At 32.6% G+C, this 57,671-nt stretch carries 63 protein-coding genes (2 of these 63 only partly in view); 53 read left to right on the top strand and 10 right to left on the bottom strand.

What is annotated here, in order from left to right:
• The 22 genes from rpsE to cwlD form a co-directional block, all read left to right on the top strand.
• Positions 1 to 424 carry the 3' portion of a 30S ribosomal protein S5 gene (gene rpsE / locus BUA82_RS13000; protein ID WP_073008914.1) on the top strand. 74 nt of this gene lie to the left of the window's left edge, so the window shows 424 of its 498 coding nt (coding positions 75-498); its start codon lies off the left edge, out of view; its stop codon occupies positions 422 to 424.
• Positions 425 to 435: 11 nt separating this feature from the next.
• Positions 436 to 615: a 50S ribosomal protein L30 gene (gene rpmD, locus BUA82_RS12995; protein ID WP_073008912.1), complete on the top strand. Its 180-nt coding sequence runs from the start codon at positions 436 to 438 to the stop codon at positions 613 to 615.
• Between the two features lie 20 nt (positions 616 to 635).
• Entirely contained in the window at positions 636 to 1,076 is a 441-nt protein-coding gene (gene rplO, locus BUA82_RS12990) for a 50S ribosomal protein L15 (protein WP_073008910.1), read from the top strand.
• 2 nt (positions 1,077 to 1,078) lie between these two features.
• Positions 1,079 to 2,359, top strand: coding sequence for a preprotein translocase subunit SecY (secY, locus tag BUA82_RS12985; protein ID WP_073008906.1), 1,281 nt, complete (start codon positions 1,079 to 1,081; stop codon positions 2,357 to 2,359).
• Between the two features lie 21 nt (positions 2,360 to 2,380).
• Complete coding sequence (locus BUA82_RS12980; protein ID WP_073008903.1) at positions 2,381 to 3,031, top strand: adenylate kinase; 651 nt, start codon at positions 2,381 to 2,383, stop codon at positions 3,029 to 3,031.
• Entirely contained in the window at positions 3,028 to 3,777 is a 750-nt protein-coding gene (map, locus tag BUA82_RS12975) for a type I methionyl aminopeptidase (protein WP_073008900.1), read from the top strand. The genes BUA82_RS12980 and map overlap by 4 nt, the downstream gene beginning before the upstream one ends.
• A 95-nt stretch (positions 3,778 to 3,872) precedes the next feature.
• On the top strand, positions 3,873 to 4,154 hold the full coding sequence (locus BUA82_RS12970) for a KOW domain-containing RNA-binding protein (RefSeq protein ID WP_073008897.1): 282 nt from the start codon (positions 3,873 to 3,875) through the stop codon (positions 4,152 to 4,154).
• 7 nt (positions 4,155 to 4,161) lie between these two features.
• A complete protein-coding gene (gene infA / locus BUA82_RS12965; RefSeq protein ID WP_073008894.1) occupies positions 4,162 to 4,380 on the top strand; it encodes a translation initiation factor IF-1 in 219 nt (72 codons plus the stop codon).
• Positions 4,381 to 4,436: 56 nt separating this feature from the next.
• Positions 4,437 to 4,550, top strand: coding sequence for a 50S ribosomal protein L36 (gene rpmJ, locus BUA82_RS12960; protein ID WP_003448032.1), 114 nt, complete (start codon positions 4,437 to 4,439; stop codon positions 4,548 to 4,550).
• 224 nt (positions 4,551 to 4,774) lie between these two features.
• On the top strand, positions 4,775 to 5,143 hold the full coding sequence (gene rpsM / locus BUA82_RS12955; protein WP_073008891.1) for a 30S ribosomal protein S13: 369 nt from the start codon (positions 4,775 to 4,777) through the stop codon (positions 5,141 to 5,143).
• A gap of 15 nt (positions 5,144 to 5,158) precedes the next feature.
• Positions 5,159 to 5,554, top strand: coding sequence for a 30S ribosomal protein S11 (gene rpsK, locus BUA82_RS12950; RefSeq protein ID WP_073008888.1), 396 nt, complete (start codon positions 5,159 to 5,161; stop codon positions 5,552 to 5,554).
• 25 nt (positions 5,555 to 5,579) lie between these two features.
• Positions 5,580 to 6,200 (top strand): 30S ribosomal protein S4, encoded by a 621-nt coding sequence (gene rpsD / locus BUA82_RS12945; protein ID WP_073008885.1) that lies wholly within the window; start codon positions 5,580 to 5,582, stop codon positions 6,198 to 6,200.
• 113 nt (positions 6,201 to 6,313) lie between these two features.
• Positions 6,314 to 7,261, top strand: coding sequence for a DNA-directed RNA polymerase subunit alpha (locus BUA82_RS12940; RefSeq protein WP_073008883.1), 948 nt, complete (start codon positions 6,314 to 6,316; stop codon positions 7,259 to 7,261).
• A gap of 12 nt (positions 7,262 to 7,273) precedes the next feature.
• Positions 7,274 to 7,615, top strand: a complete 342-nt coding sequence (gene rplQ / locus BUA82_RS12935; RefSeq protein WP_073008880.1) for a 50S ribosomal protein L17 — start codon at positions 7,274 to 7,276, stop codon at positions 7,613 to 7,615.
• A gap of 115 nt (positions 7,616 to 7,730) precedes the next feature.
• Complete coding sequence (locus BUA82_RS12930; RefSeq protein WP_073008877.1) at positions 7,731 to 8,582, top strand: energy-coupling factor transporter ATPase; 852 nt, start codon at positions 7,731 to 7,733, stop codon at positions 8,580 to 8,582.
• On the top strand, positions 8,567 to 9,430 hold the full coding sequence (locus BUA82_RS12925) for an energy-coupling factor transporter ATPase (protein ID WP_073008874.1): 864 nt from the start codon (positions 8,567 to 8,569) through the stop codon (positions 9,428 to 9,430). Before BUA82_RS12930 ends, BUA82_RS12925 begins: the two co-directional genes overlap by 16 nt.
• Positions 9,427 to 10,233 (top strand): energy-coupling factor transporter transmembrane component T family protein, encoded by an 807-nt coding sequence (locus BUA82_RS12920; protein WP_073008871.1) that lies wholly within the window; start codon positions 9,427 to 9,429, stop codon positions 10,231 to 10,233. The genes BUA82_RS12925 and BUA82_RS12920 overlap by 4 nt, the downstream gene beginning before the upstream one ends.
• Positions 10,234 to 10,245: 12 nt before the next feature.
• A complete protein-coding gene (gene truA / locus BUA82_RS12915; protein WP_073008868.1) occupies positions 10,246 to 10,980 on the top strand; it encodes a tRNA pseudouridine(38-40) synthase TruA in 735 nt (244 codons plus the stop codon).
• Between the two features lie 147 nt (positions 10,981 to 11,127).
• Positions 11,128 to 11,562, top strand: a complete 435-nt coding sequence (rplM, locus tag BUA82_RS12910) for a 50S ribosomal protein L13 (RefSeq protein WP_073008865.1) — start codon at positions 11,128 to 11,130, stop codon at positions 11,560 to 11,562.
• 25 nt (positions 11,563 to 11,587) lie between these two features.
• Positions 11,588 to 11,980 carry a 30S ribosomal protein S9 gene (gene rpsI / locus BUA82_RS12905; protein ID WP_073008862.1) on the top strand — a complete coding sequence of 131 codons (393 nt, stop codon included), beginning with the start codon at positions 11,588 to 11,590 and terminating at the stop codon, positions 11,978 to 11,980.
• Between the two features lie 264 nt (positions 11,981 to 12,244).
• Positions 12,245 to 13,879 carry a Na/Pi cotransporter family protein gene (locus tag BUA82_RS12900; protein WP_278321587.1) on the top strand — a complete coding sequence of 545 codons (1,635 nt, stop codon included), beginning with the start codon at positions 12,245 to 12,247 and terminating at the stop codon, positions 13,877 to 13,879.
• A 209-nt stretch (positions 13,880 to 14,088) separates the two neighbouring features.
• Positions 14,089 to 14,760 (top strand): N-acetylmuramoyl-L-alanine amidase CwlD, encoded by a 672-nt coding sequence (gene cwlD / locus BUA82_RS12895; protein WP_242948974.1) that lies wholly within the window; start codon positions 14,089 to 14,091, stop codon positions 14,758 to 14,760.
• Positions 14,761 to 14,825: 65 nt separating this feature from the next.
• On the opposite strand, the gene BUA82_RS12890 is transcribed toward cwlD, so the two are convergent.
• Entirely contained in the window at positions 14,826 to 15,632 is an 807-nt protein-coding gene (locus tag BUA82_RS12890) for a DUF3048 C-terminal domain-containing protein (protein ID WP_073008857.1), read from the bottom strand.
• 202 nt (positions 15,633 to 15,834) lie between these two features.
• Between BUA82_RS12890 and BUA82_RS12885 the strand changes: the two genes are divergently transcribed.
• The 15 genes from BUA82_RS12885 to hydE all read left to right on the top strand — a co-directional run bounded on the left by BUA82_RS12885 (position 15,835) and on the right by hydE (position 30,979).
• Positions 15,835 to 16,803: a GntR family transcriptional regulator gene (locus tag BUA82_RS12885; RefSeq protein WP_341430431.1), complete on the top strand. Its 969-nt coding sequence runs from the start codon at positions 15,835 to 15,837 to the stop codon at positions 16,801 to 16,803.
• 17 nt (positions 16,804 to 16,820) lie between these two features.
• On the top strand, positions 16,821 to 17,231 hold the full coding sequence (gene glmS, locus BUA82_RS12880) for a methylaspartate mutase subunit S (RefSeq protein ID WP_073008851.1): 411 nt from the start codon (positions 16,821 to 16,823) through the stop codon (positions 17,229 to 17,231).
• Between the two features lie 19 nt (positions 17,232 to 17,250).
• Positions 17,251 to 18,639 carry a methylaspartate mutase accessory protein GlmL gene (gene glmL, locus BUA82_RS12875; protein WP_073008848.1) on the top strand — a complete coding sequence of 463 codons (1,389 nt, stop codon included), beginning with the start codon at positions 17,251 to 17,253 and terminating at the stop codon, positions 18,637 to 18,639.
• A gap of 25 nt (positions 18,640 to 18,664) precedes the next feature.
• Positions 18,665 to 20,125 (top strand): methylaspartate mutase subunit E, encoded by a 1,461-nt coding sequence (locus tag BUA82_RS12870; RefSeq protein ID WP_073008845.1) that lies wholly within the window; start codon positions 18,665 to 18,667, stop codon positions 20,123 to 20,125.
• Positions 20,126 to 20,189: 64 nt separating this feature from the next.
• The gene (locus tag BUA82_RS12865; protein WP_073008842.1) at positions 20,190 to 21,440 is read left to right on the top strand and encodes a methylaspartate ammonia-lyase; all 1,251 of its coding nucleotides are present in this window, start codon (positions 20,190 to 20,192) and stop codon (positions 21,438 to 21,440) included.
• A 162-nt stretch (positions 21,441 to 21,602) separates the two neighbouring features.
• The gene (locus BUA82_RS12860) at positions 21,603 to 22,445 is read left to right on the top strand and encodes a fumarate hydratase (protein WP_073008839.1); all 843 of its coding nucleotides are present in this window, start codon (positions 21,603 to 21,605) and stop codon (positions 22,443 to 22,445) included.
• A gap of 14 nt (positions 22,446 to 22,459) precedes the next feature.
• Positions 22,460 to 23,023 carry a Fe-S-containing hydro-lyase gene (locus BUA82_RS12855; RefSeq protein ID WP_073008836.1) on the top strand — a complete coding sequence of 188 codons (564 nt, stop codon included), beginning with the start codon at positions 22,460 to 22,462 and terminating at the stop codon, positions 23,021 to 23,023.
• 32 nt (positions 23,024 to 23,055) lie between these two features.
• Entirely contained in the window at positions 23,056 to 23,322 is a 267-nt protein-coding gene (citD, locus tag BUA82_RS12850; protein ID WP_073008833.1) for a citrate lyase acyl carrier protein, read from the top strand.
• Between the two features lie 16 nt (positions 23,323 to 23,338).
• Entirely contained in the window at positions 23,339 to 24,205 is an 867-nt protein-coding gene (locus BUA82_RS12845; protein WP_073008830.1) for an HpcH/HpaI aldolase/citrate lyase family protein, read from the top strand.
• 15 nt (positions 24,206 to 24,220) lie between these two features.
• A complete protein-coding gene (citF, locus tag BUA82_RS12840; RefSeq protein ID WP_073008827.1) occupies positions 24,221 to 25,759 on the top strand; it encodes a citrate lyase subunit alpha in 1,539 nt (512 codons plus the stop codon).
• Positions 25,760 to 25,771: 12 nt separating this feature from the next.
• The gene (citC, locus tag BUA82_RS12835; RefSeq protein ID WP_073008824.1) at positions 25,772 to 26,815 is read left to right on the top strand and encodes a [citrate (pro-3S)-lyase] ligase; all 1,044 of its coding nucleotides are present in this window, start codon (positions 25,772 to 25,774) and stop codon (positions 26,813 to 26,815) included.
• A 3-nt stretch (positions 26,816 to 26,818) separates the two neighbouring features.
• Positions 26,819 to 27,325, top strand: coding sequence for a citrate lyase holo-[acyl-carrier protein] synthase (citX, locus tag BUA82_RS12830; RefSeq protein WP_073008821.1), 507 nt, complete (start codon positions 26,819 to 26,821; stop codon positions 27,323 to 27,325).
• A 276-nt stretch (positions 27,326 to 27,601) separates the two neighbouring features.
• Positions 27,602 to 28,288, top strand: a complete 687-nt coding sequence (locus BUA82_RS12825; protein WP_073008818.1) for a response regulator transcription factor — start codon at positions 27,602 to 27,604, stop codon at positions 28,286 to 28,288.
• Complete coding sequence (locus BUA82_RS12820; RefSeq protein WP_073008815.1) at positions 28,289 to 29,662, top strand: sensor histidine kinase; 1,374 nt, start codon at positions 28,289 to 28,291, stop codon at positions 29,660 to 29,662.
• A 282-nt stretch (positions 29,663 to 29,944) separates the two neighbouring features.
• Positions 29,945 to 30,979 (top strand): [FeFe] hydrogenase H-cluster radical SAM maturase HydE, encoded by a 1,035-nt coding sequence (gene hydE, locus BUA82_RS12815; protein ID WP_073008812.1) that lies wholly within the window; start codon positions 29,945 to 29,947, stop codon positions 30,977 to 30,979.
• Between the two features lie 113 nt (positions 30,980 to 31,092).
• On the opposite strand, the gene BUA82_RS20500 is transcribed toward hydE, so the two are convergent.
• The gene (locus BUA82_RS20500; RefSeq protein ID WP_143148626.1) at positions 31,093 to 31,347 is read right to left on the bottom strand and encodes a hypothetical protein; all 255 of its coding nucleotides are present in this window, start codon (positions 31,345 to 31,347) and stop codon (positions 31,093 to 31,095) included.
• Positions 31,348 to 31,850: 503 nt separating this feature from the next.
• Between BUA82_RS20500 and BUA82_RS12805 the strand changes: the two genes are divergently transcribed.
• The 5 genes from BUA82_RS12805 to BUA82_RS12785 all read left to right on the top strand — a co-directional run bounded on the left by BUA82_RS12805 (position 31,851) and on the right by BUA82_RS12785 (position 34,125).
• A complete protein-coding gene (locus BUA82_RS12805) occupies positions 31,851 to 32,549 on the top strand; it encodes a YetF domain-containing protein (protein WP_242948972.1) in 699 nt (232 codons plus the stop codon).
• Positions 32,550 to 32,565: 16 nt separating this feature from the next.
• On the top strand, positions 32,566 to 33,297 hold the full coding sequence (locus tag BUA82_RS12800; RefSeq protein ID WP_073008806.1) for a YetF domain-containing protein: 732 nt from the start codon (positions 32,566 to 32,568) through the stop codon (positions 33,295 to 33,297).
• 60 nt (positions 33,298 to 33,357) lie between these two features.
• The gene (locus BUA82_RS12795; protein ID WP_073008803.1) at positions 33,358 to 33,558 is read left to right on the top strand and encodes a hypothetical protein; all 201 of its coding nucleotides are present in this window, start codon (positions 33,358 to 33,360) and stop codon (positions 33,556 to 33,558) included.
• A gap of 18 nt (positions 33,559 to 33,576) precedes the next feature.
• Positions 33,577 to 33,762 carry a spore coat protein gene (locus BUA82_RS12790; protein WP_073008800.1) on the top strand — a complete coding sequence of 62 codons (186 nt, stop codon included), beginning with the start codon at positions 33,577 to 33,579 and terminating at the stop codon, positions 33,760 to 33,762.
• A 129-nt stretch (positions 33,763 to 33,891) separates the two neighbouring features.
• Entirely contained in the window at positions 33,892 to 34,125 is a 234-nt protein-coding gene (locus BUA82_RS12785) for an SHOCT domain-containing protein (RefSeq protein ID WP_073008797.1), read from the top strand.
• 143 nt (positions 34,126 to 34,268) lie between these two features.
• Here BUA82_RS12785 and BUA82_RS12780 read toward each other — a convergent pair whose 3' ends face one another.
• Together BUA82_RS12780 and BUA82_RS21240 are read right to left on the bottom strand one after the other, a co-directional pair.
• Positions 34,269 to 36,092, bottom strand: coding sequence for an urease accessory protein UreH domain-containing protein (locus BUA82_RS12780; protein ID WP_073008794.1), 1,824 nt, complete (start codon positions 36,090 to 36,092; stop codon positions 34,269 to 34,271).
• Between the two features lie 145 nt (positions 36,093 to 36,237).
• Positions 36,238 to 36,318 carry an SHOCT domain-containing protein gene (locus BUA82_RS21240; RefSeq protein ID WP_073009147.1) on the bottom strand — a complete coding sequence of 27 codons (81 nt, stop codon included), beginning with the start codon at positions 36,316 to 36,318 and terminating at the stop codon, positions 36,238 to 36,240.
• 278 nt (positions 36,319 to 36,596) lie between these two features.
• Here BUA82_RS21240 and BUA82_RS12770 point away from each other — a divergent pair, with 278 nt between their 5' ends.
• Complete coding sequence (locus BUA82_RS12770) at positions 36,597 to 37,025, top strand: hypothetical protein (RefSeq protein ID WP_073008791.1); 429 nt, start codon at positions 36,597 to 36,599, stop codon at positions 37,023 to 37,025.
• A 218-nt stretch (positions 37,026 to 37,243) separates the two neighbouring features.
• On the opposite strand, the gene BUA82_RS12765 is transcribed toward BUA82_RS12770, so the two are convergent.
• The 4 genes from BUA82_RS12765 to BUA82_RS12750 form a co-directional block, all read right to left on the bottom strand.
• Positions 37,244 to 38,098, bottom strand: coding sequence for a YitT family protein (locus BUA82_RS12765; RefSeq protein WP_073008788.1), 855 nt, complete (start codon positions 38,096 to 38,098; stop codon positions 37,244 to 37,246).
• Between the two features lie 194 nt (positions 38,099 to 38,292).
• Positions 38,293 to 39,873: a putative ABC exporter domain-containing protein gene (locus BUA82_RS12760; protein WP_073008785.1), complete on the bottom strand. Its 1,581-nt coding sequence runs from the start codon at positions 39,871 to 39,873 to the stop codon at positions 38,293 to 38,295.
• Positions 39,874 to 39,875: 2 nt separating this feature from the next.
• On the bottom strand, positions 39,876 to 40,571 hold the full coding sequence (locus tag BUA82_RS12755; protein ID WP_073008782.1) for an ABC transporter ATP-binding protein: 696 nt from the start codon (positions 40,569 to 40,571) through the stop codon (positions 39,876 to 39,878).
• Between the two features lie 74 nt (positions 40,572 to 40,645).
• Entirely contained in the window at positions 40,646 to 42,649 is a 2,004-nt protein-coding gene (locus BUA82_RS12750; RefSeq protein ID WP_073008779.1) for a sigma 54-interacting transcriptional regulator, read from the bottom strand.
• Positions 42,650 to 43,051: 402 nt separating this feature from the next.
• Here BUA82_RS12750 and ptsP point away from each other — a divergent pair, with 402 nt between their 5' ends.
• The 9 genes from ptsP (at position 43,052) to BUA82_RS12705 (ending at position 55,166) form a co-directional block, all read left to right on the top strand.
• Positions 43,052 to 44,668, top strand: a complete 1,617-nt coding sequence (ptsP, locus tag BUA82_RS12745; protein WP_073008776.1) for a phosphoenolpyruvate--protein phosphotransferase — start codon at positions 43,052 to 43,054, stop codon at positions 44,666 to 44,668.
• 575 nt (positions 44,669 to 45,243) lie between these two features.
• The gene (locus BUA82_RS12740; protein ID WP_083599935.1) at positions 45,244 to 46,170 is read left to right on the top strand and encodes a carbohydrate ABC transporter permease; all 927 of its coding nucleotides are present in this window, start codon (positions 45,244 to 45,246) and stop codon (positions 46,168 to 46,170) included.
• A 2-nt stretch (positions 46,171 to 46,172) separates the two neighbouring features.
• Positions 46,173 to 46,991, top strand: a complete 819-nt coding sequence (locus BUA82_RS12735; RefSeq protein WP_073009140.1) for a carbohydrate ABC transporter permease — start codon at positions 46,173 to 46,175, stop codon at positions 46,989 to 46,991.
• Positions 46,992 to 47,026: 35 nt separating this feature from the next.
• Complete coding sequence (locus BUA82_RS12730; RefSeq protein WP_073008773.1) at positions 47,027 to 48,373, top strand: ABC transporter substrate-binding protein; 1,347 nt, start codon at positions 47,027 to 47,029, stop codon at positions 48,371 to 48,373.
• 185 nt (positions 48,374 to 48,558) lie between these two features.
• Complete coding sequence (gene hisS, locus BUA82_RS12725) at positions 48,559 to 49,869, top strand: histidine--tRNA ligase (protein WP_073008770.1); 1,311 nt, start codon at positions 48,559 to 48,561, stop codon at positions 49,867 to 49,869.
• A gap of 229 nt (positions 49,870 to 50,098) precedes the next feature.
• The gene (fsa, locus tag BUA82_RS12720; RefSeq protein ID WP_073008767.1) at positions 50,099 to 50,746 is read left to right on the top strand and encodes a fructose-6-phosphate aldolase; all 648 of its coding nucleotides are present in this window, start codon (positions 50,099 to 50,101) and stop codon (positions 50,744 to 50,746) included.
• Positions 50,747 to 50,756: 10 nt separating this feature from the next.
• A complete protein-coding gene (gene tkt / locus BUA82_RS12715; RefSeq protein WP_073008764.1) occupies positions 50,757 to 52,745 on the top strand; it encodes a transketolase in 1,989 nt (662 codons plus the stop codon).
• A gap of 146 nt (positions 52,746 to 52,891) precedes the next feature.
• Positions 52,892 to 54,223: a CoA-disulfide reductase gene (locus BUA82_RS12710; RefSeq protein ID WP_073008761.1), complete on the top strand. Its 1,332-nt coding sequence runs from the start codon at positions 52,892 to 52,894 to the stop codon at positions 54,221 to 54,223.
• 49 nt (positions 54,224 to 54,272) lie between these two features.
• Positions 54,273 to 55,166 (top strand): NAD-dependent epimerase/dehydratase family protein, encoded by an 894-nt coding sequence (locus BUA82_RS12705; protein ID WP_073008758.1) that lies wholly within the window; start codon positions 54,273 to 54,275, stop codon positions 55,164 to 55,166.
• A gap of 47 nt (positions 55,167 to 55,213) precedes the next feature.
• On the opposite strand, the gene BUA82_RS12700 is transcribed toward BUA82_RS12705, so the two are convergent.
• Positions 55,214 to 56,185 (bottom strand): serine hydrolase, encoded by a 972-nt coding sequence (locus BUA82_RS12700; RefSeq protein ID WP_083599933.1) that lies wholly within the window; start codon positions 56,183 to 56,185, stop codon positions 55,214 to 55,216.
• 160 nt (positions 56,186 to 56,345) lie between these two features.
• Here BUA82_RS12700 and BUA82_RS12695 point away from each other — a divergent pair, with 160 nt between their 5' ends.
• Positions 56,346 to 56,915 (top strand): DUF3867 domain-containing protein, encoded by a 570-nt coding sequence (locus BUA82_RS12695; RefSeq protein ID WP_073008755.1) that lies wholly within the window; start codon positions 56,346 to 56,348, stop codon positions 56,913 to 56,915.
• 58 nt (positions 56,916 to 56,973) lie between these two features.
• Here the strand turns inward: BUA82_RS12695 and BUA82_RS12690 are convergent, their stop codons facing one another.
• Positions 56,974 to 57,671 carry the 3' portion of a CapA family protein gene (locus BUA82_RS12690; RefSeq protein ID WP_242948971.1) on the bottom strand. Its footprint extends 460 nt past the window's final position, so 698 of the gene's 1,158 nt are visible here — the last part of the coding sequence; its start codon lies off the right edge, out of view; its stop codon occupies positions 56,974 to 56,976.

Genomic DNA, 57,671 nt, shown 5'->3' with positions numbered 1-57,671 from the left:
GGGTGGTAGAAATTTCAGATTCAGCGCACTAGTTGTTGTTGGAGATGAAAATGGCCACGTAGGCGTTGGAATGGGTAAATCCGTTGAAATCCCTGAAGCAATCAGAAAAGGTATCGAAGATGCAAAGAAAAATTTAGTAGAAGTTGAAATGGTTGGAACAACTGTTCCTCATGAAATATATGGAAGATTCGGAACTGGTAAGGTGTTAATCATGCCAGCGGTAGAAGGTACTGGAGTTATAGCTGGAGGTCCTGCGAGAGCAGTTCTTGAGCTTGCTGGATTAAAAGACGTTAGAGCTAAATCATTAGGCTCCAACAATCCTAGAAACATGGTTAATGCAACTATCAATGGATTAGCTGAACTTAGATCTGCAGAGCAGATTGCTAAGTTAAGAGGCAAATCTGTTGAAGAGATTTTAGGTTAGGAGGGATTACCTTGGCTAGACTAAAAGTAACATTAGTTAAGAGCTTAATTGGAAGAAAAGAAGCTCATAAAGCTACTGCAGAAGCTCTTGGACTAAACAAGATTGGCAAGACAGTAGAGCATGAGGATACTCCTCAAATTAAAGGTATGATTAACAAAATAGATTATCTTCTTAAAGTTGAAGAAGTTTAAGAACGAGGAGGTGTAGCAGTATGAAACTTCACGAGTTAAAGCCAGCAGCAGGAAGCAGAAAAGCTCCAAAGAGAGTTGGTAGAGGTACTGGTTCAGGACTTGGTAGAAACGCTGGTAAAGGTGAAAAAGGCCAAAAGGCAAGATCTGGCGGCGGTGTAAGACCAGGATTTGAAGGTGGTCAGATGCCACTATACAGAAGACTTCCTAAGAGAGGTTTTACAAATATATTTGCTAAAGAATATGTTGAATTAAATGTAGATAGATTAAACATTTTTGAAAACGGAACAGAAGTTACTCTTGATTTACTACTTGAAACAGGAGTAGTAAGTAAGCTTAAAGATGGAGTTAAGATATTAGGAAATGGTAACCTAGAGAAGAGCTTAACAGTAAAAGCAACCAAATTCTCTAAGTCAGCAGCTGAAAAAATTGAAGCAGCTGGAGGAAAAGTTGAGGTGATTTAACAATGCTATCAACCCTACGAAATGCCTGGAAGGTTCCGGAGTTAAAAAAGAGAATTTTATGGACATTATTTTTTGTAGCAATTTTCAGGATGGGAAATCATATTCCTGTTCCTGGAATTGATACTGCACAGCTTAGTAATTTTACAAAACAATCCGGAAGTTTATTAAATTTCTATGATTTGATTTCTGGTGGTGCCCTAAGTAGCTTTAGTATATTTGCTATGGGTGTTGTACCATATATAAATGCATCAATTATAATGCAATTATTGACTATAGGGATACCACAACTTGAGCAGCTTTCTAAAGAAGGCGAGGATGGAAGAAGAAAAATACAGAACATTACAAGATATGCAGCACTAGTATTAGGTGCTATTCAATCTTACGGTGCATATGTATTAATTACAAAAGCAGGAGCATTAAAAGATTATTCTAACTTGAATCTGGCTACAATACTAATATGTCTTGTAGCAGCCTCTACATTCTTAATGTGGTTAGGTGATCAGATTACAGTTAAAGGTCTTGGTAATGGTGTATCTTTAATAATATTTGTTAATATTATTTCTAGACTCCCACAAACAGCATTTAAAGTAGCAGGATTTAAAAGTGCACAAGAAGCAACCTCAATAGATGTTATAGTATTTATATTATTTACAGTACTTTTATTAGCAGCATCAATAATTTTATCTTTAGCTGAAAGAAGAATTACAGTACAATATGCTGGAAAATCTGTAGGAAATAAAGTATATAAAGGACAAACAACTCATATTCCAATAGGAGTAATTTCATCAGCGGTTATAGCAATAATATTTGCTATGTCTGTTATGCAATTTCCTAAAACTATAGCTGATTTCTTCCCAGGCTCCTGGTTTGATATGGTTATAGCAAACGGAAAATATAGTCCTTTTAAGCATAATTCCCAATTATATGCTTTCGTATATGCAGTACTTACTATATTCTTTACATGGTTCTATTCACAGGTAACATTTAAACCTGAAGAAATGGCTGAGAATATGAATAAATCAGCTGGATTTATCCCAGGGGTAAGACCTGGTCAGGCAACTGCTAAGTATATAGAAAGAATATTAGATAGATTATCCATTATAGGAGGAGCTTTTGCAGCTATTATAGCTTTATCACCTATTGTAATAGATACACTAACACCTTTTAAAGACTTAGCATTTGGTGGAACTGCACTTCTAATAATAGTTGGAGTCGCATTGGATGTCATGAGACAGTTGGAGTCACAGCTTGTTATGAGACATTACCATGGGTTCCTTAAATAATATTAGTTGGAGATGATTCCGATGAAGATTGTATTACTCGGTCCTCCAGGTGCAGGAAAAGGGACACAGGCTAAGTCCATCTGTAATAGATACAATATACCACATATATCAACAGGTGATATTTTTAGAAAGCATATGGCAGAAAATACTCCATTAGGGATAGAGGCAAGAAAACATATAGATATTGGACATTTAGTACCTGATAAGGTCACTATTGATATGTTACTGGAAAGACTTAAAAATGAAGATTGTAAAGATGGCTATCTTTTAGACGGCTTTCCTAGAACAGTTTTACAGGCGGAAGCTTTACAGCAGTTTTTAGAATCAAATAATGAAAGATTAACTACAGCTCTATTAATTGAAGTTCCAAGAGAATTCATTATTGAAAGAATGACCGGAAGAAGAGTTTGTCCATCTTGTGGTGCTAGCTACCACACAAAATTTAACCCGCCGCAAATCCAAGACAAATGTGACATCTGTGGTAGCGATATTATGCAAAGAAAAGATGATACTGAAGAAACTGTTAGAGAAAGACTTGATGTTTATGAATCTCAAACCCAGCCATTGATAGATTTTTATGAAAATAAAAATTTACTTTCAAAGGTTGATGGAACAAAAGCCATAAATGCAGTATTTGAAAGTATCTGTGAGATCCTAGGAGATGAAAAATGATTATTATTAAAAATAATGATGAAATCAACTTAATGAGAAAAGCTGGTAGAGTGGTTGAAGAAACCCTTATCTTGCTTGAACAAAGTATAAGGCCTGGGATAACTACTTCAGAACTTGATAAATTGGCAGAAGAATTTATAACTAAGCAAGGAGCTATTCCATCCTTTAAAGGGTATTACGGATTCCCTGCTTCCATATGTGCATCTGTGAATGATGAGGTTGTACATGGAATACCTGGTAACAGAGTACTTCAGGAAGGTGATATTATTAGCATAGATTGTGGTGCTATTTTAAATGGATATCATGGTGATGCTGCTAGAACTATTCCTGTAGGTAAAGTTTCTGAGGAAGCCATTAAACTTATTGAAGTAACAAAAGAAAGCTTCTTTAAAGGTGTTGAAAAAGCTATAGCAGGCAATAGACTAACGGATATTTCTTTTGCCATTCAGTGCTATATTGAAGAAAACGGCTTTTCTGTTGTCAGAGACTATGTAGGTCATGGTATAGGACGTAATATGCACGAAGACCCTAGTGTACCCAACTTTGGAAGACCTGAAAGGGGTCCTAAACTAAGTGCTGGAATGGTATTGGCTATAGAGCCTATGGTAAATGTAGGTGCTTATCATGTTAGAACGTTGTCTAATGGATGGACCGTGGTTACTGTGGATGGTAAATACTCTGCGCATTATGAAAATACTGTAGCAATATTACCGGAAGGTCCGGAACTTTTAACTCTTACACAATAGGCATTAGAGTGCTGCTTAGTTATAAATTCACATTTTGCCTTATATTATAAATGGCGATGTGATTTATGACTAAGGTAATCATCGAGGTGAAAAGTTTGCAAAACAATGACTTAATAGGTAGATTAGTATTTTCACTGGCAGGAAGAGATTATATGGAAACATATATAATTGTTGATATTATAGGAAATGATTATGTGCTTCTAGCTAATGGACGTACTAAAACTATAGAAAAGCCTAAAAAGAAAAAGCTTAAACATCTAAACTTAACTAATGTAGTTAGTGAAGAAATTAAAAAAGCTATCTTTCAAAGGGATAATAATATAGATATTATGATTAAAAAATTTCTAAAGCTTGAAGGCATTGTTAAGGAGGGTTGATTACCTTATGTCAAAGGATGATGTTATAGAAATGCAAGGTGTAGTGTTAGAATCACTACCCAATGCGATGTTTGAAGTAGAATTGGAAAGTGGTCATAAGATTTTGGCTCATATTTCAGGTAAGCTTCGAATGAATTTTATTAGAATTCTTCCTGGAGATAAAGTTACTATAGAGTTATCTCCTTATGATTTAACTCGTGGAAGAATTACATGGAGAGCAAAATAACAAGCGCTGTAATTAATAACTTTAAGTGCTTATAAGGAGAACAAGGAGGGTTTGCGATGAAAGTAAGACCATCAGTTAAGCCTATTTGCGAAAAGTGCAAGATTATAAGAAGAAAAGGAAGAGTAATGGTAATCTGTGAAAATCCTAAGCACAAGCAAAAACAAGGCTAAGCTATAATTTGTGTAGTAAAAATTATTTGACTTTTACATAAAAGTCAAATATGATAGTATAGGCATTAAATTTTAATGACTAAAATGCTAGTAAATTTTAGGTGCGGCTGCGGTGGATTTTTACTACTGACCTAAAGTTTTTTATAAATCTATAAATTTGAAAATAAACTAACAAAGTGTAAATTGTGATTCAGCATTTCAATTACCAGGAGGTGTAACTTTTAATGGCAAGAATATCAGGTGTTGACCTACCAAGAGAAAAAAGAGTAGAAGTTGGTCTAACATATATATATGGTATAGGACTACCAACATCACAAAAAATCCTTCAAACTACTGGAATTAATCCAGATACAAGAGTTAGAGATCTTAATGAGCAAGAAGTTAATGCTATAAGAGATTATATAAACAAGAACTTAAAAGTTGAAGGTGACTTAAGAAGAGATATAGCTCTTAGCATCAAGAGATTAGTTGAAATTGGTTGCTATAGAGGAATAAGACATAGAAGAGGTCTTCCAGTAAGAGGACAAAAAACTAAGACTAATGCTAGAACTAGAAAAGGTCCTAAGAAGACTATAGCTAATAAGAAGAAATAGTTAGGAGGGAAGAACATGGCAGCTCAAAAAGTCAAAAAGACTAGAAGAAGAAGAGAAAGAAAAAATGTTGAGCACGGTGCTGCACACATAAAGTCCACTTTCAATAATTCCATAGTTACCATAACTGACGCAGTTGGAAATGCGCTTTCATGGGCTAGTGCTGGTGGACTTGGATTTAGAGGATCAAGAAAGAGTACCCCATTTGCAGCTCAGATGGCAGCTGAAACAGCAGCAAAAGTAGCAATGGAGCATGGTTTAAAAAGTATAGAAGTATATGTAAAAGGACCAGGAGCTGGAAGAGAAGCAGCTATAAGATCTCTTCAAGCAGCTGGACTAGAAGTAACTCTTATTAAAGATGTTACTCCAATCCCACATAATGGATGTAGACCACCAAAGAGAAGAAGAGTCTAATTTTAAGTAGCAGGAGGTGTAATTAATGGCAAGATATACTGGAGCAGTATGCAGACTTTGCAGAAGAGAAGGTCAAAAGCTATTCCTTAAAGGAGATAGATGCTATACAGATAAGTGTGCTATAACTAGAAGAAGCTATGCACCAGGACAACATGGGGCTAGCAAGAAAAAGATGTCCAACTATGGATTACAATTAAGAGAAAAACAAAAAGCTAAGAGAATATATGGCATTCTTGAAAAGCAATTTAGAACATATTATGAAAGAGCAGAAAAAATGAGAGGAATTACAGGTGAAAATCTGTTAAAACTTCTTGAATTAAGATTAGATAACGTAGCATTTAGATTAGGTTACGGAGCTTCAAGAAATGAAGCAAGACAATTAGTTACTCACGGACATTTCTTAATTAATGGTAAGAAAGTAGATATCGCATCCTACAAACTTTCCGTTAATGATGTTATAAGTGTATGTGAAAAGAGCAGAGCTACAGAGAAATTTAAGGTATTTGCTGAAAATCCTAAGACATTACCTAAATGGTTATCAGCTAACCCAGAAAGCTTTGAAGCTACAGTAATTGCTGAACCAGCTAGAGAAGATATAGATGTACCAGTAAATGAAACACTTATCGTTGAGCTTTACAGCAAGTAACAGCTAAGTATAGATATTCGCATAAAAAAAATAGGTTCTATTGTTTTATGCGAATATAGAATCAGTTGCCCTCAAAATAAGGTTGCCATTTAATATATAAGGAGGGTTTGTGGATGTTAGAAATCGAAAAGCCAAAAATTGAATGTGTTGAAAGCAGTGATGATGGTAACTATGGCAAATTTGTCGTAGAACCATTAGAAAGAGGATATGGAATCACTCTTGGTAATGCACTAAGAAGAATATTATTGTCCTCATTACCAGGTGTAGCAGCTACATCAGTTAAAATAGATGGTGTGCTTCACGAGTTTTCAACTGTGGCAGGGGTAAAAGAAGATGTTACAGAATTAATTCTTAACATTAAATCTCTTGCTTTAAAAATGAATGGAGAAGGACCAAAAACCATATATATTGATGCTAAAGGTGCAGGAGAAGTTACTGGTGCTGATATTAGAACTGATGGTGATGTTGAAGTTGTAAACAAGGATTTACATATAGCTACTTTGGATGACAATGCTAAGCTTTATATGGAAATCACTGTTAACAGAGGTAGAGGATACGTTACTCAGAATAAGAATAAGACCGAAGATCTTCCTATAAACACTATAGCAGTGGATTCAATATATACTCCAGTAAAAAGAGTTAATTTTAATGTAGAAAATACAAGAGTTGGTCAAATCACTGACTATGATAAATTAACTATTGAAGTTTGGACTAATGGAACAATTAAAATAGAAGAAGCAATGAGCTTATCTGCTAAGATTCTTATCGAACACTTCAAATTATTCATGACTTTAACAGATCATGCAAATGATATGGAAATAATGATTGAAAAAGAAGAAGATAAGAAAGAAAAAGTTTTAGAGATGACTATCGAAGAATTAGATCTTTCTGTTAGAAGTTATAACTGCTTGAAGAGAGCTGGTATAAACACAGTTCAGGAACTTGCACAAAGGTCCATGGATGATATGATGAAAGTTAGAAATCTTGGAAAAAAATCTTTAGAAGAAGTAGAGAGAAAGCTTAAAGACCTAGGTTTAGGTCTAAGATTAAACGACGAGTAAGGAGGTAGAGCCATGGCAGGATATCGTAAGTTAGGTCGTCCAACTGATCAAAGAAAAGCAATGCTAAGAAATCTTGTTACTAGCTTTTTAAAGCATGGTAAGATTGAAACTACTGAAACAAGAGCAAAGGAAACAAAGAACTTAGCTGAAAAAATGATAACTCTTGCTAAAAGAGGAGATCTTCATGCAAGAAGACAAGTTTTAGCATTTGTTACTGAAGAAGAAGTAGTTAAAAATTTATTTGATAATATAGCTCCTAAGTATGCTGAGAGAAATGGCGGATATACTAGAATATACAAAGTAGGTCCAAGAAGAGGAGACGGAGCAGAAGTAGTTATACTAGAATTAGTATAATTTAAAGGGGATTAAGTAAGCAGCTTAGTCCCCGTTTTGTTATATATCACTTAGAGAAGAGATAAGTTAATTCATCTCTTGTCTAAGTAATATATAGTCTTATTGGAGGATAATTATGAAGGATAATATGATTGAATTCAAAAATGTCAGTTATAAATATGCTGCTTCTGAAGAGGAAAATACTGTAGAAAAATATGCACTTAAGAATGTTGATCTAACTGTAAGTGAGGGTGAATTTTTAGTTATATTAGGTCATAATGGATCAGGAAAATCTACTATAGCTAAACACATAAATGCTCTACTCTTACCTTCAGAAGGAAAAGTATATATAGATAATTTAGATACTAGCGACTCTAATAATCTTTGGGAAATAAGGAAAAGAGCAGGCATGGTATTTCAAAATCCAGATAACCAGCTTGTTGCTACCATCGTAGAGGAAGATGTGGCTTTTGGACCAGAAAACCTAGGCGTGGAACCTTCTGAAATACGAAGAAGAGTAGATGAGAGCTTGAAAAAGGTTGGAATGTATGAATATAGAAAACATGCACCACATTTGCTATCCGGTGGCCAGAAGCAAAGAATTGCTATAGCAGGTATACTTGCTATGATGCCAAAATGTATAGTACTAGATGAGCCTACCGCTATGTTAGACCCTTTTGGCAGAAAAGAGGTAATGAATACTATACAAGACATTAATAAAAATTATGGTATTACTGTAATTTTAATAACACATTATATGGATGAAGCTGCTAAAGCAGATAGAATTATAGTAATGGATAATGGAAGTATTATTACCCAAGGAAAGCCAAGAAATGTATTTAGTAAGGTTGAGATGATGAAAAAAATTGGACTAGATGTGCCTCAAGTTACCGAACTTTCTTACGAATTAGCACAATGTGGGGTAAACATAAGTCAAGAAATATTAAATGTAGATGAGATGGTGAATGCATTATGTCAATTAAGATAGAAAACTTAACTCATATATATATGCCTAAGACCCCTTTTGAAAAAACCGCATTAAATAATATTTCAGTGGAGTTTAAAGAAGGAGAATTTACAGCTCTTATAGGACATACCGGATCAGGAAAATCCACATTAATTCAACATTTAAATGGACTCTTAAAACCAAGCAGCGGTAAGATACTAATTGATGATATAGATATTACTGTTAAAAAGGCTAATCTTACTACTATAAGAAAAAAAGTTGGATTAGTATTTCAGTATCCTGAGTACCAGCTTTTTGAAGAAACCATAGAAAAGGATATTGCCTTTGGTCCCAGAAATTTAGGGCTATCAGAAGAAGATATCTCTAAGCGAGTAAAGCGTGCTATGAATATTGTAGGATTAGAATATGATCTATATAAAGATAAATCACCTTTCGAGCTAAGTGGTGGTCAAAAGAGAAGAGTAGCTATTGCAGGGGTAGTAGCCATGGAACCCAAGGTTCTTATTCTTGATGAACCTACAGCTGGACTTGACCCTAAGGGTAGAGATGAAATACTTGGACAAATTAAGAAACTCCATAATGAGTATAATATGACTATAATTTTAGTATCCCATAGCATGGAAGATGTTGCAAAGCTTGCTGAGAGGGTTATAGTTATGAATAATGGAGAAATTATCATAGATGGAAAGCCATCAGAAGTATTTAAAAACATAGAAGAATTAGAGAGCGTAGGATTGGCAGTACCTCAGGTGACTTACCTTATAAGAGCTTTAAGGGAAAAAGGTTTTGATATTTCGGAAAATATTATTACTATAGAGCAAGCAAAAAAAGAACTCCTTAAGTTTCTTAAGAAAGGAGCAATGAGATGATTAAAGATATTACTATAGGTCAATACATACCAGGGGAATCCTTTGTACATAAGCTGGATCCAAGGACTAAGATATTAATTTCCCTATTGTTCATTATAGACCTTTTTATAATAGATAAAATTTTTGGATATGCTTTTGTGGTAGCTTTTATTGCTTTAACAGTAATTGTGTCAGGCTTATCAGTAAAATATTTATACAAAGGCGTGAAGGGTGTATTTATATTAATATTGATCACTGCTGTGCTAAATTTATTTATGGTACCTGGAACTGCTTCCACCTTGGTGTTTAAATGGAAGTTCATAACTATATATAGAGAAGGTATAAATACTGCTGTGTTTATGGCTTTTAGGCTGATATTATTAATTATTGGTACATCCATATTAACCTTGACTACATCTCCTATTGAGCTTACAGATGGTATTGAAAGGCTATTAAACCCTTTTAAGAAAATAGGCTTGCCAGCTCATGAACTAGCTATGATGATGACTATTGCATTGAGATTTATACCTACACTAATGGATGAAACTGATAAAATAATGAAAGCTCAAAAAGCTAGAGGGGCTGACTTTGAAAGTGGCGGCCTTGTTAAAAAAGCAAAGAGTTTGATACCACTTTTAGTGCCGCTTTTTATTAGTTCTTTCAGAAGGGCAGATGAACTTGCTATGGCAATGGAAGCTAGATGCTATAGAGGTGGAGAAGGTAGAACTAGAATGAAGCAGTTAAAGTTTACTTATAGAGATGCTATAGCTTATCTTGCTTTTGCACTTTTAGTGGCTGCTAGTATTTATGTAAGAATTTTATAAAAGTGAATTGCCATGAAGAACATTAAAATTATCATTGAATATGATGGAACAAATTATTTTGGATGGCAAAGGCAAAATAGTCAAATAACTATACAAGAGTGTATTGAAGAAGCATTAAATAAAGTTACTGGGGAGAATATTTCTGTTACAGGGTCTAGTAGAACAGACTCTGGCGTTCATGCAAAAGGTTTTGTTGCTAATTTTAAAACAAACTCTACCATTCCGCCAGAAAAGTTTAAAGATGCACTGAATACAAAACTTCCTTCAGATATCGTAGTTAAGTTTTCTGAAGAGGTGGACCTTAATTTTCATTCTAGATATGCTTGTAAAGGAAAAACTTATAAGTACACAATTTTAAACCAAGAGCAAAGATCAGCACTGCTAAGAAATTATACTTACTTTGTAAAAGCTAACCTAAATATTCAGCTTATGCAGGAAGCTTGTAAATATTTTATTGGAAAACAAGATTTTGAAGCCTTTAAGAGCACAGGGAGCTCTGTAAAAACTAGTATTAGGACTATAACAGAGCTGTATATAGAAAGAAAAGACAATATTATTGAAATTTATGTTTCTGCTGATGGTTTTCTATATAATATGGTAAGAATAATAGTAGGAACACTTATAGAAGTTGGAACGGGGAAAATTAAACCTGAAGATATAAAAGATATAATAAATTCTAAAGATAGAAATAAAACAGGAAAGTGTGTACCACCTCAAGGTTTAATACTTGAAAAAGTTTATTATTAATACATAAATTATGTTGACACACCCGTATCCGTGTATTATAATAATTATGTTTGCAAGAACTATAATGTGTAAAAGGCTCACTAGCCCCGAGCCTTGACATAAAAGATGTAATTGTTAATCACATGTAATGTTCAGGGAGGGAAAAAGATGAAATCATACATTGCAAAACCACAAGAAGTTGAAAGAAAATGGTATGTAATTGATGCAGCTGGTAAACCACTAGGTAGAGTTGCCAGTCAAGTTGCAACAATATTAAGAGGAAAAAACAAACCAACATTTACACCAAATGTTGATTGCGGAGATTTTGTAATAATAATTAACGCTGAAAAAGTTGTTTTAACTGGAAAGAAATTAGATCAAAAGATGTTAAGACATCACAGTCTTTATCCAGGTGGATTAAAAGAAACTCCTTACAGAGAAGTTATGGAAAAGAAACCTGAATTTGCATTCCAAGAAGCAGTTAGAAGAATGCTTCCAGACGGTGTGTTAGGAAGACAAATGCTTAAAAAATTAAAGGTTTATAGAGGCTCAGAACACGAGCATGCAGCTCAAAAACCAGAAGTACTTGAGTTAAGGTACTAGAAAGTAGCTGGGAGGAGGAATAGAAATGGCTAAAGTTCAGTATTTTGGAACAGGAAGAAGAAAAAAATCTATTGCTAGAGTAAGACTTGTACCAGGTGAAGGTAAAGTTACCATAAATAAGAGAGACATAGAAACTTATTTTGGTTTAGAAACTCTAAGAGTTATAGTAAATCAACCATTAACATTAACTTCAACTAAAGAAAAGTTTGATGTTATAGTTAATGTAAACGGTGGTGGATTTACAGGTCAAGCAGGCGCAATAAGACATGGTATTTCAAGAGCTTTATTAAAAGCTGATGAAAGCTTAAGACCAGAACTTAAAAAAGCAGGCTTTTTAACAAGAGACCCAAGAATGAAAGAAAGAAAGAAATACGGTCTTAAAAAAGCAAGAAGATCTCCACAATTCTCAAAGAGATAATATTTACAAAAATGTCAAAGGAGAAGTTGCAATGCAACTTCTCCTTTGTTTTAATTATAATGTAAATTTTCCAAAGAAATTATTTACATTGAATTAATAACAAGATAAATGTAAAATAGAAGATAAAATATGAGATAAAACATAAGGTAAAAAATTCCTTCAATATTAAGATTAGGTTAAGAATATAAATATCATATTAACAAATGTTAAGTTTTCGTGTATTATTTTATATTGGAGAAAAACTTAAATATGGAGGTATTCAATTTGGATGCAAGCAATTTTAATGTAGCTACTACTATAATTGGTTTAATAGGTGGATTAGGATTATTCCTTTATGGAATGAAACTAATGGGTGATGGGCTTGAAAATGCAGCAGGGGATACGCTTAAAAATATCCTTGAAAAAGTTACATCAAACCCAATATCTGCAGTTTTAGTTGGTACCCTTGTTACTATGGTTATACAAAGCAGTAGTGCCACTACAGTAATGGTAGTTGGATTTGTTAATGCAGGTCTTATGAATCTTTATCAAGCTGCTGGTATAATAATGGGAGCCAATATTGGTACAACTATTACAGCGCAATTAGTGGCATTTAAGCTAGATGCAATAGCTCCCATAGCTGTTGGTATTGGAACAGCCATTGTATTATTTGCTAAAAATAAGAGAAGAAAAGATGTAGGAAGTATTATCTTAGGTTTTGGTATTCTATTTATGGGTATGGGGATAATGGGTGATGCCTTAAAACCTATATCGAAATCCTCTCAATTTACAGAAATTATATTAGCTATAGGTGACAACAGATATCTTGGCATCTTGGCAGGATTAGCCTTAACAGCAGTAGTTCAGAGTTCATCAGCAACTACAGGTATATTAATTGCTCTTGCAGGTACTGGAGTTGTAGGAATGAATGTAGCTCTTCCAATAATATTTGGATGTAATATTGGAACTTGTGTAACTGCATTGCTTGCATCTATAGGAACTTCTAAAACAGCTCATAAGGCAGCATTTATTCATTTAGCCTTTAATATTTTTGGAACCCTTATATTCATACCTTTTATGGATATTTTAGTACATATAGTTCAAACCATAAGCCCAGATAGTGTTCCAAGACAGATAGCTAATGCACATACAATATTTAATATAAGCAATACATTGATTATGGTTCCTTTAATAAAGTACTTGATATTGTTAGTAAATAAGATAATTCCAGGGGAAGATGAAATAGAAAAGATTGGACCCAAGTACTTAGATGAAAGATTATTAGAAACACCAATAATCGCAGCAGGACAAGTAATCAAAGAAACTATTAGAATGGCAACTAAAGCCAAGGAAAATCTTCAGATTTCTATAGAAGCTTTTCACACTAATAATGAGGATTTGGTTAAAAAAGTTTATACCAATGAAAAGCTCATTAATGTTTTAGAAGAAAGCATAACCGATTTTTTAGTAAGGCTTTCAAAGACTGATCTTTCAGATAAAGAGCATAGCATAGTGCAATCAACTTATCATGTGGTAAACGACATAGAGCGTATAGGAGACCATGCAGAAAATATTGCAGATCTTACTTTAGAAAAGATAAACAGAAGACTTGATTATTCAGGCGATGCTTTGGAAGAGTTGACAAATATGTATAATTATACTTTAAATGCATTAGAAATGGCCATAGAGAGCTATGCTAATAGAGATACTTTAAAGGCTCAAGCAGTTAACGACATAGAGCAGAAAATTGATGATTGTCAAAAAGAGTATAGAGATTCTCATATAAGAAGACTTAATGAAGGAAAGTGCAATGCTTATTCTGGAGCCCTTTATATCGATGTAATAAGCAACCTAGAAAGAATTGGAGACCACTCTGTAAATATTGCAGAAAGTGTTTTAAATAATAATATTGGTGAATAATGTGAAAAAGTTTAAGAGCTCATAGGAATTAACCTAGAGCTCTATTTTTATATATAAAGTTTGGTAATTACTTCAGATGGCAAAATAATCTTATTATAAAATTGCCCTGTAAACACATAATAATTGTATATTTGCAAAGGAGGATAATAATGAAAAATAGATTTTCTAAACATATAATGTATAAGGTACTTTTAATCACTGCCATAATTATGGGGAGTAATATAGCAAATACAAAGGCACTTAACCTTTTATATGAAGAAGAGAATAAAGCTAAGATAATCCTTATAGACCCTGGACATGGAGGTTATGATGGAGGAGCAGTATCAAAAAGTGGGACTATAGAGAAGGATGTTAACCTTTCCATAGCAATAAAGTTAAAAAAACAACTGGAAGATAAGGGATATAAAGTCTATATGACAAGAGAAGAGGATGAAAGCTTAAATAGTATAATTAAAAAACCTTCCAGCAAGAAGGTGGAAGATTTAACTAACAGATGTAATAAAAAAAAGGAAGTTAATTGTGATATGTTTATAAGTATTCATCAAAATACTTTTCCACAAAGTAAGGTATACGGTGCTCAAGTTTGGTATTCAAAGTATGAAGAAAGCAAGATTCTAGCAGGTAAAATTCAAAAATGCCTTATTGAAATGGTAGACCCTAGTAATAAGAGAATTGAAAAACCAGCCTTGGATCATTATAGGATACTAAGGGATGGGTATGAAGCCCCTTCAGTATTAGTGGAATGTGGTTTTTTGACTAACCTAGAAGAAGAGAAGAAATTAAAGGATGAAGCATATCAAGAAAAGATAGCATTAGCCATTGCTGAAGGAGTAAAGAAATATTATGAAGAAATAGGTAAGGGGAATTCTGTAGAACAATAATATTTCCAGGGGAATAAAATTAAGCAGCCGCTTTAAAGCTTAAATTTAAAGTGGCTGCTTAATTTTTAGTTAATAATAACCGCAGTACCTTCTTTTACCGTTATCCACCAGCTTTGACCATTTACTAATTTAATATTCTCTCCAGATGAATCTAAAAGTTTTGTAGGATTATCTCCATTATTACTCCAAGTTGCTTTAGTAAACTTACCACCTGAGCATATTATGGCATTACCAGAGGAGAGAGTTTTGTTAATTTGGCTACCATCCTCTTCTTTTACATATTGTATTATAACATTTGAAACTGAGAGAGGTTTATTTGATATTCTATCTATGTCCTTTACTTTATCCCTCATATGAAAGTACTTACCTTCTTCAAAAACAAAAGATGAGGAATCCTTGGTATTGAATTCTAAGAAGATTAGTTCAGCATTTTTATCATAGCATTTAGGCAAGGATGATGGTGAAGGGGTAAAGCTAAATTCTGCTAAGGCGTTTAATGGAACATTAGTTATAGATTTTATATTATCTGTTTTTAAGGGTCTATTGCCAAAAAAGATGGCTTTATATACCGGAAGCTGAAAATCTTCATTGTAAGACTCATAAATGATGTCTGCTGTACTCAAGTAATGAAGTTCTTCTATGTTTTGAATTTCAGAATATATAACTTCATTAGCTGGAGTATTATTAAGAACTGGTTGTATTTTTTCTCCTGTAAGGGGAGATACATCTATTACATTTCCCTGAGGAACTCTATAATATCTTTTATAACTTATATATTTATAAGAAGTATATAAACATAGAATTATAAAAATAGTTAATAAAAAATATATTACATAATTAAATGCTTCTTCATGGTTTTTTTTAAATTGCACAAATATCTTCCTTTCAACCATTTTCATTTTATAAATTATAATCAACTTTTTATGTAATTATGCAAAGAATATTTATAAAAACCTACGTTATTAAGAAATCGTTAAAAATTTATTAAAATATGTTGAAAGGACCACATTGGTATGCTAATATTAAATCGGAAATGGACTAATCCATTAATCCATTTAAAGGAGGATACCAGCTTTGGAAATAACTTTGAATAAAAAGAGTGGAGTTCCTCTCTATATACAGGTAAAAAAGCAAATAATGGATTTAATAATTGAAGGAAGCTTAAAAGTAGGATCTAAAATGCCTACGGAAAGAGAATTATCAGAAACTCTAAAGGTAAGCAGAAATACAGTGAGTTCAGCTTATAAAGAACTTGAAATAGAGGGAGTTCTGAAATCGTTTCAAGGAAAAGGTACTTTTGTGGCTGAGCACAATAGAGTATGGAAGGCAAAGGATGTAAAAGATAAGATATATAAATTTTTAGACCTTGCCTTTGAAGAAGCCATAGAGAGTGGAATGGATAGTAAGGAGTTTCTAAAATTAGTAGACAAGCATATTATAGAAAAAGTTGAAAAGATGAATCGTACTACTGCTGTATATGTAGAGTGTAATGTGGAACAATCCAGGATGTTCAGCAAACAATTAAGTGATTCTACCAACATGAATGTAGTGCCTGTTACCTTAAATGATTTGAAAAGCATGGATAGTAAAACTAAAAAGGCACTGGAAAATAGCCAGATAATAGTATCCACTTTTAACCATGTTCGTGAAGTATCCAGACTTACTGCAATTTATAAGAAAGAGATATTAGGCGTTGCTATCAATGCTGATTTAGGCACCATAGTAAAAATTGCTCGCTACCCTGAAGGTACAAGGTTTGGATTATTTTGCATATCAGAAGAATTCATGTTTAAGATTCAACAGGCTTTGGAAGAGGCTGGACTTGGAAATATTAACATTGAATATACTAATAGTTTTGTTAAAGATGAAATAAAGAGAGTTATGAAAGAAAGTGATGTAATATTAGTTTCACCAGGTAGGTATAAAGATATAGAAGAAATAAATTCAGAACACAAGGATATAATAAAATTTATTTATAATTTGGATGATGGTTCAGTTAATGCGCTTAAATCAAAAATTGTTGATTTAAATATATCTATATAATTTTAGGAGGAGTCTAAATGGACAAAAAAACCTTAGTTCTCGGTGTTATAGGTGCTGATTGTCATGCGGTAGGAAATAAAATATTAGAATATGGTCTTACCGAAGCAGGATTTAATGTAGTGAACATAGGGGTATTATCACCTCAAGAAGACTTTATAAATGCTGCTGTAGAAACTAATGCTAATGTAATAATGGTTTCATCTCTTTATGGGCACGGGGAGATAGATTGCAGAGGCATGAGGGAAAAATGCAAGGAGGCCGGCCTAAACGACATACTTCTTTATGTTGGAGGTAATATAGTCGTAGGAAAACAGAATTGGGAAGAAGTTTATGATAGATTTAAAGACATGGGTTTTGATAGGGTATATCCACCAGGAACATCTATTGAAACAGCAGTTTCTGATTTGAAAAAAGATTTGCATATTTAAATATGGTGGAGTGATTAATATGAAAGCTTATTTGCTTATTGATTTTGGTAGTACCTATACTAAGCTTACGGCTGTAGATATAGAAAATGAAGAAATATTAGCTGTAGCTAAAGATATTACTACCATTGAAAGCGATATAATGACAGGGTTTAATAACGCTTATAAAAAACTTATGAAAAATGAAAGTATGCACACTGTAGAATTTGTAAAGAAACTTGCCTGCTCTTCTGCAGCTGGAGGATTAAAGATGGTGGCTGTAGGGTTGGTACCTGAACTTACTGCCGAAGCAGCTAAAAGAGCCGCTTTAGGAGCTGGTGCTAGAGTTATAAAAACCTATAGTTACGATTTAACAGAAGATGAGATAAATGAAATTAAGGTTATGAACATCGATATAATTTTACTAGCAGGGGGTACCGATGGAGGCAATAAGGAATGTATAATAAATAATGCAAAAGCTATTGCTGAAAGCGAGTTAAATATTCCAGTGGTGGTAGCGGGAAATAAAGTAGCAGTAACTGAAATAAGGAGCATCTTTAGTAAGAAGAATATATTTCATGCTGTTACTGAAAACGTTATGCCTAAACTAAATACATTAAATGTAGAACCTGCAAGAGAAGAAATTAGAAAGATATTTATGAATAGAATAATTGAAGCTAAGGGATTAAAGAATGCTGAAAGCTTTATAAATGGGATATTAATGCCTACTCCTGCTGCAGTTTTAAACGCAGCTAGGGTTTTAAGTGAAGGCAGTGATAAAGAGGAAGGTATAGGAGAAATTATAATAGTAGATATTGGAGGCGCCACCACTGATGTTCACTCTATAGCTAGTGGAGACCCTTCCAAGCCAGGTGTTAATCTTAGAGGGTTAGAGGAACCTTTTGCTAAAAGAACTGTAGAAGGTGACCTAGGTATGAGATATTCAGCATTATCTCTATGGGAAGCTGCTGGAACTAGAAAAATTAAAAAATATATAAAAAATAAAGAGTTAAATATTGAAGAAGGTTGTAGATATAGACATAATAACATAATGATGGTACCTGAAACAGAGGAAGAAATAGATTTCGAAGAGGCTATGGCAAAAACAGCGGTGGATATGGCCATGGAAAGGCATTGTGGATATGTAGAACCAAATTATTCACCCATGGGCATGGTTTATAGCCAATATGGTAAAGATTTAATGGAAGTGAATTATGTAATTGGTACTGGCGGAGTTATAGTTCATAGCGAAAAACCAAGAGACATTTTAGAGGCTGGAGCATTTTCCACAGATAACATATCATCTTTGAAACCTAGACATCCTAAGTACATGATAGATAAAAGCTACATATTATCATCCATGGGATTGCTTTGCGAAGAATTACCAGACATGTCTGTAAGAATAATGAAAAAATATCTTAAGCTAATATAAATCTATGAGGTTAGGGGATATAAAAGTGAAATTAGAAAATAAAAAGTGGACTGAAGAACAATTTTTTACTATTAGGGAAGAGGTTTTAAATCATTGGCCTACGGGAAAAAATTTAAATCTTAAGGATTCGGTGGATTACTTAAAAAAGGTACCAGATCATAAAAGCTTTCCAAAAAAACTTGCTAAAGCTAAGGAAGAAAAAATAACTTTAGCACAGCCAAGAGCAGGAGTAGCTTTAATTGAAGAACATATTGAACTTTTAACTTATCTGCAAAATCAAGGAGAAGCAGACTTGCTTCCTTCTACCATAGATAGCTATACCAGACAAAATAGATATGATGAATGCGAAATAGGAATTAGAGAAAGCCGTCTTACAGGTAGATCATTGCTTAACGGTTTCCCTGCAGTAAACCATGGAGTTCATGGCTGCAGAAAGGTTTTTGAAGCTGTTAATCTACCATTACAAGCAAGACATGGTACACCAGACGGAAGGCTTCTAGCAGAGATAATTCATGCTTCAGGATGGACTTCCAATGAAGGAGGAGGTATTTCTTATAATATTCCTTATGCAAAAAGTGTACCTATAGAAAAAACTTTATTGGATTGGCAGTATTGTGACAGATTGGTTGGATTTTATGAAGAGCAAGGCGTATCCATTAATAGAGAGCCTTTTGGACCCTTAACAGGAACTTTAGTACCACCTAGTACTTCCAATGCTGTGGCAATACTAGAAGCGTTGTTAGCTGCAGAACAAGGGGTTAAAAACATAACTGTAGGATATGGTCAATGCGGAAACCTAATACAAGACGTAGCTGCTTTAAGAGCACTAGAAGAGCAAGTTACTGACTATCTTAATTACTTTGGTTATAAGGATGTATTTATTACTACAGTATTCCACCAATGGATGGGAGGTTTTCCACAAGATGAGTCTAAAGCTTTTGGGGTAATATCCAATGGTGCAGCCACAGCAGCCTTAGCAGGGGCAACTAAAGTTATAGTTAAAACACCTCATGAAGCTATTGGTATACCTACAAAAGAAGCTAATGGTCAAGGTATTAGAGCTACAAAAATGACATTAAATCTTTTAAGAGGTCAAAGACTGCCTATGTCAAAAGAGCTAGCCACTGAAATTGCCATCATTAAAGCTGAAACAAAGTGTATGATAGATAAGATAGTAGAAATAGGTAAGGGCGATTTGGCTATTGGAACTGTAAAAGGCTTTGAAATGGGAATTATAGATATACCTTTTGCGCCAAGTAAATATAATGCAGGTAAAATGATGCCAGCAAGAGATAATGATGGAGCTGTTAGATACTTGATGTTTGGTAATTTGCCTTTTACTGAAGAACTAAGGGAATTTAATATAAAAAAATTAGAGGATAGAGGTAGGTATGAAAATAGATCCGTAGGCTTCCAGATGACAGTGGATGATATTTTTGCTGTAGGAAAAGGAAGACTAGTGGGAAGACCAGAAGGAATAAGATAATTAAAATCAAAAGATATTCATTAATAAATTAATTTAATAAACATTAAGAAGGAAGGGCTTTAAGATGAAAATTGTTGATGTAGTTTGTTCCCCAGGAAGAACAGGATTTTATTTTGATGACCAAAGAGCTATAAAAAAAGGTGCTGCTCATGATGGATTTACTTACGTAGGAGAACCAGTAACAGAAGGTTTTAAAGCAGTTAGACAGGCAGGTGAATCCATTTCTGTAATGTTAATATTAGAGGATGGTCAGGTAGCTTACGGTGATTGTGCAGCAGTACAATATAGCGGAGCAGGTGGAAGAGATCCACTTTTCTTAGCCTCAGATTTTATACCAGTGATTGAAAAAGAAATAGCTCCTAAACTTGTGGGAAGGGAGTTAGAAAGCTTTAGAGAGTTAGCTGAAGAGTTTGATAAAATCGTTGTTAATGGAAAAAGACTTCATACTGCTATAAGGTATGGAATCACTCAAGCTTTATTAGATGGAGTAGCAAAGGCTAAAAAGCTAACCATGGCTGAAGTGGTAAGAGATGAGTACGAAACAGGAGTAGAAATAAAGAGAGTACCTATTTTCACTCAATCAGGAGATGATAGGTATGATAATTCTGACAAGATGATTATAAAAGGTGCGGATGTAATGCCTCATGCATTAATAAATCACGTAACAGAAAAACTTGGGGAAAATGGTGAGAAGCTTTTACATTATGTTAAGTGGTTAAGTGACAGAGTGCTAAAGCTAAGATACTCAGAAAATTATAATCCAGTGTTTCATATTGATGTATATGGAACTATTGGTGTAGCTTTTAATTATGATATGGATGCCATGGTAGAATATCTTAAAACTCTGGAAGAAGCAGCAAAACCATTCCACTTAAGAATAGAAGGACCTATGGATGTAGAAGATAGGCAAAAGCAAATGGAAGCATTGAAACATTTAACCGCTAGGTTAGATAAAGAAGGCATTAATGTAGAAATAGTAGCTGACGAGTGGTGTAACACTTATGATGATGTAGTGTTCTTTGCGGATAATAAAGCAGGGCATATGCTTCAAGTTAAGACACCAGACCTAGGAGGAGTTAATAATACCATAGAAGCACTATTATACTGTAAAAAAATGGGCGTAGGAGCTTACTGCGGTGGTACTTGCAATGAAACTAACAGAAGTGCTGAAATCTGTACCAATATAGCAATGGCTTGTGGAGCAGCTCAAGTGCTTGCGAAGCCAGGAATGGGTGTAGATGAAGGGTTTATGATAGTAAATAATGAAATGAATAGGGTCATTGCTTTAGCTAATAGAAGGAATAAATGCAAATAATGCATAAAATATAGAATTTACGTAATAATGAATAATTAAAGACACTTAATAAGAGTAAATTCTCTTATATGGTGGATTTTAATTGTTCATTTTTACTTATGTCCTTATAAATAGATGTATAATAAATGTGAACATAAAAAATAACATGGAGAGGTGAATACCTTGAGAGAGATAAATGTATTGGATATTACAGAAGCTATATCTAAGCTTTGTATTAACTCAAACTACTATTTAGGTAATGACGTAAGAAAACGATTAGAAAAGGCAAAGAATGAGGAAAGTTGGCCTATAGCCCAGGATATTCTAGATAAAATAATTTTAAATGCCGATATAGCACAAAAAGAAAATATGCCTATGTGTCAAGATACAGGAATGACTTGTGTGTTTGTAGAAATAGGACAAGAGGTTCACATAGCTGGAGGAAGTTTAGAAGCCGCCATTAATGAAGGAATAAGGCAAGGATACTCTAAAGGTTTTTTAAGAAAATCTGTAGTTAAAGATCCACTTAGAAGGGTAAACACAGGAGATAATACCCCAGCAATAATTTACTATAATATTGTAGAAGGGGATAAACTTTCTATTACAGTGGCACCTAAGGGGTTTGGTTCAGAGAATATGAGTGCATTAAAGATGCTTAAACCAGCAGACGGGCTGCAGGGAGTAAAGGATTTTGTATTAGAGACAGTTAAAAAGGCAGGGCCAAACCCATGTCCACCTATTATTGTAGGTGTAGGTATAGGTGGGACCTTTGATAAAGCTGCTTACCTTGCAAAAAAAGCAGTGGTAAGATCTTCGGATATAAGAAATGAAGATGAATATTACAAAAATTTGGAAGAGGAATTATTAGAAGAAATAAATAAGTTAGGTATTGGACCACAGGGCTTTGGAGGTAGGACTACCGCTTTAGCCGTAAATATAGAAACTTATCCAACTCATATAGCAGGACTACCTGTGGCTGTAAACATAAATTGTCATGCCACAAGACATTTGACAGTAGAACTTTAGAAAGGGGTATTAATGTGGAAAAAAGAATAACAACACCTATGAAAGATGAAGATGTTAAAGAACTTAAGGCAGGAGATAGTGTACTTATTTCAGGCACTATATATACTGCTAGGGATGCTGCCCATAAAAGATTAATAGAATTAGTGGATAGTGGTAAAGAACTACCTTTTGATATTGAAGGAAGTATAATTTATTATGTTGGTCCTACTCCTGCTAAGCCAGGGATGGTAATAGGCTCTGCAGGGCCTACTACCAGTTATAGGATGGATCCTTATGCACCAAAGCTTTTAGACTTAGGACTAAAAGGCATGATTGGAAAAGGAGAAAGAAACGAAGAAGTGGTGGAGGCAATAATAAGAAACCAGGGGGTTTACTTTGCAGCTATAGGGGGAGCGGGTGCTCTTATTGGAAAATCCATTGAAGAGGCTGAAATAGTTGCTTATGAAGATTTAGGAGCAGAAGCCATAAGAAAGATGGAAGTTAAAGATTTTCCTGTGGTGGTGGTTATAGATAGTGAAGGAAATAATCTATATGAAATAGGTCAAAAGCAGTATTTGAACACCATTAATAATAAATAAGTATCATATCACAGAAATTGGAGGCGAAGAAAATGGAAGTTAAAAATATTGCCAAGGCAGGTACATTAGAATCAAATGATATTCTTATAATGGTATCCCCTAATGAGGATAATAAAGTAGAAATTGAAATTGAAAGTATTGTTATGAAGCAATTTGGAGATGAAATTAAAAAGGTTATAGAAGATAAACTAAAAGAACTTTCTATAACATCAGTTAAGCTTATGGCTCAGGATAAGGGTGCTCTTAATTATACTATTGGAGCGAGAGTAGAGACAGCTATAAGAAGAGCAGAAGATTAAGAGAGAGGGTGCAATTATGTTAAGAAGAACATTACTATTCCTTCCTGGAAACAATCCAGGTATGCTTCAAACAGCTTCTATTTTAGGTGCTGATGGGGTTATTTTAGATTTAGAGGATGCTGTTAGTTTAACTGAAAAGGATTCTGCTAGAGTCCTGGTAAGAGAAGCATTAAAAACTATGGATTATTCAGAGGTGGAGCTCGTTATAAGAGTCAATCCTATGGATGGTATTTTTGGAGAAGAGGATATAAGGACTATAGCTCCTTTGAAGCCTGATACTATACTTTTAGCCAAGGCGGATGAAGAATCTTTAATAAAAGCTTCCAACATACTTGATGATGTGGAAAAACAATGTGGTATGGAAAATGGTACTATTAAAATTATGGCACTTATAGAAACTGCTTACGGTGTAGAAAATGTTTTTTCTATTATTAAGAGTTCCAATAGGGTTAATGGGGTTCTATTCGGAGCAGAAGATTATACCTCAGATTTAGGAATAAAAAGAACAAAGATTGGGGAAGAAATATTCTATGCCAGAAATAAGATTGCTACTGCCTGCAGAGCACAAAGAATAAGTGCCATTGACACTCCTTTTACAGATACAGATGACTATGAAGGATTAGAAAAGGATACCCTAAATGGGAAGAGATTAGGTATGACAGGAAAAGCTGCCATAAATCCAAGACAGATAGAAAGCATTCATAATGTTTTTGCTCCTTCAGAAAGTGAAATAAATTATGCCTTAAGAGTACTTAACGCTGTGAAAAAGGCTGAGAAGGAAGGTAAAGGTGTATTTTCACTAGATGGTAAGATGGTTGATGCACCTATAATAAATAGGGCAAAAACCACTGCAGAACTTGCAAAAACACTTGGACTTATATAGGAGGTAGGTGTAGCTATGAAGAACTTAGTAGGAATTGAATTGCCAGAATACATAGAAGGTTATGGAAAGGTTGAACCATATTCAGGAGCATTTAATGAAAAGCTTGTAAAAAGCAGGAGAGAAATACCCTCAAAAATGGTTAAACCTGAAGATAGTAAAGTATTAGCTTCTATAGATGAAGCTTTTGAAAAAGTTGGACTAAAGGATGGTATGACATTATCCTTCCACCACCACTTAAGAAACGGGGATTATGTTTTAAATATGGTACTGGAAAGAGCAGCAGCTAAAGGCATTAAAAATTTAACCATAGCAGCAAGTTCCATATTTCCTATTCATGCTCCCTTAGTAGAACATATAAAAAATGGAGTAGTTACAAAGATAATAGCTAGTTATATATCAGGCCCTGTGGCTCATGCAGTTTCTAAGGGTATGCTAAAAAATCCTGTAGTAATGCAGACTCATGGAGGGAGAGCCAGATCTATAGAGTCAGGAGAGGTTAAAATAGATGTAGCCTTTGTAGCAGCTCCTACTGCAGATACTTATGGGAATATCAATGGAGTGCAAGGTAAATCAGCTTGTGGTGCTTTAGGTTATGCCGTGGCAGATTGTATGTACGGAGACCATGTGGTGGCTATTACTGATAATTTAGTACCTTATCCTGCATGTCCTATTGAGATATCACAGATATATGTGGATTATGTGGTACAGGTGGAATCCATAGGTAACCCCGCTGGAATAGTGTCTGGAACCACTAAAATAACCAAGGATCCCATCGGTCTTAAAATTGCTAGAGATGCAGCCAAGGTTATTAAAAACTCCGGACTTTTTAAAGACGGCATGAGCTTTCAAACAGGCGCGGGTGGAACATCCTTAGCGGTGGCTAAAGAAGTAAAAGAAATGATGATTAAAGACAAAATCAAAGGTAGTTTTGCTTCTGGCGGAATTACTGGATATTTGGTAGATATGCTAAAAGAAGGTTTATTTGAAGGTATTATGGATGTACAGTGTTTTGATATTGAGGCTGTAGAGTCTTATGCCTCTAATCCAAAACATCAAGGTATGTCAGCATCTATGTATGGAAATCCTCATAATAAAGGAGCAGTGGTAAACAATCTTGATGTAGTAATATTAGGTGCTACTGAGATTGATACAAGCTTTAATGTAAATGTTACTACAGGATCCGATGGAATTATCATGGGCGGCTCTGGAGGTCACAGCGATACCGCTGCAGGAGCTAAACTTACTATAATAGTATCAAATCTAATGAAAGCAAGGCTTCCTATTATAAAGGATAAAATTACTACAATAACTACTCCAGGAGAAACTGTAGATGTTTTAGTAACAGAAAGAGGAGTAGCAGTAAATCCTAAGAGGCAAGATATTATGGAAAAACTCCAAGGAACAGGATTAAAATTGTATTCCATTGAAGAACTTAAAGATATAGCTGAAAAGTTTACTGGAAAGCCAAAGGAAATTCCATTAGAAGAGGATATAGTGGCAGTAGTAGAATATAGGGACGGTTCAGTGATAGATTTAATAAAAAAGGTAAAATAGCAGGAGATAAATATGATTGGATTGCAAATTCAAGAAGTTAATTTAAGTAATAAAAATGAAATTATTATGGTTAAGGAATATCTTAATAAATTTAATTTAAATTATGAAGAAGATATAGATTACACTATATTCATGAAAGATAATGATAAGATTATAGGTACTTGTTCTAAGAGTAAAAATATACTTAAATGTTTTGCGGTAGATGAGGAGTATCAAGGGCAAGGTGTTTCTTCAGCCATGGTTACCACAATGCTGGATGAAATGTTTAATAATCATATATATCACAGCTTTGTCTTTACTAAAAAGAAGAATAAGGGTATTTTTACTTCTATTGGCTTCAAGGTGTTATATGAAGCAGAAGAGGTTATTCTTTTAGAGCATGGTATATATGATATAAATAATTATCTAGATAAACTTATAGTGAAATATTCCATAGATACTGCATTACCTAAAGTAGCTTTAGTGATGAATTGTAATCCCTTTACTCTTGGACATAAATATCTTATAGAAAGAGCCTCAATGGAAAATAATGAAATTTTAGTTTTTATAGTAGAAGAAGATAAATCTACCTTTCCTTTTGAAGATAGGTTAAATTTAGTAAAACTAGGGGTAAAGCATTTAAGAAATGTTAAGGTAATATCTGGTGGAGAATATATCATATCTTCTGCTACCTTTCCTTCCTATTTCTTAAGGGAAGAAGGTAGCAAGCTCAAAGCTTATACCCAAATAGATGCGGGAATTTTTTCCGAGTTCTTTGCTAAAAAGTTAAACATTACAAAGAGATATGTAGGAAATGAACCTTATTGCCAGGTGACTAGAGCATATAATGAAGCTTTAAAGGAAATACTATATAATTATGGTATTGAATTAATTGAAATTACTAGAATGCAGGATGACTACGGAGCTGTGAGTGCGTCTAGAGTAAGAAACTTATTAAAAGCAAATAAGTTTCAAGAGGTTTGCAAGATGGTTCCTGAAGTAACTTGGAATTTTATTAACTCAGAGCAAGGAAAGGAGATTGTGGAGAAATTAAGAAATACAGATGCTCCACATTAATACATGGGATATACAGCGGAAGATTTACTTAATGAAAGAGAAAAACGAGTGATTTTACAGCAAAATATAATGCTTGTACATAAAAAGCCTTTAGTTTTTATTAGAGTGAACTATCCTGGGCTTAATAAAACCAATCCATTAACTGAAAAGATTTTGAAGGCAATAGATAAGTGTGTTTCAGATGTTTTTGGTAATAAAATAAGATTGAAAATATACAGAATAACCTCTGAGGGACCTAATATAACTATGGTTATAGATATGGAGGCCATGGAGATAAAAAAGCTAACCATTGAAATTGAAGACAAAAATTCCTTAGGAAGATGTGTAGATATAGATGTGTATAATCCAAATACTTTTATGTCCATAAGCAGAACCTCCCTAGGATATGCACCCAGAAAATGCTATATTTGCAATGACATAGCCCAGAACTGCATCAGAAACAAAAAACACACCATAAGTTCAGTAATAGAGTATATAAACAAAAGCTACAAGGAGGTTAAAGAAATTTAGAATTTAGAATGAATGTAACTTTTTCTGGAAAAACACCGAAAAAAGTTAAAATGTAGTAAAAAAGGTGGTTGCGGCACTAAGTAATTAGCGCCACAGCCCTTATTTTTTGCCTTTATAAAGTTAACATAAAGAATATAAAATGATTAAGTAAAGAGAGAAAAAATCTTCATAAAATCTTTAAAAGATATTGATATAATTATTTCTATTAAGTAAAAGATAAAATTATTATACTGGCTATATTTTTGCGTTGCAGCATAAAAAGGAAGGTGGAATAATATGCATAATATCTTAATAATTGAGGATGAGGAAAGAGTATCTGAGATTTTAAAGGCATATTTAGAGAAAGAAGGGTATAAGGTATATTGTTCGGCAAAAGGACTAGAAGGAATGGAACTTTTTAAAACGATAGATTTTAAGTTAATAATACTTGATTTAATGCTTCCAGATATAAGTGGAGAAGAAGTGTGTAAAATAATAAGACAAAACTCTGACGTGCATATTTTTATGCTTACAGCAAAGGGAGGATTAAATGATAGAATAGAGGGATTAAATATAGGAGCAGATGAATACTTAGTTAAACCTTTTAGTCCTAGAGAGCTTATTGCAAGAGTAAATGCACTTTTTAGGAGAGTAAATGTAGAAACTGAGCAGGATTCTATTTTTTTTAATGATGGAAGTTTAATTGTAGATTATGATAAAAGAATAGTTAGAATTAATGGGGAAGAAGTGCCATTTACTCCTAATGAATTTAATATATTGTATGTACTTATAGAAAATAAGGGAAAAGTGCTTTCTAGAGAACAGCTTATAGATAAAGTATTTGGTATTGATTTTGATGGCTATGATAGAACAATTGATGTTTATATAAAAAATATTCGTAAAAAGATTGAAGCAGATACAAAAAATCCAAAGTATATTGTAACTGTTACAAAAGTAGGATATAAATTTGGCGGTGATATTTAGATGCAGTCAATAAGAAGTAAATTAAGTACTTTATTAATAGTATGTTCAATTATTGCAATTGCATTAATAACTTTATTTGTTAACATAACTATAAATAATAAGTTCAATGAATATATGGTAGACACTCAAAATAAGAGGTATGAGAGAATCGTATCATATCTTCAAGAAATTTATAAAAGAGATGGACAGTGGACTAAGGAATCAGGTACTGAATTACTGCATGAGGCTTATATGAGTAATTATTGCTTAACATTACTAGATAAGAATAAGAAGTCTATATGGGGGATGGATCCAAATGATATTAAAGATAAGCAGCATTTGAATACCATGATTGTTAATGAAAAAGGAGTCTATACCTCTAAAAGATTTGAAATTAATGTCAATGGAGAAGTGGTTGGGTATGTTGATATAGGACAATATTCCTCAGTATTGTTGTCTGACGAAGACGTGAATTTTAAATTATCAATAAATAAAAGTATTATAACTAGTGGTGGTATAACTTTATTTATTATTATTTTGATTAGCCTGTATTTTTCAAAAAAGTTTTCTATTCCCATAAAAAATGTGGCTAACCTATCAGTAAGCTTGTCAGAAGGAAACTTTAACACAAAATCTAGTGCGAAATCCAATATTGAAGAATTAGAAAATCTACGAAAGAGTGTTAATATTTTAGCAGAAAAACTTAAGTATCAGGATATGCTTAGAAAGCGTTTAATCTCTGATATATCTCATGAAATAAGAGCACCTTTGAATGTGTTGCAGAATAATCTAGAAGCTATGATAGATGGGGTATTTCCAGTTTCAACAGAAAGACTGAATTATTTAAACGAGGAAGTAGTGAGATTCGGCAGATTATTAAATAATCTAGATGTACTAAAAGAGTTTGAATCTGAGAGTATTAAACTCAATTTTGAAAAGGTGGTTTTAGATGAGCTTATTCTAGGTATATGTGAAGACTTTTATATGACAGCAAAAAATAAAGGTATTAAGCTCAGTTATTATTTTGAGCCAAATATGGACTATGGCATTACTGGTGACAAGGATAAGTTAAAACAAATTTTTATAAATCTAATATCTAATGCTTTAAAATTTACTAAAAGCAGTGGTAAGGTATTTGTTAAAATGTACAGAAATAATCAAAATATTATAGTAGAGGTTGAAGATAATGGTATTGGAATAAAGGAAGAAGATTTACCATTTATATTTGAAAGGCTTTATAGAGGAGATAAGAGTAGAAATGAAATTGAAGGAAGTGGTATAGGCTTAACCATTGTTAAAAATATAGTTCAGCTTCATTCTGGAAGTATGGAGGTTGAAAGTAAAAAAGGTAAAGGAACTAAGGTTAAGATCACTTTAAAGAGAGAGCATACGTAGGATAGTTATATTATTTTTATGAAGAAATTAACGAAAAACTTTAAATGCTATAAAATAAATTTTTTCATAAAATCTACATAAAAAAGTTATATTATTATGTTATTGTTGATAAAATATGAGAAATAATTTATTCATGTGATAATATAGAGGAACTAATGAAGTGATCATTTGACTCTAAAGTAATGGATATAGGAATTTTTTGGAGTTTGTTAAATTTTCCTTTGTAAATCTACAAAAAATATTAAAAGATAAGAATAATTATGAAAAGGAAAGGATAATATTATGGATTTAATTAAAAAGCTTGAATTAGAGCACAGGTTAAGTAAAGAGGAATTAGTAGAAATTCTTAAAAACGATTATTACAATGAAGATTTGTTTAAAGTAGCTGATAGAGTACGAAAAAGCTATGTTGGAGACGAAGTACATTTAAGAGGATTAATTGAATTTTCGAATATATGTAAGCAAAACTGTTTATATTGCGGACTAAGAAGGGATAATAAAAATTTAATAAGATATAGGCTTGATGTAGATACCATATATGATTTTGCTAGAAAAGCTAAGAGTTATGGCTACAAGACAGTAGTTCTCCAATCTGGTGAAGATAGTTACTTTACTACTAACATCATTACGGATATTATTAAAAAAATAAAATCTTTAGGTTTGGCAATAACCTTAAGTATTGGTGAAAAGTCTTATGAAGAATATAAAGCCTTTAAGGAAGCAGGTGCAGATAGATATCTTTTAAGAATAGAAACTACTGATAAAGCTTTATATGAAAAAATGGATCCAGGCATGAGCTTTGAAAATAGGGTAAGATGTCTTAAAGATATTAAAGCTTTAGGCTATGAATTGGGTACAGGAAGCTTAATAGGACTCCCAGGGCAGAATATTAAATCAATAGCTGATGACCTTTTATTTTTTAAGGAGATCGATGCTGATATGATTGGGGTAGGTCCCTTTATACCAAATGAATATACTCCTTTAAAGAATGAAGAAGGAGGAAAATTTGAACTAAGTTTAAAGGTTATGGCACTTGCAAGACTTTTAATGTTAGATATTAATATACCAGCTACAACAGCTATGGAAACCTTGAATAAGCAGGGAAGAATATTAGCATTGCAAAATGGAGCAAATGTAGTAATGCCTAATGTAACTGAAGGAGAATATAGAAAACTGTATGCATTGTACCCAGGAAAGATATGCATAAATGATACTCCGGCACACTGTAGAGGATGCATAACTGGAAAGATAACTAGTATTGGAAGATATGTTTCAGATGAATATGGTTTTAGAAAAAATAAAGCATATAACTGTTGAATGCACTATGATATGCTAAATGTTCTGCTACAATTCAAAAGGAAAGTACAATTGTATACTAATATAAAAAACACCCTGAATCCTTGAATCTGGGTGCTTTTTATGGGAATATTTTATATAGGGTTTGCTAACTCAAACTCAGCTAGCCATCGGTGATATTTACCGTTACTCAGCTTTAAATCGTAGAAAGTTGTTGGAATACATTTTACAATTCTTACTCTTGTTCCTACTTTAACATGCGGCGGATTACCATGTCCAGTTGTACTTATAACTGTAGCAAAGCTACCAGGAGTGTGAGGGGTTACACAAGGATTTTCTGGTCTTAGTTCAAACCATGCAAACCGACGATGAATCATGCCATCTGGCAATTGAACTGCGCATAGGTTTCCAAACCAAGGCTTAACTATTTTAACAGGATTACCTGGTTGAATTTCTAGTGGGTGGCTTACAATTGATATCGCATTAGCTCCAGTAAGAAATTGTGGAGAAGGTAAGTAATAATTTATCAAATTTTCAAACCCCTTTAATTTATGTTTATTCTACATTATATGAAAGAGGTTAATATAGTGATAATAAATTATTCTACATTCATCAGCGCATGTATGGCATTCTCGTGCACATCTGTTACATTCGTCAATACATTTTTGATATTTGTTTACTGTCATAGTTGCTATACCCATTTTAAAACCACTCCTTTAAGCTTTATCTTATTATGTTTGCAATTATTTTATTCCTAAGAGGATTCTGAGCTTGCTTTATATAATTTTCATACTCTTTTATGCATAAAATCTTCCATTAATCATATGCTAAATATGATTTTTATTCTAAGATTCGTACTAATGAATTGAAGGTATTTGAAGGAGTGATTTAGGTGGACTGGAATTCATTTTGGGAAGGGAGTAAGAACTTACCTACATTTGTGTTGATGATAAGGGCTGTTATTCTTTATATAGCATTAATTATTGCAACTCGCTTGATGGGGCATCGCCAGGTAGGAATTTTAACAGGGAATAATTATTTAGTAGCTGCTGGAATTGTGAGCTTAGCTGCTATTAGAATGTTAAATCCCGAATCTTCTCTTACATCTGGAATAGTAATTATCTTTGTATATGCCTTTGTAAATATATTTTTATCTTATTTAGATATAAAATGGCCCAGAGCAATTGATAGGCATGCTACTATTCTTATGAAAGGAGGAATAATACTTAGGGAAAACATGCTAGATTGTCATATAACTATAGATAATCTATTAGGACAATTAAGGCTAAAAGGAGCTCATAATCTATCAGAAATTGATACCGTTATACTAGAGCCCTATGGGAAAATAAATGTTATTAAAAAGCCTCAAGCATTGCCTCTTACAAGAAAACAGATGAATTTGCCATATAAGGTATCAGCACTACCTACTATTCTTATTTATGACGGTAAGATTGATGAAAAAAATCTCCATGCTCTAGGGCTAGATTATGACTGGCTGATGGCAAAATTAAATGAAAAGGGCAATATAAATTTAAAAGATGTATTCTTAGCTATGCTTGAATCAGATGGAACGGTTTATATGAGTATGTAATAAAGAAGGTATGATGATGGAATTATTAAAAGAAATATTCGGATCTGTTCAGGAAATTAGTCCCTACATATTCACTATACGCACTATTCTTGTTGGAATTTTGCTATTTGTTGAAGGAAAGATTTTACCACATAGAGCTGGTGGTCAGTTTGCAGGTTTTGATTTTGTATTTTTCTGGATGATGGGTGGTATAACTGCAGCCCCATTATTAGAACCTAAGATAAGCTTTGTTAACACTGTTGCAATAATTATTACCGTGTATGTACTTCATTATCTTATATCCTATATTGCAGTAAAAAATAGAGCTTTTGCAAAAGTTGTTTTTGGAAGATCAATAACATTAGTATCAGAGGGAAAACTTCTTAGGCCTAACATGGCAAAAGCCTTCTTTCCATTAGAATTACTGCTATCTGATATGAGAAATGTAGACGTTCCTAACATAGGTGATGCAGAGGCTGCAGTTTTAGAGACTAGTGGACATGTAAGTGTTCTGAAAAAATCGGATAGTCAACCAGTAACTCCAAAAGATTTAAATATTGAGACAATGGGCGGTGGATATCCAACGGTACTTATCAATGAAGGCAAAATTGTAAAAAAGAACTTAACAGAATTGGGATATGATGAGAAATGGTTGAAAGAAGAATTACTTAAAAAGGGAATTTTAAATGTTAAAGATGTTTATGCCGCATTGATTGATTCTAGTGGTGAATTATATTATTCAGTAGTCACAGAAAATAAGAAATATTAAGTATGTATTAATTAAATACTATTATGATCTAAATAAGGAACACTAGGAGGTAATATAGAAATGCTTACTGAAAAAGAAATAATGAACAATGCTTTTAAGGAAATGCAATTTCATGAAGAGGGTATGGCAAAAAAATATTCTTATATGTCTGATCAAATAAATCATCCAAAGATAAAGCAAATGCTAAAAGAAATGGAACAGGGTTCGCGTAATAGCTTAAAAACATTATCAGAAACTATGTCAAAGTTTTTAATTGTTTAAAAGGAGAGATGTTGTTATATGGAAACTATGGATTATTTACAGGATTCCCTACAGGATGAAATGATGCTACAGGCTATGTATAATAAATACCTGATGGAAATCAGCAATCCTGAGGTGCGTCAGCTTTTTACACAATTAAGAGATTCAAAAATGAAAAACATTTCGCTGTTGCAGCAAGAAATTAAAAATATGATTGGACAATAGGAATTTGAGCAAAGCAGGGATTGAGTTTTAGGTTAGCAACAATAACTTCATTATCTAAAAGCTAATTTACTCTATATTTTAATTTGAAAAGGTAAAGCTAATTTTAATAGTAGTTAGGAGAGAAAAATAATGATGAGATATGGATACAATATGATGTACTGGGGCGGTTTCTTTTGGTTTATACTGATAGTCTTAATTATAGTGCTTACTATAGTAACATATAAAGTAATAAGTGGTGGGAAAACCAATCATAATAGAACCTTTAATGACAATGCTATAGAAATATTAAAACAGAGATTTGCAAAAGGTGAAATTGATGAGGAGCAATATAAAAGAATGAGAGATACAATAGAAAGTAAATAAGATAATAAATAAAGAGGTTAAAACTTATAATTTATACACATTAATACCAACAATTGTTATAAAAGTGAAATAAAATGGTAGGTTAAGAAAGAGAAGATTAATATTTCTTAATACTTCTCTTTCTTAGGATTTTTATTAAATTATTATTGATTGAGATAGTTATTTCTGATTTTCTCTATATCAGCATTTTGAGGATTATCAACAACCTCAATTATACCTAGGACTATATTATCTTTAACAATAGCATATCCACCAACTTTTTTAGGACTAAATACAATCTCATTTATACCTTTTTTACCATTGAAGGAGGAAATCTCTTTTCCTGTGGCAGCATCTACAATAAGATATTTTCCTTCAGCATTATCAAAAGCATTTAAATCAAATGTAAGTTTAGTATTAGTACTGCTTCCTGTTACAACGATTAATGGCTGTAGTTCATATCCAGTCCCCTTAAATGCAGCATTGTAATATTTGTTAAGTTTTAGAGCTATGTTTACTAAAGTATCAGTAGGAACCTTAGATATATCATTGCCGTATATACTTGATTGACTAGTAGAGCCAGAACCTGAACTTGAACCATCAGTTACAGGAACTGCACAACAGCTTGGCCCGGAACTAGCTGGTGGTAAAGATGTATCAGTCTTTGATGTATCTACGGAATCAAGCTTATCCACAACCTTTATTACACCACGTATCATACCCATCCAGCAACTAAAATTTATATCTTTATCACCAGGAGTAAATTCTATAATATTTTCACCACTTTTTAACTTTTTCTGTATATTTAATGACTGTGCTACAACTGCATTATTACAAGAGTTAATTTGCTTTCCGTCGATTACCCACTTTACAGGTATTCCCTTTTGAACATAAAAAGCATTAGGGGTATATCCTTTATTGTCAGCAGTCATATTTATAATTTGAACTCCATCCTTAATGGTAGCTTTAGCAACATTTGCATCAGAACCTCCACCTAATATGGAGTTTGAACTTTTAGATAGAGCTGATAATGGATTGACATTTACTCCAGCTAAGGCAAAGCCTCTATTCCCCATGATTAATCCTAGAACAATGATAAGTACTCCACTAAATTTTAGTATTTTTTTAGTGTAGCCTTTGCTTAAAAGCCCTGATAAGGCACCGAAGGTAAGCATAAGAGGTACTGTTCCTATAGAAAAAACAAACATCGATAAAGCACCTTTAGCAGCACTTCCTGTCCCAAGAGCAAAAAGCTGCATGGTTTGAAGAGGGCCGCAAGGCATAAGTCCATTTAAAAGTCCAACAATTAAAGGTGAGCCAGATTTATTTTTAGCTTTACATACAGAATGAGGTAGCTTTATACTTAACTTTCTAAAGGTACTGAAACCAGCCATGTTAAATCCCATAATAATCATAAAAACACCAGCAATTATTTGCATTATGGCTTGTGCAGTAATTGAAAGAGAAAATACTGAACCAAGGGCACCAACTATACCGCCTAGAATAGTATAGGATATAACTCTTCCTAAGTTATACATTAGCCCTGGTTTAATAGCTTCAAGTTTATTATTACTTTCTTTTGATAAACTTTGAGAAAGCATAATGCCTCCACACATACCTACACAGTGTATTGATGTAAGAACTCCCACTACAAAAAGAACTGCATATGAAGAATTAGTAAGTTTTGATTCCATGTCAAAGCCACTAGTTTTTAAACCCAGTAGTATTATTGCAGCTACTATTATAAGGATTCCCACGAATTTATAATCATTTGAACTCTTAGTACTATAACCAGCACTATTTATTGCGGCTTTAATTTTGCTTATGCTACATAATTCGTTATCATATTCAACTTCTACAAATTGTCCACTGTAACTTGCTTTAGCATTTAATACACCTTCTAACTTTTTTACAGCTTTTTCAACTCTATTTTCGCAAGAGGTACAGGTCATTTCATATACTTTAATTTTTTCACTCTTAATATTCATAAATTTCCTCCCTATATCTATTTCACAGAGAAAATTATATAAAATAGATATGTGGATTTTATGAAGATTTAGGTAAGTAAGATGAAATAAACAACAAGAATATGTACTATATTAAAATATTCCTGTTGTTTGTTTTAGTAGTTAGTTACTTTTCTATTAACACAGATTTTCTTTGTAGATACTCATCTTCACTTATCTCACCATTAGCAAACCTTCTATCTAAAATATCTAATGCCTTTTTTCATCTCCTCTGAAACTAATAATCCTTTCTCTATCTTTTGAATTGAATATAACAAATACAAGAATAATTAAAATAATTATTGGGAATAACATCATAATTATCATCTCCTTTATTTAACTAGTTACATTATATTTTTAAATTATGAAGGAAATATGAAGAGAATCATAATATTATGATATATTGCTTTTTTCATAATTCCTTCACATTCTAAGTGTAGAATGTAAACATAGAAAATAAATTAATTAGAGAGGAAGATATAATTAATGAAGAAAAAAATATTAGTAATCATGACTACAGCTATATTAGCTTTAGGAGTAATTACTGTTGTATATTCCAAGGAAAATGATAATGTTAATAACTTTGGGGTTGGAAGAGGAATGATGTATCAAAGTAATTCTAATAGCTCTGGATTTTCTAGAGAAATGATGAAGACAAATAATATAAATAACAATGATTCATACAATAAAATGATAGGTTTAATGAAAGAGAATGGCTTCCAAGAAGGCGCTAAAGCTATGGAAAATGGAGATTATAATGCTATGAGTAACTTTATGAATAACATTACTGATGAACAGTATGAGAAGATGATAAATATAATGAAAAACAATGGGTATGATGGAATGTCAAAGATGATGGGAGCTTTAAGCAGACAAGAAATGGTTAATAGACACAACTCCATGATGGGAAGATAATATATAATACAGTTAATAATGCTAATCAAGATGATTGAGTTATTAAATCATCTTATTAAAACAATAATGAGTAAACTAAATACCTAACTACTAAGAAAAGATAAAAGCATAAGTTTTATGAATACTTATGCTTTTATCTTTTCTTTTTATATATTGTCGTTTTTTCTGATGATTTTTCAGAAAAAACCTTCTTCATTTTCAATTCTAAATTCTCAATTCTAAATTGATTTAAACCCTCTTCCATTGACTTCGGATACGTCGATGATGGATATAAAGGCTTTAGGGTCTATTTGGAGTATGGTTTGCCTTAGTTCTACCATTTGGCTTAGGGTAACTATGCAGTATAGCATTTTTCTTTGGGTTTGGGTGTATCCACCCTCAGCTGGTAAAGTGGTGACTCCTCTATGAAGACTCACTATTATATAGTCCATAACTTCTTCCTCTTTTTCAGTAATTATGAGGAGAAGCTGCTTTTTATAAAGCCCTTTAACTACCTTATCTAAAACCAAGCCTTGAATATAAATAGATATCAAAGTATAAAGAGCCTTCGGTAGTCCAAAAAATGCTGCTCCTACGGTTATAATTATACAGTTAAGGATAAATCCTACTTTACCTATATCTCCAGTATATTTTTTCCTGATAAGCATGGTTATTATGTCTGTACCACCAGTGGAACCATTTCTTGAAAACACTAATCCATAGCCAATGCCACACAATACCCCACCATATATGCAGTATAAGAGGGTATCATTAAGATACATACTACTAGTTAATGGTTCTGTTATAATTAAGGATAATGAAAGAGAAAGCATACCTATAGCTGAATAATAAGTGAAGCTTTTATTAAGTTTAAAGTAGCTTAAAATAAATAGTGGTATATTGATAATAAACACTGTATAACCAGCTTTAAACCTAGTTAAATACTGAATTATTAGTGCTAAGCCAGTAGCCCCGCCACTAAGCAATTTAGCGTGAACAAGAAACACGTTCACTCCTAAAGATGCGATAAGGCATCCAATAAATATAATAACAACATCAATTATGTTAGTTTTTCTACTCTTAATATAATTCATCTTTATCTCCGTTTCGTAGTTGAGAATTAAGAATTGAGAATCTAGATCCTCAATTCTTAATTATTTTTATATATTTCTAAATTCTAATGTATGAATAGGTAATAGGTAATAGGTAAGAGGTAAGAGCTATGGATAAAACTCACAGAGTTTTTTTAAGTTAATTATACTTCTTACTTTTTACTTCTTCTGAAATTTTAAATTAGCTCAATGTTGTCGAATATTCCTTTTCCTAGTTGTATAAAAATTAGCGATAATATCACATTAGTTAATATCCATCCTATATATTCTGTGTATATTCCAAAGATTTTGTTTAGGGTTAAAACAAGTACTAAGTTTATAATAATTCCTGGTACTATAGTTGCAAATACTGAAAAGAACATTAGCATGCCTTTTAAAGCATCGCTGGCTATTTTGCCAAATAATCTTACGCTTAATACCGATGCATAGTTAAATATAGCACCAAAGCTAACGTAGGTTATTATGGAGAGTAATATGGTTATTACGTCAGCTTTGCATAATATTCCTGCGGTAACAAATACCAGTATAGCGTCAGATAGAGTTTTTATAAGGTTTGCTAAGGTAGAATAAAATACTTTTTTGGCTGAAGTATCTGGTATTAGATATATATAAGGGTTACCAAGCTCTTGAAACCACTTACCTGCAAATAATGAAGTAACCATGAAATAGGCCAAACCATAAGTTAAAAACATTAGATTTTTTATTGGACTAACTATAGAAAATATTATAGCGCTGACTACTATCAATATAGTATATAGGTTTATAAGATGAAAACCTGTCTTTCTATATTCTAAAAGGTGTCTATAGAAGATTGCCTTAGCTCCAGAACCTTTATATTCAATAGAAGCTTTTCTTACTCTAATTTTACCAAATTTGCTTCTATCCACTTGTGAAACTCCATTCTTATTTCCTCTTTTAACCATAGCGATGTTTTCATTTTTTTCAGAAGAGGCTAAAACATCTTCATAATAATCTAAATTCATTTTATATAAAAGAAGTATTAATAAGAACATAGTAGTTAACATAAGAATAAGGTATAAAACAAAAAAACTATCCAAAGAAGTAGTTATCTTTGATATTAGTATCCTTACCCATCCTATTATAGGAACATAGTTCCAAAGATTCAAGTTGAAGATTTCTATAGCTGTCTTCCATAAGTTGCTTCTTCCAAGTAATAACTCATAACCTACAAACCCTACAAGGCATATGGCAGAAGCATTTAATAACCCATTGACAATACTCTTGTTTTTAGAGCTTCTAGAGGCATAGGAATATATTATCATGGATAATATAGACATGCTTAAAGCAAATAAAAAGAAAACCAGTAAAAAGTAAAATGCTCCAAACCTTACTAAGCGAAAATTTAGAGTCAAGTTGGGTATTTGAAATAGCAAAAAGAATGAAAAAATTAAGGTGGAATAAATTTGTTTTATAAACCCATAAATTAATATATCTGCAGGGGAAATAGGTGAAGTGAAAAGAAAATTCACATCACTCATCCTAAAAGCTGAACTTTGAGTATTAACATGGGATTTAGCTTGAGAAAAGAACCATATTAATAAAACAGCTGTAACTATAGCCATAAGTATTTCTGGAGATTTATATTTCCCTTCACCTTTCCCAAATATACTGCTTAAAATAAGAAATATCATAAAAACTGCAGTTAATATGTAAGGAATTAATCTAGAGGGCTTGTTCTTTATATCCTTAAAATAGTTTATTACAGATCTTTTTAATATAAAAAATAACGGCTTCATATTTAACCCTCCGTTACTTCAAAGAATAATTCTTCTAAAGATTCCCCGGTTAGGTGAAGTTCTTCTCTGGTGCGAGATAGAATTATCTCTCCATTTTTCATAATTAGTATCTTATCCCATATATCTTCCACACTATCCAAAAGATGAGTGCTTATTACTATGGCAGTATTTTGCATTTTTAATTCTGTTATTAATAATTTTAGTTCTTTTATGGCTTTAGGATCTAAACCCACCATAGGTTCATCAAATAAAATAACCTTGGGATTTATAATGGCAGCACAGCATATACTTATTTTTTGCTGCATACCTTTAGAAAGTTCCCTGCCTAATTTATCTTTTTTATCATAAAGCTCGAACCTTTTAAGTAACTCTTCAGCCTTTTCTTCATATTCAGTTACACCATAAGCTTTTGCTATAAATTGAATATGTTCGTAAACCGTTAAATAGTCATAAAGAGCAGGTACTTCTGGAACATAACCTAAACATCTTTTACCATCAGGAGTCTTATTTTCCTTGTTACAAACCTCTATTTTTCCTTCATAGCGCAGTAAACCTGTAATGCACTTTATGGTAGTAGATTTTCCTGCACCATTAGGTCCAGCCAGCACTGCTATGTTTCCAGGCTCTACTGTAAAATTGACATTTTTCACAGCATCCACCTTGTTATATTTTTTAGTTAAATTCTCAACTTTTAGCAATTCTTTGTCCTCCTTAAATAAAATAAGCCATAGTACATATTCTATAGCTTAAAATAAATTCCTTTAATATTAATTTAATTTTTTATATTTATATCATATTTTTTACATTTCAAGGATATTGTTCTATGGGTTAAACCAAGCATCTTTCCAGCTTTATTATAACTTTTATATTTTTCCATGGCTATTTTTATAAGAGCTTTTTCATATTCTTCAAAAGGCAGAAGGTCACCTTCTACAGTTCTAATTAGTTCATGACTAGGCTCTTGTATAGAATTTATGTAGGAAGGAAGATCTTTTTCTATTATAATAGTTCCATCACATAAATTAAGGGCTCTTTCAATGATATTTTCCAATTCCCTAACATTGCCAGGCCAATTGTATTCTTGAAGTAATTTAAGACTTTTTCTATCTATTCCTTTAATATTCTTACCTAGTTTGACATTAAATTTACTAATAAAATGTTCAGTAAGTGCACTGATATCTTCTTGTCTATGCCTAAGAGGGGGAAGGGTTATGGTAAGCACATTAAGCCTATAATATAAGTCTTCTCTAAAGGTTTCTTCCTTTAACATGGTTTCTAAATCTTTATTGGTAGCTGCTATAACCCTTACATCTATTTTTTGTGGTGCCAATCCTCCTAGGGCTTCTATTTCTCTCTCTTGTAGAGCTCTTAAAAGCTTTACCTGCATGGAAGTAGGCATATCTCCTATTTCATCTAGAAATAAGGTGCCTCCATCTGCAAGGGCAAATTTACCTGGTTTGCTTTTATTAGCACCTGTAAATGCACCCTTTTCATAACCAAAAAGCTCACTTTCTAGTAGAGTTTCAGGTATAGCTGCACAATTAACTCTTATAAAAGGCTTACTCTTTCTATCAGAATTATAGTGGATAGCTTTGGCAATAAGCTCCTTGCCAGTTCCGCTTTCTCCTCTTATTAGCACAGTGGAAGTGCTGAGTGATGCTTTTGAACATATTTGAAGTACATCCTTTAAGGAACTGCTAGAGCCTATTATATCCTTAAAAGAGGAGTTAAGCTGGTTTTGTCTCATAAATTCATCTTTATAATATTCTAGTTCCTCTTCAGATTTTTCTAGTTTATGTAATAATTCTTTAATTTCATTTATAGGCTTAGAGGTGGAAATTACACCTTTAAAGTTACCATCTATAAAAATTGGCTCTATGCTAGTAACTATATCCACACCATACTTAGTATGAAGCACATTTTCTACCTTATTTCTACTTTTTAGCACCTTCATCCTATACCCTTTTGGGGATAGTTCTTTTAACTCTTTGCCTATGATATTTTCAGATTCTAAGGCAAAGTAATTTTTGTAGGCTGGATTTACATAGCTTATTTTCCCAAACTCATCAACAAAGCAAATAAGATCATGGGAAGTTTCTAGGATTTTTTTAAACTTCTCATTAAGTTCCTTCATGCCGATTAAATCAGAAACATCTTGATAAACTGCTACTGCTGCAATTATTTTGTCTCCAGAATAAATAGGGCTTCTATTAACCATAGCAATTTTATTATTTATATAGTGCATTAAACCATACTGCTTTTCACCAGTTCTCAATATTTTTGGAAGCTCTGAAGAGGATATGAATTCTGTTATTGGCTTACCTATAACATCTTCATAACTACCTTCTAGAAAACTTAGGGCGTACTTATTAATGGAGGTAATATTACAATCTGCATCTATGACTAAAATTCCTATGGGGAGATTTTCTAAAATCTGCTCATTGGCAATTTTTGTTTCTTCTATAAAGGCATCGATTTGGTTCATAGATAAAGTATTTATATTTATTGCATTTTCTATGTAGCTACAAAGTTCTATTACTGCTTTTTTTCCAGTTTCATAGTTTTTACAAGATATTATGATACTTTCATTTTGTCTTACCTTAAGGGATATAAGAGCCAGCATACTTATACCTAAGGGATCTTTATAGGGGGGCTTTTGTACATATAAGTTCACTTTGTACTTATTCATTAATTCAGAAGCTTTATTTACCATCATTGCAGCTATTCTTGTGTGGAGACCATGAGGATCTTTAATAATAATTTCTTTAGAAAACATTAATACACCACCAGAATAATATTTGATAAAAATTATCAATTTTTAAAAATCTATGATAAATTTTATCATAGGGACATTTTAACACAGTTACAAAGGATTATTCAACTTCTTCGTACATTATAGAAGTTTTACTATGATAAAAATTATCAGGTTTTATTTTTAATAGAATCTAAGATTGTATCATTATGTAAAATAATTTAATATATAGAAGCTTTATTCTGTAAACTTATAGGTATTTATCACGTTTTAAGCTGTTTTTTATGAAAACTTTTGTAAACTTTAAATTAATAATGAAGTTGGCACATTAATTGCTATTTATAATTATTAATGATAATAATATAATATATATAATACTAGTTTTGCACTACCACCCAGCAATATAGTACGAGGAGGAATTATATAATGATTAAAGGAATTGCTGCATCTAAAGGATATGCTATAGGAAAGGTTTTTTTACATGAAGAAGTTAAAATAGTTATAAGCAGTGAAACCGTAGACAATGTAGAGAAAGAAAAAAAAGCTCTACAATCTGCCATAATAAAATCTAAAGAACAAATTGAAAAAATAAAAGAAAAGACTATGAAAACTATGGGCCATGAAAAAGCAGAAGTTTTTGAAGCTCATTTGGTTCTTTTAGGTGATCCAGAATTTACTGGGGCAATGGAAATGGAAATAGAAAACAATCATAGCAACGCTATGAAGGCAGTAGATGACGTAATGAATACCTTTGTTATGATTTTTGAGGGTATGGAAGATGAGTATATGAGGGAAAGAGCTGCAGATATTAAAGATGTTTCTAAAAGGATTATTGCAAATATCGCAGGAAAGTCTATGTCATCATTTTCCATTGAAGAAGAAAATACTATTGTAGTAGCACATGATTTAACTCCTTCTGATACTGCACAATTAGATAGAAGTAAAGTTATAGCTTTTTTAACTAACATAGGTGGTAGGACTTCTCACAGTGCTATTATGGCAAGGACATTAGAAATACCAGCAATAGTTGGACTAAAGGACATAACCTGCCAGGTTAAAAATGGAGATATGTTAATTGTAGATGGTATTGAAGGAACTATTATAGTAAACCCCGATGAAAAAACCATTGAAGAGTATAAAAATAAAAAACAAAGCTTTGAAAATGAAAAAGAAGAGTTAAAGAAACTTATTGATGTTAAGACTAAAACCTTACAAGGAAAAAGGATAGAAGTTTCAGGGAATATAGGTAAACCACAAGACGTGCATCAAGTTATTGCAAACGGTGGAGATGGTATTGGACTATTTAGAACTGAATTTTTATACATGGATAGAGAAGATATGCCTTCTGAAGAAGAACAATATGAAGCATACAAGTATGTACTTGAAAAAATGGAAAGTAAGCCAGTAGTTATAAGGACTTTGGATATTGGAGGAGATAAAAAACTTTCATATCTAGAAATGCCAGAGGAAATGAATCCGTTTTTAGGCTATAGAGCTATAAGATTATGTTTAGATAGACCGGATATATTTAAAATACAGTTAAGAGCCTTGCTAAGGGCGTCTATATATGGAAATCTAAAGGTTATGTTCCCTATGATATCTTCCTTAAAGGAATATCAACAAGCTATGGAAATAGTTGAGGAATGTAAAAAAGAGTTAAAATCAGAAGGATATAGATATAATGAAGAAATTGAGTGGGGAATAATGGTAGAAATCCCTGCAGCTGCAGTAAATGCAGATGAACTTGCAAAACATGTGGATTTCTTCTCCATTGGAACTAATGATCTTATTCAATATACATTGGCTGCGGATAGGATGAGCGAAAAGGTCTCATATCTATATGATCCAATGCACCCAGCGGTATTAAGACTTATTAAAATGACCATTGAAGGCGCACATAGCCAAGGAAAATGGTGTGGTATGTGTGGAGAGATGGCTGGAGATGAAAGTGCTATTCCTACTTTGGTGGAATATGGGTTGGATGAATTTTCTATGAGTGCAACTTCCATTTTATCAGCTAAGAAAATAATAATAAACTGCTAATAATATGCTTCATAACAAGCTTAACTTTAGTTTGCTATGAAGCATATTTTATTATTTATGAAATTATTTGATGCTTTACTTTCAATTTATGCACAACTGTTACTAAGTTGTGGATAAGTATTCGTATTAGTTAATAAAACTTATTTTATTGTAAATAAACTTTTTGTTAAATATAGAATGTTAAATAAATAACATAAAATCTGATAATTTAATAAACTAGATATTACAAAAATACTGATAAAAAGACTTAGTTATAAGTAATATTGATATATTTTTAAAATATATCAAATATTCTGAGTAAATATATAATTTACTCCATAAAAGATACTAAAATTATAAAAAAAACTAATGAGTTTTTATAGATAATCATTACCTTCATGGCAAATTAGTAGAAAAAATAACAAATATTTACATGCATATTAATTTAAGGTATCATGGAATTAAAGGCATAATTACAAAAGCATAATACTATTGACTTTAAAGGCTGATATTATTTTGATTTATCTCATTAATGTAGGTATATAAATAATTATTAGTCTATATTTATAACAAGATTCATAACAAGGAGGAAATTTATGCAGACTTCAGTTAACTTGGAATTAAATGAAAACGTTTCTAATGTTAAGGTTAAACCTAGGCATAAAAAGTTTAAGGAAAAAGTTGCACCTTATTTATATCTGCTTCCTTCCATGATTTTATTTTCTACCTTTGTATATTTTCCCTTTTTTAAAACTTTATATTTAAGTTTTAGCATCACTAATGCTAAGGGAAAAGTAGTAGAAATGGTAGGAATAGAAAATTATTTAGAGGTGTTAAAAGCACCAGAATTTAAAAATAGTCTGGGACTTACCCTTAAGTTTGTGCCTATGCTCGCTATACCTACCTTGGTTATAGGGTTTATACTAGCACTCATAGCAAATAACAAGATAAGAGGGAGTAAAGGATTTCAACTTATGTTTTCTATGCCCATGGCAGTGGCTTCTGCTCCAGCTGCCATTATATGGATGCTTCTATTTCATCCTAGTATAGGTCTTATTAATTTTGTTTTAAGGTCTAATATAGGATGGCTTACAGATGAAAGATATGCTTTGATTTCTGTGGCAGTGGTAACGGTGTGGCTTAATTTAGGGGTAAACTTTATATTCTTGTTGTCTGGGCTTAAAGGTATACCGGAAGAATTAGTAGAAAGTGCTTCAATAGATGGTGCAAGCTATTTCCAAAGGCTCTTTAAGATTGTAATACCTATGGTTTCTCCCACATTATTCTTTGTTATATTTATTGATATTATAAATGCCTTCCAAGCTTTTGGACAAGTTAAACTTATGACAGGGGGAGGGCCTGGAGATGCTACTAACGTATTAGTTCACTCCATTTATAGAGAAGCATTTTTTAATAATCGCTTTGAAATAGCCTGTACTCAATCCGTTATCTTATTTTCAATAATGTTACTTATAACCATAATTCAATTTAAATTTGAAAAGAAAGGAGTGTTTTATAAATAATGATGAACAAAAAAAGCAAAATAGCACTCTTTATTTTAAGTTTAATTATTGGGATTATAATTATCTTTCCCATACTCTATGCTTTATCTATAAGTTTCATGAGTCAAGGAGATATATTTAAATATCCTCCAAAAATATTTCCAAGCAAACTTAATTTAGACAATTATAAAAAGGTTCTTGCCACAGCTCCTATTTTTAAGTTTATATTAAACAGTTTTCTAGTTTCCTTAGCGGTAACCATAGGTCAGATAATCACCGCAAGTTGTGCAGCCTTTGCCTTTGCTTTTTATGAATTTAAAGGGAAGAAGTTTATTTTTATGGCTATACTAGCTACCATGATGATACCAGGTGAGGCTATTATAATTGCCAACTACTTAAGCGTAGCTTCCTGGAGATGGTTGGATAGCTACCAAGCACTTATTGTACCATACTTAACCTCAGCTATGGGGATTTTTATGATGAGGCAGTATTATCTCACTATACCAAAAGAGTTAAGAGAGGCTTCCATCATCGATGGCTGTAGTTCCTTCAAATTCTTAACTAAAATAGTTGTGCCTTTATCTAGGCCTATAGTAGGCGCTTTGGGCATATATGTGTTTTTAATGACCTGGAACCAGTATATGTGGCCGCTTTTAGTAACCAATGGTCCACAAAAAAGAACTGTGCAAATTGGAATAAGCATGCTTCAATTTGCTGAAGCACAATCCTATGGAATAATCATGGCTGGCATAGTTATGATACTTATTCCATCCATATTAATATTCATAGTAGGACAAGAACAGCTAATCAAAGGAATGACATCAGGAGCAGTAAAAGGGTAAAGAGTAATTTAAAATTTAAATAAGGGGGTTTTGTAATGAAAAAGAAGTTGCTTTCAATAGTTTTAGCTGCATCTATGGTTACAGCGGTGGCTGCAGGATGTGGTAAAGGCAGTGATGAGGGTGGTGGAAAATCTGATAAACCAGTAGAATTGGTATTTTGGCATTCTATGGGAGGTGCTGGTGGAGAAGCCATTACAAAGATGGTGGAAGACTTTAATAAGGCACATACTGACATAAAGGTTAAGGCTGAATATCAAGGCTCTTATGATGATGCTATTAATAAAATGAAGAGTTCACAGCAGGGTAATGCAGGGCCTGATGTAATGCAGTTATATGACATTGGGACAAGATGGATGATAGACAGTGGCTATGCTCTTCCTATGCAGCAATTTGTGGATGAAGATAAATTTGATCTTTCTACTTTAGAGAAGAATATACTAGGATACTATACAGTGAATGATAAATTGAATTCTATGCCGTTTAACTCATCTACACCAATACTTTATTACAATAAGAATGCATTTAAAGAAGCGGGCTTAGATCCAGAAAAAGCACCAAAGACTATGAAAGAAGTAAAAGAAATAGCAGCTAAGCTTACAAAAAAAGATGGGGATAAGGTTTCTCAATACGGTTATTCTATGGCGGTGTATGGATGGTTTTTTGAGCAGTTTGCGGCTAAACAAGGTTTAGAATTTGCAAACAATGGAAATGGTAGAAAAGATAAGGCTACCACAGTAGAGTTTGATAAAAATGGAGCGGGACTAAATATATTTAAGATGTGGAAAGAACTTTATGATACTGGTAATGCAGGAAATTTTGGAAGAAAAACCGCAGATACTCAAAATGCTTTTAATGCAGGTAAAACAGCCATGATGATAGACTCCACAGCAGTGCTTAATTCAGTAATTAAAGGTGTGGATGGAAAATTTGAAGTAGGTACAGCCTTCCTTCCAACCATTAATGAAGGAGATAAAGGCGGAGTTTCTATAGGCGGAGGCTCTTTATGGATAATGGATAAGAAAGACAAAAATAGAGGAAAAGCAGCTTGGGAGTTTATAAAGTTCATGGTTAGCCCAGAGCAGCAAGTTTTCTGGCATAAGAGTACTGGATACTTCCCAATTACTCAAAAGGCCTATGATGTGCAGGAAATGAAAGATCATTTGAAAAAATATCCTCAGTTCCAAACAGCTATAGATCAGCTTCATGCATCACCAGTGGAGTCAAGAGGAGCATTACTTGGAGTATTCCCAGAGGCAAGACAAGTGGTGGAAACTCAAATTGAAAGTTTGCTTCAAAACAAGATAACTCCTGAAGAAGCTGTAGAAAAGGCAGCAACTACTATAAACAGCGCTTTAGAAAAATATAATAAAGCTAATAAATAAAGTAAGTAATATTCAGGGTAATATATTGTAGAAAACAATATATTACCCTGTGTTTTTTATTTTAAAATTTTTGTAATATATGATATTATATTATAAAGGGGAAGTGTGATTCTCCTTTTTCTTTAGTTAATTAGTAAATATTATATTTAAAAAATATTATATAAAATAATGGTGGAGGATGAGTAATGGAAAAGGAAATAGTAAAACCTTCTATATTGCCCGGCTTTTTAGAACTATTACCTGCAGAACAGATAGCTTTTAATAAGATGATGGAAACCATAAGAAAGAATTATGAAAAATTTGGATTTATTCCTCAAGAAACTCCTATAATAGAAAAATCAGAAGTATTGTTAGCTAAGGGAGGCGGAGATACAGAAAAACAGATCTACAGATTTACTAAAGGTGAGAGCGACTTGTCTTTAAGATTTGACCTTACTGTACCATTAGCTAGATATGTAGCACAACATATGTCTTCACTAACTTTTCCTTACAGAAGATATCAGATAGGAAAGGTATATAGAGGAGAGAGGAATCAAAAAGGAAGATTTAGAGAATTCTATCAATGTGATATAGACATTATAGGAAATGGAAAGCTTAGTATAATTAATGATGCTGAGATACCTAGTATAATCTATTCTACTTTTAAAGATTTAGGCTTTGATTCTTTTACCATTCATATTAATAATAGAAAAGTTCTTAATGGTTTTTTTGATAACTTACAGGTGGAAAATAAAATAGATGTTTTAAGAATCATCGATAAATTAGAAAAAATAGGCATGGAAGCTGTTAAAAAAGAATTAAAAGAAATGAATTTAAGTGATGAAGCTATAGATAGTATAGAAAGATTTATAACTATTGATGGCTCTAATGATGATATTATAGAAGCCCTTAAAAAATTAGAAGTTAATGATGAGAATTTTAAACTAGGAGTACAAGAATTAGAAAAAGTAGTTTACTATATAAGAGAATTCAAAGTACCAGAAAAGAATTTTAAAATAGATTTAAAGATAGCAAGAGGCTTAGATTATTATACAGGGACAGTTTACGAAACTATTCTAGATGACTATCCTTCCATAGGTTCTGTATGTTCTGGTGGAAGATATGATAATTTAGCAGAGTACTATACTAATCAAAATTTACCAGGAGTAGGGATATCTATAGGGTTAACTAGGTTATTTTATCAGCTTCATGAAGCAGGAATAGTTAAGAGTGAGGCTTCTACCTTAACAAAGGTATTAGTTGTACCTATGGATGAAAATTTCTCTTATGCCATAAAAACAGCTAATGCATTAAAAGAAAAGGGCATAATATCAGAAGTATATTTTGAGGAGACAAAGTTCCCTAAAAAGCTTAACTACGCCAATAAACTTGGAATACCTTATATAATAATAATTGGCAGCCAAGAGATTGAAAGTGGCAGACTTTCATTAAAGAATATGATTACCGGAGAACAGGAAAGATACACCATAGAAGAGATAATTTCACTTATTAAATAGTATAAAAAAGGGGAGCCTAAATTCATCCCCTTTTTTATCGTGAACAAATAATTTAGGCTATTGCAGAAATTTAAGCATAAAAACCGTATTTTGAAGAAGATTATAATATATATATAATTCCATACAACTAAATTAAATGGTAAAATAAAAGATATCAAACATAATATTTTTAGAAGCTTCCAATGAAACTTACAAAAGTTAAATAAAAAATAATTTAGGAGGGTTCAAAATGAAACTATTTATTGATACTGCTAATTTAGAAGAAATACGAAAGGCTGAAGCTATGGGAGTAATCTGTGGTGTTACCACCAATCCTTCCCTTATATCAAAAGAAGGAAGAGATTTCAAAGAAGTTATCCATGAGATAACCTCTATTGTAGATGGCCCTATTAGTGGAGAAGTTATAAGCAGCCAAGCAGAAGATATGATTAAAGAAGGCAGAGAAATTGCTGCTATGCACAAAAATATGGTGGTAAAGCTACCTATAACAGAAGAAGGACTTAAGGCAGTTAAAGTTCTTTCTAAGGAAGGTATAAAGACTAATGTAACCTTAATTTTTAACCCAGGTCAAGCGCTTTTAGCAGCAAGGGCTGGAGCTACATATGTTAGTCCATTTCTTGGAAGGTTGGATGATATATCATCAGACTCTATGGGATTGATTCAAAGTATAGTAAATATATTTGAAATACATGGCATAAATACTGAAATCATAGCTGCAAGTATAAGAAATCCAATGCATGTTATACAAGCAGCAGAATATGGAGCGCATATTGCAACTATTCCATATAGTGTTATTATTCAAATGTTAAAACATCCGTTAACGGATTCAGGAATAGAAAAATTCATGAAGGATTGGAATTCAGTATTTACCAAATAAGAGGAGGAACATTATGAAAAGCATCGACAAAATGGCGGTAGATACCATAAGAGTATTATCTGCTGAAGCTATTGAAAAAGCAAAATCAGGACATCCAGGATTACCATTAGGGTGTGCACCTATGGCATACACTTTATGGGCAAAACAATTAAAACATAATCCATCCAACTCAAAATGGGCGGATAGAGATAGATTTGTTCTTTCAGCAGGGCATGGGTCTATGTTAATTTATTCACTTCTTCATATTTTTGGATATGATGTTTCTATTGAAGATATAAAGGATTTCAGACAGCTTCATAGTAAAGCAGCTGGACATCCAGAGTACAGACACACTGATGGTGTGGAAACCACTACAGGGCCTCTAGGCCAGGGCGTTGCTAATGCTGTGGGTATGGCAATGTCTGAAGCATACCTTGCTGAGAAGTTTAATAGAGAAGGATATAACGTAGTAGATCATTATACTTATGTTATTGCAGGAGATGGATGCCTTATGGAAGGTATTTCTGGAGAGGCCAGCTCCTTAGCAGGAACCTTAGGGTTAGGCAAACTAATAATGCTTTATGATTCTAATAATATATCTATTGAAGGTCATACAGATATCGCTTTTCGTGAAGATGTAGCAAAGAGATATGAAGCTTATGGATGGCAGGTTCTTAGAGTTAATGACGGCAATGATATGGAAGAAATTAATAAAAGTATTGAAGAAGCAAAGAAAGACACAAAAAGACCTACGATTATAATAGTTAAAAATATCATAGGATATGGAGTGCCAAAGAAACAAGGCAAAGCAGCTGCTCATGGAGAGCCATTAGGTGAAGATAACATAAAGGAATTTAAGGAATTAATTAATTGGAATAATGAACCATTTACAGTACCTGAAGAAGTTAAAGAAGGAATGAAAGCCTTTAGGGAAGAAGCAGAGAAAAAGGAAGTTCGTTGGAACAGCCTTTTCAATGATTATAGAAAGAACTTCCCAGCTTTAGCAGAAGAATGGGATGTATGGTTTAGCGATAAGGTAAATACAGAAGAGCTAGATGCAGAGAGCTTTTGGACTTTTGATAAGGCTATGGCAACTAGAGAATCTTCAGGAGTTATAATAAATAGACTTGCAAGTATAGTACCTAATATTATAGGTGGTTCTGCAGACCTTGCTCCATCTACAAAAACTTATATGAAAGATAGAGGAGATTTTTCACCAGAAGATAAAAAAGGTGCTAACCTTCACTTTGGAGTTAGAGAACATGCTATGGCTGCCATTGGAAATGGTATCTATCTTCATGGAGGATTAAGACCATACGTTTCTACTTTCTTTGTATTTAGTGATTATATGAAGGGATCTATGAGACTATCAGCTCTTATGGGCATTCCTGTAACCTATGTTTTAACTCATGACAGCATAGGTGTAGGAGAAGATGGTCCTACTCATCAGCCTATTGAACACTTAGCAGCTTTAAGGAGCATACCTAACATGACAGTGTTTAGACCAGCAGATTCTAAAGAAACTGCAGCAGGTTGGTATTTAGCTGTAACTAAAAATGATGGTCCTGTATCCTTAGTGCTTACAAGACAAAAACTGCCTCTATATGATGAGACAGGAAAAGAAGCTTTAAAAGGTGCTTACATCTTAAAAGATAGTGAAAAAGAAAATCCAGATGTAATACTTATGGCTTCCGGTTCAGAAGTAGAGCTTATATATAAAGCTTCAGCGGAGTTAGCTAATAAAGGTATAAAAGCAAGAGTGGTAAGTGTTCCTTCTATGGAATTATTTGAAACTCAAAGTGCAGAATACAAAGAAAAGGTTCTTCCAAGAAACATAAGAAAGAGAGTAGCAGTAGAAACTGCAACTTCCTTTGGATGGCACAAATATACTGGTTTAGATGGAGAGGTTATTTCCATAGATCATTTTGGAGCCTCAGGTAAAGCAGAAGATCTTTTCCAAGAGTTTGGATTTACTGTGGAAAATGTTGTAAATACAGTTATAAAATTAATGGATAAATAAATCATCACTTTAAATAAAACTGTCAGATAGGGTTATCTGGCAGTTTTTTTATATTATGTTAACAAAAGCTTTAGGAATTATATGCATTTTATTTGTAAAATATAATAAATATAGTGTTCCTAAAATAATTGGGATGGTGATGAATTTTGAAGATTATAGTAATTGGAGGAGTGGCAGCGGGCATGAGTGCTGCTGCAAAAGCTAGAAGGACAGATAAAAAAGCAGAAATCGTTGTATATGAAAAAGGAAAATATGTTTCTTATGGTGCTTGTGGTATTCCCTATTATATATCAGGAGTAAGTGAAGACCTCAATTCACTTATTGAAAGAACACCGGAAGATTTTGAGAAGCAAGGAATTAAGATAAAACTTAAACATGAAGTTTTAAAGGTTTTTCCAGAAGAAAATAAGGTATTGGTTAAAAACTTAGAAAACAATGAGACCTTTGAAGATAGCTTTGATAAATTAATGGTGGCTACAGGAGCTTCAGCTATAGTTCCACCCATTAAGGGAGCAGAGCTACATAATGTGGTTACCTTAAAAACTTTAGAGGATGGAATAAAGCTGAAAACTATATTGGAAAATAAAGATATTAAAAGGGTAGTTATAGTGGGCGGTGGATATATAGGTATGGAAATGGCAGAATCCATGGCTAAACTAAATAAAGAAGTACGTATTATAGAAGCAGGCAATAGAGCATTGGGAATTTTTGATAAAGAAATTACAGACTTAGTAGAGAAAGAAGTAGAAAGTCACGGCATTAAAGTTAATACTTATGAAAAGGTAGAAGAAATTATTGGAGACAAAAAAGTCAATAAAGTAAAGACCTCCAAGGGTGAATATGATGCTGACCTAGTAATAATGAGTATTGGCATTAAACCTAATACAGATTTTCTAAAAGATAGCGGTATAAATATAACAAAAAAAGGGGCAGTAATAATAGACGAACATATGAGAACAAATTATGCAAACATTTATTCCGCAGGAGATTGTGCAGTGGTTTATCATAGAGTGCTAGAAGAAAATACTTATATTGCCTTGGCTACCACAGCAAATAAGATGGGGAAGATTGCAGGAGAAAATATGTGTGGAGAAAATAGAAAATTCCCTGGTGCTTTAGGTTCCTCTATGGTAAAAATTATGGATCTTCAGGTGGCTATGACAGGAATCAGCGAAGCACAGGCAAAGGAAAAAGAAATAAATTATGCCATTAATTTTATAAAAGCAAAGAATCATGTATCCTACTATCCTGGAGAAGCTCCTCTATACATAAAAATAATATTTAATAAAGATACTAATAGGATATTAGGCGCACAAATAGCAGGAAAAGAGGGAGCGGCATTAAGAATAGGAGTATTTGCTACTGCCATTTATAATAATATGACACTAGATGAATTAGCTTTATTGGACTTAGGCTATACACCACCTTATTCCACTACTTGGGATGCAGTTAATGTATCCGCAGAAGCTACTATTTAATTTAAAATTAAAGGATTGAAGTGTTTTTTAAATAAAGGGAGGTTTAGTTATGAAGGTAGCAGTAACAGGAGCAAAAGGATTAGTAGGTAGAAATGTAGTAAAAAATCTTATTAAAAGCGGTTACGATGTCCTTTCTCTTACCCATAGTAAGTGGAAAGGTTGTCCCACAGAACAGAAAATCATTGATATTAGAAATTATGAAGAAGTATTTAATGCTATAAAAGGCTGTGATGCTGTTATCCACCTTGCAGCTATACCTCAGCCAGATAAAAAGGATAATAACCCAAGGGTTTTTGAAAATAATGTAGTGGGGCTTTATAATATATTGTTATCTGCAGGGATACAAGGAATAAAAAAAGTAGCTATAGCTTCTAGTGATTGTGCATTAGGTATCACCTTTGCTCATAATCCAGTAGTACCCTTGTATCTCCCAGTAGATGAAGAACACCCTGCTTCACCAGATAATAGTTATGGAATTTCAAAAATTGTGGGAGAACAAATAGCTCACTCCTTTGCTCATAGGTTTCCAGACATGACCATATCCAGTCTTAGAATAACTTATGTGGCAGATGTAAAAAAAGTTAAAAATGATATAAGTTTTGCTCAAGAAGAGGAAGTAGACCAGTATGTGTGGAATTTATGGTCCTATATAGATAAGGAAGATTGCGCTAGAGCCTTTAGACTAGCTATAGAAGCTGACTTTAAAGGACATGAAGTGTTTTATATAGCTGCTCCCAATACTAGATGTTTAACTCCCAGTATGGACTTAATTAATAAATTTATGCCTAAGGCGGAAGTGAAAGAGAATTTTATGGACCATGAAAGCTTTGAAAGTACTGAAAAAGCGGAGAGAATGTTAGGTTTTAAAGCTAAAAATATATGGAGAGTTAATATTAATCAAGAGCAGAAAGAAGCAGGTGTAGAAAAGATACTGGGATATTAGTCTATATTAAAAAATGAGAAAACTGCATATTTAGTGATGCAGTTTTCTCATTTGCTTAAATGATATTCATAAACCATTTGTGACAATCTAGCTATATCTTCGTAACCATCTTGAAGATTATAAGTATAAGCTACCAATATGTACGGCTTTTCAGTAAAAACTATGCCTACGTCATTAACGTATTCATCATAATCCCCAGTTTTATGTGCAGTTATTTCTTGGGAGATATATTTATCCATCCTATCATGAAAAATAGTGTTTTTCATTATATCAATGAGATGGGCATAATTTTCATTGTTACTATTTTCATAAAGATATTTTAAAATAGTGAATTCTCCCTTAGGAGTTATGTAATTTCCTGAGGTATCCATATTTATTTTAAATTTGCTATTTACCATGGTTCTTAGATTTTTTGATCCTCCCAGCCTTCTAATAATCATATTAGTGGCTATGTTATCGGAATATATTATAGAATAATCTAAAAGGTCCTGTATCTTAAAAGGCTTGGACTTATCTTCATCTTGTAAGATACCTGTACCATCTTCATAGTCATTTTTACTATAAGAAAGTTTTTCTTCTAAATTTAACTTGCCTTTATCCACCCAATCATAGGCTATAACATTCATTTGAACCTTTACAGTGCTAGCTGCTAGAAATTTTTTGTTCTCATTAAAGGTTACTTTTTCACCTGTGGTTAAATCATAATATATTAATCCAAGGTTATTAATATCTTTTCCCATGTAGTTCTTAATATTTTGTTCTAACTCTTCTTTGGACATTTTTTTATCTAAAGCACTATTTTTCTCTTTGGAGTCATTAGGGGGAGAATCTTCTTTATCTTTAGAATTTTTTGCTTCTAAGGTTTCACTGTTTAATTCTAAGGCTTCATCTTTGTTATCCTTTGCAAAAATATCAAGATTAAGGGACAGGATTATTATGGCAGCTATAGTAACAACCATAGCAGCGGCTACTAAAATTCTTCTTGTAAAGTATGTCTTTTTATCATATTTTTTCTTCATTGAAAAACCTCCTTACATCTATCATAGTTCAATTAATTTCTTAAATAAAGCTTGTACGCGAATTTTAAGAGAAAATTTATATTTAATACTGCATTTTGTGTCTTATAGTGGTAAGATTATAAATAATTTATAATATTACCTTTTGAGAGGGGAGAATAAAATGAGCGATATAATTGATTTTAATGAACTTAAAAATAAAGTTAAGGAAAAAGATGTGGATAAGTTTGAAGAGTATATATACAGCCTTTATTATTCTATGGCTTCAGGAGAAATAACCATGGCTGAAGTATCAAGAAAGATAAAGGAGTATATGGATAGTAACAATATATCTGAAGAAAAGCTCTTTAACATTCAAAAGAGATTAATGGATAGATATGGCGTGGATATGGATTCTATAAATGCTCAGATGAAAAATTTTGGCATTGATATGAATCAGCTGGGAATTAATCCAGGTTCTCAAAACTATGAGGATATAAGAAAAAATCTAAGTTTTTATGAAAAATATAAAGACAAAATTTCTGTAAAGCCCTTCACTAGATATAGTGTAAAAAATAATGTTAATGATGTGGAGGTCTTTATTGAAGATGACAGCGTCATACTTAAAAGTGATAAAAAAATAGATTTAAAGGATTCAGAGCTTAATGAATTTTTAGTATCCTACAAAAAAGTTATAAAAGATAAAACATTAAAAATTTCTATATGTGAAGATTCTTCTAAATATGAATATTAGTATGTATGCTCTAAAATTATATCCTGTAATGTTAAAAAAGTAGCCTAGGCTACTTTTTTTATTTTACATAATGAAAATTGTCATCAAATTCAAATCCTAAATTTATGGATAGAGAATTTAACTTTTTAAATATTCTATTCTTTTCAGCACCTTGTGCTGGAGTAGGGCAGTAATCATTTTTATGATTTACTGAAGATATGGAGGTAGGAATTACCTTAACACCCATGTTGTCCATATTATTGCCTTTAAACTTATACTGAACTTGAACTATCATTGTATCTTTATCTGAAGGGTTACTATTTCCGCCAAAAGCAAAATTTCCAAGGGAGTAGAATATAAACTTGTCTTTATATTTTTCTACACTCTGTAATACATGAGGATGGTGGCCAATTATAAGGTCAGCACCGTTATCTATAGCAAAATGCGCCATGTTTTTCTGAACAGCATAAGGCTTATAATCTCTTTCTATACCCCAGTGAGCAGTTAAGACAACTATGGCTCCCTGAGATTTAAGCTCATCTATATCCTTTTTAACCTTTGCTTTCATGTCAGAGCTTTCGTTCCAAATTTCATAACCTAAAAAGCCAAATTTCACACCTTTTATTTCCTTAGTGTATTTGTGCCCTGCGCCAAAATAGTTTATTTTGTTATCCTCTAAAGCCTTTTTTGTATCCTTAAAACCCACTTGGCCATAATCAAAAGTGTGATTGTTAGCTAAATTAACAGCTTCTATATCGCCTTCCACTAAAGCTTTTG

The sequence above is a fragment of the Clostridium amylolyticum genome (assembly GCF_900142075.1).
GTDB lineage: Bacteria > Bacillota > Clostridia > Clostridiales > Clostridiaceae > Clostridium_AA > Clostridium_AA amylolyticum.
This window is presented reverse-complemented; position numbering and strand designations above follow the sequence as displayed.

Coding starts and splice junctions, on each gene's coding strand:
- rplO (WP_073008910.1), top strand. CDS start 636: ATGAAACTTCACGAGTTAAAGCCAGCAGCAGGAAGCAGAAAAGCTCCA.
- secY (WP_073008906.1), top strand. CDS start 1,079: ATGCTATCAACCCTACGAAATGCCTGGAAGGTTCCGGAGTTAAAAAAG.
- BUA82_RS12980 (WP_073008903.1), top strand. CDS start 2,381: ATGAAGATTGTATTACTCGGTCCTCCAGGTGCAGGAAAAGGGACACAG.
- map (WP_073008900.1), top strand. CDS start 3,028: ATGATTATTATTAAAAATAATGATGAAATCAACTTAATGAGAAAAGCT.
- infA (WP_073008894.1), top strand. CDS start 4,162: ATGTCAAAGGATGATGTTATAGAAATGCAAGGTGTAGTGTTAGAATCA.
- rpmJ (WP_003448032.1), top strand. CDS start 4,437: ATGAAAGTAAGACCATCAGTTAAGCCTATTTGCGAAAAGTGCAAGATT.
- rpsM (WP_073008891.1), top strand. CDS start 4,775: ATGGCAAGAATATCAGGTGTTGACCTACCAAGAGAAAAAAGAGTAGAA.
- rpsK (WP_073008888.1), top strand. CDS start 5,159: ATGGCAGCTCAAAAAGTCAAAAAGACTAGAAGAAGAAGAGAAAGAAAA.
- rpsD (WP_073008885.1), top strand. CDS start 5,580: ATGGCAAGATATACTGGAGCAGTATGCAGACTTTGCAGAAGAGAAGGT.
- BUA82_RS12940 (WP_073008883.1), top strand. CDS start 6,314: ATGTTAGAAATCGAAAAGCCAAAAATTGAATGTGTTGAAAGCAGTGAT.
- rplQ (WP_073008880.1), top strand. CDS start 7,274: ATGGCAGGATATCGTAAGTTAGGTCGTCCAACTGATCAAAGAAAAGCA.
- BUA82_RS12930 (WP_073008877.1), top strand. CDS start 7,731: ATGAAGGATAATATGATTGAATTCAAAAATGTCAGTTATAAATATGCT.
- BUA82_RS12925 (WP_073008874.1), top strand. CDS start 8,567: ATGTCAATTAAGATAGAAAACTTAACTCATATATATATGCCTAAGACC.
- BUA82_RS12920 (WP_073008871.1), top strand. CDS start 9,427: ATGATTAAAGATATTACTATAGGTCAATACATACCAGGGGAATCCTTT.
- truA (WP_073008868.1), top strand. CDS start 10,246: ATGAAGAACATTAAAATTATCATTGAATATGATGGAACAAATTATTTT.
- rplM (WP_073008865.1), top strand. CDS start 11,128: ATGAAATCATACATTGCAAAACCACAAGAAGTTGAAAGAAAATGGTAT.
- rpsI (WP_073008862.1), top strand. CDS start 11,588: ATGGCTAAAGTTCAGTATTTTGGAACAGGAAGAAGAAAAAAATCTATT.
- cwlD (WP_242948974.1), top strand. CDS start 14,089: ATGGGGAGTAATATAGCAAATACAAAGGCACTTAACCTTTTATATGAA.
- glmS (WP_073008851.1), top strand. CDS start 16,821: ATGGACAAAAAAACCTTAGTTCTCGGTGTTATAGGTGCTGATTGTCAT.
- glmL (WP_073008848.1), top strand. CDS start 17,251: ATGAAAGCTTATTTGCTTATTGATTTTGGTAGTACCTATACTAAGCTT.
- BUA82_RS12865 (WP_073008842.1), top strand. CDS start 20,190: ATGAAAATTGTTGATGTAGTTTGTTCCCCAGGAAGAACAGGATTTTAT.
- citD (WP_073008833.1), top strand. CDS start 23,056: ATGGAAGTTAAAAATATTGCCAAGGCAGGTACATTAGAATCAAATGAT.
- BUA82_RS12845 (WP_073008830.1), top strand. CDS start 23,339: ATGTTAAGAAGAACATTACTATTCCTTCCTGGAAACAATCCAGGTATG.
- citF (WP_073008827.1), top strand. CDS start 24,221: ATGAAGAACTTAGTAGGAATTGAATTGCCAGAATACATAGAAGGTTAT.
- citC (WP_073008824.1), top strand. CDS start 25,772: ATGATTGGATTGCAAATTCAAGAAGTTAATTTAAGTAATAAAAATGAA.
- citX (WP_073008821.1), top strand. CDS start 26,819: ATGGGATATACAGCGGAAGATTTACTTAATGAAAGAGAAAAACGAGTG.
- BUA82_RS12825 (WP_073008818.1), top strand. CDS start 27,602: ATGCATAATATCTTAATAATTGAGGATGAGGAAAGAGTATCTGAGATT.
- BUA82_RS12820 (WP_073008815.1), top strand. CDS start 28,289: ATGCAGTCAATAAGAAGTAAATTAAGTACTTTATTAATAGTATGTTCA.
- hydE (WP_073008812.1), top strand. CDS start 29,945: ATGGATTTAATTAAAAAGCTTGAATTAGAGCACAGGTTAAGTAAAGAG.
- BUA82_RS12800 (WP_073008806.1), top strand. CDS start 32,566: ATGGAATTATTAAAAGAAATATTCGGATCTGTTCAGGAAATTAGTCCC.
- BUA82_RS12795 (WP_073008803.1), top strand. CDS start 33,358: ATGCTTACTGAAAAAGAAATAATGAACAATGCTTTTAAGGAAATGCAA.
- BUA82_RS12790 (WP_073008800.1), top strand. CDS start 33,577: ATGGAAACTATGGATTATTTACAGGATTCCCTACAGGATGAAATGATG.
- BUA82_RS12785 (WP_073008797.1), top strand. CDS start 33,892: ATGATGAGATATGGATACAATATGATGTACTGGGGCGGTTTCTTTTGG.
- BUA82_RS12780 (WP_073008794.1), bottom strand. CDS start 36,092: ATGAATATTAAGAGTGAAAAAATTAAAGTATATGAAATGACCTGTACC.
- BUA82_RS12770 (WP_073008791.1), top strand. CDS start 36,597: ATGAAGAAAAAAATATTAGTAATCATGACTACAGCTATATTAGCTTTA.
- BUA82_RS12765 (WP_073008788.1), bottom strand. CDS start 38,098: ATGAATTATATTAAGAGTAGAAAAACTAACATAATTGATGTTGTTATT.
- BUA82_RS12760 (WP_073008785.1), bottom strand. CDS start 39,873: ATGAAGCCGTTATTTTTTATATTAAAAAGATCTGTAATAAACTATTTT.
- BUA82_RS12750 (WP_073008779.1), bottom strand. CDS start 42,649: ATGTTTTCTAAAGAAATTATTATTAAAGATCCTCATGGTCTCCACACA.
- ptsP (WP_073008776.1), top strand. CDS start 43,052: ATGATTAAAGGAATTGCTGCATCTAAAGGATATGCTATAGGAAAGGTT.
- BUA82_RS12740 (WP_083599935.1), top strand. CDS start 45,244: ATGCAGACTTCAGTTAACTTGGAATTAAATGAAAACGTTTCTAATGTT.
- BUA82_RS12735 (WP_073009140.1), top strand. CDS start 46,173: ATGAACAAAAAAAGCAAAATAGCACTCTTTATTTTAAGTTTAATTATT.
- BUA82_RS12730 (WP_073008773.1), top strand. CDS start 47,027: ATGAAAAAGAAGTTGCTTTCAATAGTTTTAGCTGCATCTATGGTTACA.
- hisS (WP_073008770.1), top strand. CDS start 48,559: ATGGAAAAGGAAATAGTAAAACCTTCTATATTGCCCGGCTTTTTAGAA.
- fsa (WP_073008767.1), top strand. CDS start 50,099: ATGAAACTATTTATTGATACTGCTAATTTAGAAGAAATACGAAAGGCT.
- BUA82_RS12705 (WP_073008758.1), top strand. CDS start 54,273: ATGAAGGTAGCAGTAACAGGAGCAAAAGGATTAGTAGGTAGAAATGTA.
- BUA82_RS12700 (WP_083599933.1), bottom strand. CDS start 56,185: ATGAAGAAAAAATATGATAAAAAGACATACTTTACAAGAAGAATTTTA.
- BUA82_RS12695 (WP_073008755.1), top strand. CDS start 56,346: ATGAGCGATATAATTGATTTTAATGAACTTAAAAATAAAGTTAAGGAA.